This is a genomic window from Streptomyces sp. NPDC028298 (assembly GCF_055565895.1).
Genome location: NZ_JBVHTL010000012.1, coordinates 112,948 through 170,618, shown reverse-complemented (window position 1 = coordinate 170,618; position 57,671 = coordinate 112,948). Strand labels below are relative to the sequence as shown.

The 57,671-nt window shown below is 71.2% G+C and carries 39 protein-coding genes and 1 pseudogene (2 of these 40 only partly in view); 20 read left to right on the top strand and 20 right to left on the bottom strand.

Annotated features, from left to right (window positions below):
* Together ACZ4TO_RS38250 and ACZ4TO_RS38245 are read right to left on the bottom strand one after the other, a co-directional pair.
* Window positions 1–11,280, bottom strand: the 5' portion of a protein-coding gene (locus ACZ4TO_RS38250; RefSeq protein ID WP_468026637.1) for an SDR family NAD(P)-dependent oxidoreductase. 2,883 nt of this gene lie to the left of the window's left edge; the window shows 11,280 of its 14,163 coding nt (coding positions 1–11,280); it begins with the start codon at window positions 11,278–11,280; the stop codon falls past the left edge of the window.
* A gap of 246 nt (window positions 11,281–11,526) precedes the next feature.
* Window positions 11,527–13,275: a fatty acyl-AMP ligase gene (locus ACZ4TO_RS38245; protein WP_468026636.1), complete on the bottom strand. Its 1,749-nt coding sequence runs from the start codon at window positions 13,273–13,275 to the stop codon at window positions 11,527–11,529.
* 590 nt (window positions 13,276–13,865) lie between these two features.
* Here ACZ4TO_RS38245 and ACZ4TO_RS38240 point away from each other — a divergent pair.
* Window positions 13,866–14,273 (top strand): hypothetical protein, encoded by a 408-nt coding sequence (locus ACZ4TO_RS38240; protein WP_382778347.1) that lies wholly within the window; start codon window positions 13,866–13,868, stop codon window positions 14,271–14,273.
* Window positions 14,274–14,419: 146 nt separating this feature from the next.
* Here the strand turns inward: ACZ4TO_RS38240 and ACZ4TO_RS38235 are convergent, their stop codons facing one another.
* The 3 genes from ACZ4TO_RS38235 to ACZ4TO_RS38225 all read right to left on the bottom strand — a co-directional run bounded on the left by ACZ4TO_RS38235 (window position 14,420) and on the right by ACZ4TO_RS38225 (window position 17,833).
* Entirely contained in the window at window positions 14,420–15,307 is an 888-nt protein-coding gene (locus ACZ4TO_RS38235; RefSeq protein ID WP_468026635.1) for a hypothetical protein, read from the bottom strand.
* Between the two features lie 457 nt (window positions 15,308–15,764).
* Window positions 15,765–16,910 (bottom strand): sialidase family protein, encoded by a 1,146-nt coding sequence (locus ACZ4TO_RS38230; RefSeq protein ID WP_468026634.1) that lies wholly within the window; start codon window positions 16,908–16,910, stop codon window positions 15,765–15,767.
* On the bottom strand, window positions 16,907–17,833 hold the full coding sequence (locus ACZ4TO_RS38225; protein WP_468026633.1) for an RICIN domain-containing protein: 927 nt from the start codon (window positions 17,831–17,833) through the stop codon (window positions 16,907–16,909). Before ACZ4TO_RS38225 ends, ACZ4TO_RS38230 begins: the two co-directional genes overlap by 4 nt.
* 318 nt (window positions 17,834–18,151) lie before the next feature.
* Here ACZ4TO_RS38225 and ACZ4TO_RS38220 point away from each other — a divergent pair, with 318 nt between their 5' ends.
* Window positions 18,152–18,754 (top strand): hypothetical protein, encoded by a 603-nt coding sequence (locus tag ACZ4TO_RS38220; protein WP_468026632.1) that lies wholly within the window; start codon window positions 18,152–18,154, stop codon window positions 18,752–18,754.
* A gap of 209 nt (window positions 18,755–18,963) precedes the next feature.
* Complete coding sequence (locus ACZ4TO_RS38215; RefSeq protein WP_385041882.1) at window positions 18,964–19,302, top strand: cyclic-phosphate processing receiver domain-containing protein; 339 nt, start codon at window positions 18,964–18,966, stop codon at window positions 19,300–19,302.
* 184 nt (window positions 19,303–19,486) lie between these two features.
* On the opposite strand, the gene ACZ4TO_RS38210 is transcribed toward ACZ4TO_RS38215, so the two are convergent.
* Window positions 19,487–21,379 carry a trypsin-like serine protease gene (locus ACZ4TO_RS38210; RefSeq protein WP_468026631.1) on the bottom strand — a complete coding sequence of 631 codons (1,893 nt, stop codon included), beginning with the start codon at window positions 21,377–21,379 and terminating at the stop codon, window positions 19,487–19,489.
* 381 nt (window positions 21,380–21,760) lie between these two features.
* Here ACZ4TO_RS38210 and ACZ4TO_RS38205 point away from each other — a divergent pair, with 381 nt between their 5' ends.
* The gene (locus tag ACZ4TO_RS38205; RefSeq protein ID WP_468026630.1) at window positions 21,761–22,417 is read left to right on the top strand and encodes a hypothetical protein; all 657 of its coding nucleotides are present in this window, start codon (window positions 21,761–21,763) and stop codon (window positions 22,415–22,417) included.
* Here ACZ4TO_RS38205 and ACZ4TO_RS38200 read toward each other — a convergent pair.
* On the bottom strand, window positions 22,381–23,643 hold the full coding sequence (locus tag ACZ4TO_RS38200; protein ID WP_468026629.1) for a helix-turn-helix transcriptional regulator: 1,263 nt from the start codon (window positions 23,641–23,643) through the stop codon (window positions 22,381–22,383). The genes ACZ4TO_RS38205 and ACZ4TO_RS38200 overlap by 37 nt on opposite strands.
* A 608-nt stretch (window positions 23,644–24,251) precedes the next feature.
* On the opposite strand from ACZ4TO_RS38200, the gene ACZ4TO_RS38195 reads away from it, so the two are divergent.
* The gene (locus ACZ4TO_RS38195) at window positions 24,252–24,917 is read left to right on the top strand and encodes a cutinase family protein (protein ID WP_385041874.1); all 666 of its coding nucleotides are present in this window, start codon (window positions 24,252–24,254) and stop codon (window positions 24,915–24,917) included.
* 485 nt (window positions 24,918–25,402) lie between these two features.
* On the opposite strand, the gene ACZ4TO_RS38190 is transcribed toward ACZ4TO_RS38195, so the two are convergent.
* Window positions 25,403–27,175: an MOSC domain-containing protein gene (locus ACZ4TO_RS38190; RefSeq protein ID WP_468026628.1), complete on the bottom strand. Its 1,773-nt coding sequence runs from the start codon at window positions 27,173–27,175 to the stop codon at window positions 25,403–25,405.
* 316 nt (window positions 27,176–27,491) lie between these two features.
* Between ACZ4TO_RS38190 and ACZ4TO_RS38185 the strand changes: the two genes are divergently transcribed.
* From ACZ4TO_RS38185 to ACZ4TO_RS38175, 3 genes are all read left to right on the top strand, one after another.
* Window positions 27,492–27,908: an Imm1 family immunity protein gene (locus ACZ4TO_RS38185; protein WP_468026627.1), complete on the top strand. Its 417-nt coding sequence runs from the start codon at window positions 27,492–27,494 to the stop codon at window positions 27,906–27,908.
* Between the two features lie 133 nt (window positions 27,909–28,041).
* Window positions 28,042–28,488 (top strand): hypothetical protein, encoded by a 447-nt coding sequence (locus ACZ4TO_RS38180; protein ID WP_468026626.1) that lies wholly within the window; start codon window positions 28,042–28,044, stop codon window positions 28,486–28,488.
* A 334-nt stretch (window positions 28,489–28,822) separates the two neighbouring features.
* The gene (locus ACZ4TO_RS38175) at window positions 28,823–29,425 is read left to right on the top strand and encodes a DUF6000 family protein (protein WP_468026625.1); all 603 of its coding nucleotides are present in this window, start codon (window positions 28,823–28,825) and stop codon (window positions 29,423–29,425) included.
* A 469-nt stretch (window positions 29,426–29,894) separates the two neighbouring features.
* On the opposite strand, the gene ACZ4TO_RS38170 is transcribed toward ACZ4TO_RS38175, so the two are convergent.
* Window positions 29,895–30,098, bottom strand: a complete 204-nt coding sequence (locus ACZ4TO_RS38170) for a hypothetical protein (RefSeq protein WP_382778364.1) — start codon at window positions 30,096–30,098, stop codon at window positions 29,895–29,897.
* A gap of 244 nt (window positions 30,099–30,342) precedes the next feature.
* On the opposite strand from ACZ4TO_RS38170, the pseudogene ACZ4TO_RS38165 reads away from it, so the two are divergent.
* Together ACZ4TO_RS38165 and ACZ4TO_RS38160 are read left to right on the top strand one after the other, a co-directional pair.
* Window positions 30,343–31,124: pseudogene (locus tag ACZ4TO_RS38165) on the top strand (IS5 family transposase).
* Between the two features lie 11 nt (window positions 31,125–31,135).
* Window positions 31,136–31,873, top strand: a complete 738-nt coding sequence (locus tag ACZ4TO_RS38160; protein ID WP_468026624.1) for an SMI1/KNR4 family protein — start codon at window positions 31,136–31,138, stop codon at window positions 31,871–31,873.
* A 54-nt stretch (window positions 31,874–31,927) separates the two neighbouring features.
* Here the strand turns inward: ACZ4TO_RS38160 and ACZ4TO_RS38155 are convergent, their stop codons facing one another.
* Window positions 31,928–33,034, bottom strand: a complete 1,107-nt coding sequence (locus ACZ4TO_RS38155; RefSeq protein WP_468026623.1) for a hypothetical protein — start codon at window positions 33,032–33,034, stop codon at window positions 31,928–31,930.
* Between the two features lie 537 nt (window positions 33,035–33,571).
* Between ACZ4TO_RS38155 and ACZ4TO_RS38150 the strand changes: the two genes are divergently transcribed.
* Window positions 33,572–35,074, top strand: coding sequence for an esterase (locus tag ACZ4TO_RS38150; RefSeq protein WP_468026622.1), 1,503 nt, complete (start codon window positions 33,572–33,574; stop codon window positions 35,072–35,074).
* A gap of 104 nt (window positions 35,075–35,178) precedes the next feature.
* On the opposite strand, the gene ACZ4TO_RS38145 is transcribed toward ACZ4TO_RS38150, so the two are convergent.
* The 3 genes from ACZ4TO_RS38145 to ACZ4TO_RS38135 all read right to left on the bottom strand — a co-directional run bounded on the left by ACZ4TO_RS38145 (window position 35,179) and on the right by ACZ4TO_RS38135 (window position 40,326).
* The gene (locus tag ACZ4TO_RS38145) at window positions 35,179–36,861 is read right to left on the bottom strand and encodes a serine/threonine-protein kinase (protein WP_468026621.1); all 1,683 of its coding nucleotides are present in this window, start codon (window positions 36,859–36,861) and stop codon (window positions 35,179–35,181) included.
* A 163-nt stretch (window positions 36,862–37,024) separates the two neighbouring features.
* Complete coding sequence (locus ACZ4TO_RS38140; RefSeq protein ID WP_468026620.1) at window positions 37,025–39,511, bottom strand: FtsX-like permease family protein; 2,487 nt, start codon at window positions 39,509–39,511, stop codon at window positions 37,025–37,027.
* Window positions 39,508–40,326 carry an ABC transporter ATP-binding protein gene (locus ACZ4TO_RS38135; RefSeq protein ID WP_468026619.1) on the bottom strand — a complete coding sequence of 273 codons (819 nt, stop codon included), beginning with the start codon at window positions 40,324–40,326 and terminating at the stop codon, window positions 39,508–39,510. The genes ACZ4TO_RS38140 and ACZ4TO_RS38135 overlap by 4 nt, the downstream gene beginning before the upstream one ends.
* A gap of 1,030 nt (window positions 40,327–41,356) precedes the next feature.
* Between ACZ4TO_RS38135 and ACZ4TO_RS38130 the strand changes: the two genes are divergently transcribed.
* Window positions 41,357–42,238, top strand: a complete 882-nt coding sequence (locus ACZ4TO_RS38130) for a phosphotransferase enzyme family protein (RefSeq protein WP_468026618.1) — start codon at window positions 41,357–41,359, stop codon at window positions 42,236–42,238.
* A gap of 185 nt (window positions 42,239–42,423) precedes the next feature.
* Entirely contained in the window at window positions 42,424–44,190 is a 1,767-nt protein-coding gene (locus tag ACZ4TO_RS38125) for an ATP-binding cassette domain-containing protein (RefSeq protein ID WP_468026684.1), read from the top strand.
* A 174-nt stretch (window positions 44,191–44,364) separates the two neighbouring features.
* Here ACZ4TO_RS38125 and ACZ4TO_RS38120 read toward each other — a convergent pair whose 3' ends face one another.
* Both ACZ4TO_RS38120 and ACZ4TO_RS38115 read right to left on the bottom strand, forming a co-directional pair.
* Window positions 44,365–45,192 carry an SAM-dependent methyltransferase gene (locus ACZ4TO_RS38120; RefSeq protein ID WP_468026617.1) on the bottom strand — a complete coding sequence of 276 codons (828 nt, stop codon included), beginning with the start codon at window positions 45,190–45,192 and terminating at the stop codon, window positions 44,365–44,367.
* Window positions 45,193–45,279: 87 nt separating this feature from the next.
* On the bottom strand, window positions 45,280–45,801 hold the full coding sequence (locus ACZ4TO_RS38115) for a hypothetical protein (RefSeq protein ID WP_468026616.1): 522 nt from the start codon (window positions 45,799–45,801) through the stop codon (window positions 45,280–45,282).
* Window positions 45,802–46,048: 247 nt separating this feature from the next.
* Between ACZ4TO_RS38115 and ACZ4TO_RS38110 the strand changes: the two genes are divergently transcribed.
* Complete coding sequence (locus ACZ4TO_RS38110) at window positions 46,049–46,837, top strand: hypothetical protein (RefSeq protein ID WP_468026615.1); 789 nt, start codon at window positions 46,049–46,051, stop codon at window positions 46,835–46,837.
* An 83-nt stretch (window positions 46,838–46,920) separates the two neighbouring features.
* On the opposite strand, the gene ACZ4TO_RS38105 is transcribed toward ACZ4TO_RS38110, so the two are convergent.
* Window positions 46,921–47,430 carry a hypothetical protein gene (locus ACZ4TO_RS38105; protein ID WP_468026614.1) on the bottom strand — a complete coding sequence of 170 codons (510 nt, stop codon included), beginning with the start codon at window positions 47,428–47,430 and terminating at the stop codon, window positions 46,921–46,923.
* Window positions 47,431–47,597: 167 nt separating this feature from the next.
* Here ACZ4TO_RS38105 and ACZ4TO_RS38100 point away from each other — a divergent pair, with 167 nt between their 5' ends.
* Entirely contained in the window at window positions 47,598–48,401 is an 804-nt protein-coding gene (locus tag ACZ4TO_RS38100) for a phosphotransferase (protein WP_468026613.1), read from the top strand.
* Between the two features lie 179 nt (window positions 48,402–48,580).
* On the opposite strand, the gene ACZ4TO_RS38095 is transcribed toward ACZ4TO_RS38100, so the two are convergent.
* From ACZ4TO_RS38095 to ACZ4TO_RS38085, 3 genes are all read right to left on the bottom strand, one after another.
* Window positions 48,581–48,703 carry a hypothetical protein gene (locus tag ACZ4TO_RS38095; RefSeq protein ID WP_382778376.1) on the bottom strand — a complete coding sequence of 41 codons (123 nt, stop codon included), beginning with the start codon at window positions 48,701–48,703 and terminating at the stop codon, window positions 48,581–48,583.
* 343 nt (window positions 48,704–49,046) lie between these two features.
* Window positions 49,047–49,718, bottom strand: a complete 672-nt coding sequence (lexA, locus tag ACZ4TO_RS38090) for a transcriptional repressor LexA (protein ID WP_385041839.1) — start codon at window positions 49,716–49,718, stop codon at window positions 49,047–49,049.
* Between the two features lie 145 nt (window positions 49,719–49,863).
* Complete coding sequence (locus tag ACZ4TO_RS38085; protein WP_451075542.1) at window positions 49,864–50,052, bottom strand: hypothetical protein; 189 nt, start codon at window positions 50,050–50,052, stop codon at window positions 49,864–49,866.
* 99 nt (window positions 50,053–50,151) lie between these two features.
* Here ACZ4TO_RS38085 and ACZ4TO_RS38080 point away from each other — a divergent pair, with 99 nt between their 5' ends.
* A complete protein-coding gene (locus ACZ4TO_RS38080) occupies window positions 50,152–51,213 on the top strand; it encodes a helix-turn-helix transcriptional regulator (protein ID WP_382778379.1) in 1,062 nt (353 codons plus the stop codon).
* 111 nt (window positions 51,214–51,324) lie between these two features.
* On the opposite strand, the gene ACZ4TO_RS38075 is transcribed toward ACZ4TO_RS38080, so the two are convergent.
* A complete protein-coding gene (locus tag ACZ4TO_RS38075) occupies window positions 51,325–53,223 on the bottom strand; it encodes an AfsR/SARP family transcriptional regulator (RefSeq protein WP_468026612.1) in 1,899 nt (632 codons plus the stop codon).
* Between the two features lie 413 nt (window positions 53,224–53,636).
* Between ACZ4TO_RS38075 and ACZ4TO_RS38070 the strand changes: the two genes are divergently transcribed.
* The 4 genes in view from ACZ4TO_RS38070 to ACZ4TO_RS38055 are tightly spaced (each overlapping or abutting the next) and all read left to right on the top strand, a layout consistent with a single transcriptional unit that may run on beyond the window.
* Window positions 53,637–54,731, top strand: coding sequence for a radical SAM protein (locus tag ACZ4TO_RS38070; protein ID WP_468026611.1), 1,095 nt, complete (start codon window positions 53,637–53,639; stop codon window positions 54,729–54,731).
* The gene (locus ACZ4TO_RS38065) at window positions 54,728–55,420 is read left to right on the top strand and encodes an iron-containing redox enzyme family protein (RefSeq protein WP_468026610.1); all 693 of its coding nucleotides are present in this window, start codon (window positions 54,728–54,730) and stop codon (window positions 55,418–55,420) included. The genes ACZ4TO_RS38070 and ACZ4TO_RS38065 overlap by 4 nt, the downstream gene beginning before the upstream one ends.
* The gene (locus tag ACZ4TO_RS38060) at window positions 55,413–55,622 is read left to right on the top strand and encodes an aroma-sacti cluster domain-containing protein (protein ID WP_451075546.1); all 210 of its coding nucleotides are present in this window, start codon (window positions 55,413–55,415) and stop codon (window positions 55,620–55,622) included. The genes ACZ4TO_RS38065 and ACZ4TO_RS38060 overlap by 8 nt, the downstream gene beginning before the upstream one ends.
* Window positions 55,622–57,671, top strand: partial view of an AAA family ATPase gene (locus ACZ4TO_RS38055; RefSeq protein WP_468026609.1) — the 5' portion only. The gene runs 1,151 nt beyond the window's last position; 2,050 of the gene's 3,201 nt are visible here — the first part of the coding sequence; its start codon is at window positions 55,622–55,624; its stop codon lies beyond the right edge, outside the window. Before ACZ4TO_RS38060 ends, ACZ4TO_RS38055 begins: the two co-directional genes overlap by 1 nt.

Below are 57,671 nucleotides of genomic sequence, written 5' to 3'. Positions count from 1 at the left end.
GCGGGTCGCGGGCCGCAGCTCGCTCTCGGGCACCTCGGAGGCGACGTCGGGCTCCGGCTCCTCCCCTCGGGGAGCGGAGTCGCGTTCGGGCAGCACCTCCGCCAGGGCCCGCGCGAGGCCCCGGATGTCGGAGGCCGAGAAGACGGCGGCGGCCGGGAGTTCGGCGCCCAGCTCCCGGGTGAAGGCGTTGCGCAGCCGGACCAGCATGAGGGAGTCCAGGCCCAGTTCCTTGAGGGCCGTGGTCGCGGAGAGCTCCGCGACACCGCCGGAGACCTGGCCGACCTTGGCCCGAACATACGCTTCGAGCCGTGCGGCTCGGTCCTGGTCCGTCGTCGCCGCGAACACCCGGGTGACGAGGTCGTCCGTGGACGCGGGGCCCGTGGCGACGGTGATCAGGTCGGCCAGGATCGGGCGGGCGCGGGCCGCGTCCGGGTCGAGCTCCAGCGCCGCAAGGTCCAGGGCGAGGGGGGCGAGCTGGCGGCGGGAGGTGGCGAGCACCCGCTCGAACAGGTCGCCGCCTTCCGCCGCGGTGAAGGCGAGCAGGCCGGAACGGCTGGTCTCGGCGGCCCGGGTGCCGGAGCCGGCGACCATGCCGACCTCCGCCCAGGCGCCCCAGTCCAGGCTCAACGCACGACGTCCAGTGCGGGAGAGGTGATGCGCCCAGGCGTCGAGGTAGGCGTTGGCCGCCGCGTACGGGCTCTGGCCGGCCGAGCCGAGGACACCGGCCGCCGAGGCGAAGAGCACGAACCGCTCGGCCTCCGGCGCCAGTTCGGTGAGCAGGGCGGTGCCCAGGACCTTGGGGGCGAGCACGCGCAGGACGCGTTCGTCGGTCAGGTTCGCCACCGTGGCGTCGTCGAGGACGCCCGCCGCGTGGACGACGGTGGCGATCGGTCCGCCCTCGCGTCGCACGGCGTCCAGGGCGGCGCTCAGCGCGGCGCGGTCGGAGACGTCGGCCCGGGGGAGGTGGACGGCGACGCCACGCGCCTGAAGCCCTTCGATCCAGCTCCGCGTGGCCGCGTCGGGTCCGCCCCGGCTCAGCAGGGCGAGCCGGCGGGCACCCCTGCGGACCAGCCGCTCGGCCACCACGCGGCCGAGGCCGCCCAGCCCGCCCGTGATCAGGTGCACGCCGTCGGCGCCGATCCCGCCGTGCGCGCCGCCGGCGCCTGCCTCGGCGTGCGGACCGTCGGCGCTCGCACCCCCGTCGGCGCTCGCACCCCCATGGGTGCCGTCGGCGCTCACGCCGTCGTGACCGCCGTCGTCCGGGCGGGTGCGGGCCAGTCGCGGCACCAGTCGGCCCGATTCCCGCAGTGCGACGAGGCGTTCGTCGTCCGCGTGCCGGAGCTGCGTCCACAGAGCGTCGTCGCCGTCCGTGGTGGGCAGGTCGACCAGCGTGGTCGACAGTTCCGGGTATTCCTGGGCCACCGAGAGTCCGAAGCCCCAGGCGAGGGCTTGCTGAGGGTGGGTCACCTGCGTGCTGTCACCGGCTGCCTGGGTGCCCCGCACGACCACGAACAGGCGTGGGGCGCGGCTGCGCGGCCGGTCGGCGAGCGCCCGTACCAGGTGCAGGGTGCTCAAGGTGCAGCACCGCGCGGCCTCCTCGGCCGTGGCGGCGTCCGCGACGGCCGGCGCGTCGAGTGCCGAGAGCTGGACCACCCGCGTCGGCGGCCCGTCCGGGAACGCCTCGTCGAACAGACGGGTCAACTGCTCGGGATCCGCGAGATCGAGGACATAGCGATCGGGGCTCTCGGCTGCGAACACCGCTCCTGGGCGCGCGATCACATGGGGCACGTCGGCTGCGGCGAGCCGCTCCGCGAGCCCGTCGGCCACTCCGGTCCCGTCGGCGAGGACGAGCCAGCGGCCGTCGGCGGGCCGTTCCCGTGCCACCGGGCGCGGCTGCCAGCGCGTCTCGAAGAGCGCGCCGTCCAGTGGTGAGAGCGCGGAGAGTTCGAACTCCGTCGCCTCCAGGACCAGTTGCTCCCTCTCGTCCCAGAGCCGGATGTCCAGGAGCGCGGTGTCGCCGTCCACGGATCGCAGTCGGCAGGTCGCCCACGCGGGCGCGGAACGCAGACCGGTGTGGCGCAGCCGTCCGACCCCGGCGGGCACGAAGGCACGGCCGGCGGGCGCGTCGGCCGGCAGGGCGGCGACGTGGAAGGCGGCGTCGAGGACGGCGGGGTGCAGCAGATGACCGCCGGCGGGCTGCCGGGTGAGTCGGCCGACCGCCGCGGTGTCCGTGCGCCGCCCCTCCTCCAGGAGCCGGAACGCGGGGCCGTACTCGATGCCGAGGCCCGCGAGGCCCGCGTAGACGGCGGGCAGGTCGGCTTCCTCCGCACACCGGTCGCGCAGCACCGCCAGATCCTCGTCGGAGTCGAGCGCGGTGGCCGTCGGCTCGGCGCCGTCGTCGACGACTCGGCCGGTGACGTGCCGCTCCCAGGTCGCGCGCGGCCGACCGGTGGCCGTGGAGGAGATGGTGAACTCCCGCGAGCCGTCGTCCCGGGCGGGCCGCAGGACCAGTTGCAGCCGTACGGGCTGCTGCGCGTCGAGTGCCAGCGGCCGTACGAACCTCACGTCGGCCAGTCGGATCGGTCCACCGTCGCCCAGTTCGGTCGCGGCCTCGAGCGCCAGGTCGAGGAAGGCTGCGCCGGGCATCCAGACCTCGCCGGTGACCCGGTGATCGGTGAGGTAGGCGAAGCGGCTGTCGCGCAGGTCGACGTCGCTCTGGAAGATGTGCCGGCCGGGTGTGTCGCTGGCCTCGACGTGCGTGCCGAGGAGCGGTGATCCAACAGTCGTCCGGGAGGCCAGGACAGGTGCGCGCCAGTGCCGTTCGCGGGTGAAGGCGTACGTGGGCAGGTCGACCCGGCGCCCCTGGGGGAACAGCGCCGGCCAGTCGGGGCTGTGCCCTGCCTCGTACAACTCGCCCAGTCGGCCCAGCAGTACGCCTCGTCCCTCCCGCTCACGGCTCAGGGAGCCGACCGTGACCGCGTCGATCCCCGCCTCGGCCGCCACCGCCTCGATCGACGCGGTGAGCGAGGGGTGCGGGCTGAGCTCGACGAAGGAGCGGAAGCCGTCGTCCAGCATCCGCCGGATCGTGTCGGCGAAACGGACCGGCCGTGCCAGGTTCGCGTACCAGTGGTCGGCGTCCAGCCGGTCGCCGGAAACCGGTTCGGCCGTCACCGTCGAGTAGAGCGGGGTCGGCGCCGCTGTCCCCCGGATCCCGGCCAGGTGGTCGAGCAGTTCCGCGCGCGCCGGTTCCATCAAGGGGGTGTGGGAGGCGAACGGGGTCGACAGCCGTCGTACGGAGATGTTCCGCGCTTCGAGGTGCGCGCGCAGTTCGGCCAGTGCCTCCGCGTCGCCGGAGACGGCCGTGGAACGGGCGCTGTTGACCGCCGCCACGAACAGTCGGCCGGAGTAGGGCGCGAGCACCTTCTTGACGTCCGCGCACGGCAGTTCGAGGGACAGCATGCCGCCCTGTCCGACGAGTGGGGCGACCGCTCGGGCCCGCCCGGTCACCACGGACACGGCGTCGTCGAGGCTCAGGGAGCCCGCGCTGTACGCGGCGGCGATCTCGCCGAGGCTGTGCCCGGTCACGGCGTCCGGGCGGACGCCGAGCGCACGCCAGGCGGCGGACAGGGCCGCGTTGACCGCGAACAGGACGGGTTGCAGGTACTCGGTGCGGTCCAGAGGGGCGAACTCCTCCGGAGCGCGCAGCACGTCGAGGACCGACCAGCCGACCTGACGGCGCACCGCGTCGTCGATCCGGGCCAGCTCCTCGCGGAACGCCGGTGATTCGGCGGCCAACTCCATTCCCATGCCGGGCCGTTGCCCACCATGTCCGGCGTAGACGAAGGCGACCTTGCCCGACTGCTCCGGGCGGGGCGGGGCCAGCGGTGTCCGACCTGTCGCCAACGCGTCGAGCCGGGCGCGCAGTTCGTCCTGGTCTCCGGCCACGATCGCCGCCCGGTCTTCGAAGTGACTGCGGTGTCGGGCCAGGGTGTGGGCGATGTCGGTCAGGTCGACGGGCTCGTCCAGGTGCCGGGCGAGTCGTGCGGCCTGTCCTCGCACGGCGGCCTCGCCGCGCCCGGACAGGACGAACAGCCGTGGACCCGGGGCGTTTTCCCTCTCCGCCCGTACGACGGCGGGCCCGGCCTCCTCCACGATCAGGTGCGCGTTGGTTCCGCTGATCCCGAAGGCGCTCACGCCCGCCCGCCGCACGTGTCCGTCCGATGCGGGCCAGGTGACCGTCTCCCGCAGCAGGTGCAACCCGCTGTCGTCCCAGTCGACATGGCGACTGGGCGTGCCGGCGTGCAAGGTGCGCGGCAGGGACTCGTGGCGCAGGGATTGCACGACCTTGATGAGACCGGCCACACCCGAGGCGGCCTGCGCGTGGCCGATGTTGGACTTGAGCGAGCCGAGATGGAGCGGGCGCCCGTCGGGGCGGGTCGCGCCGAAGACCTCGGCGAGGGCGTTCGCCTCGATCGGGTCGCCGAGGGTGGTGCCGGTCCCGTGCGCCTCGACGTAGTCGATGTCGGCGGGGTCGAGACCGGACAGCTCCAGGGCCCGGCGGATCACCTGTTCCTGGGCCGGGCCGTTCGGCGCCGAGAGGCCCTGGCTGCGGCCGTCCTGGTTCACGGCCGTACCGCGCAGCACGGCCAGGACCTCGTCGCCGTCGCGCCGGGCGTCGGAGAGGCGTTTGAGTACGACGATGCCGGCGCCCTCGGCCCAGATGGCACCGTCGGCGTCGTCGGAGAAGGAGCGGCACCGCCCGGTCGGGGACAGCCCCCGCAGCCGGCTGAACTCGACGAAGGTCCCCGGCGTCACCATCAGCGTCACCCCGCCGGCGAGCGCCAGGTCGCATTCGCCCGACCGCAGCGCCTGCGCGGCGAGATGGACGGCGACCAAGGAGGACGAGCACGCGGTGTCCACCGTGAGCGCCGGTCCGTTCAGGCCCAGCGTGTACGCGAGCCTGCCCGAGGCCACGCTCGCCGCCGACCCCGTGCCGACGTAGCCGTCGAGTTCGTCGAGCCGGGTGCCCGCGAGGTAGTCGCTGCCGAACATGCCCACGTACACACCGGTGCTGGTGCCGGCGAGCTCGGCCGGGACGATTCCGGCGCGCTCCAGTGCCTCCCACGCGGTCTCCAGCAGCATGCGCTGCTGCGGGTCCATCGCCGCCGCCTCCTTCGGTGTGATGCCGAAGAATCCCGCGTCGAAGGACTCCAGGTCGTCGAGGAAGCCGCCCTCCCGAGCGTAGGACGTGCCCAGGGCGTCCGGGTCGGGGTCGTACAACGACTGCGTGTCCCAGCGGTCCGCCGGGAACGGACCCACCGCGTCGCGGCCCTCGGCGACGAGGCTCCAGAGTCCCTCGGGGTCGTTCACGCCGCCGGGCAGACGGCAGGCCATGGCCACCAGGGCCAGCGGCTCGTCCGACGTCGCCGACGTGGTGCGGTGGGACCGCGGCTCGGTGGCCCCGGGTCGCGTGGTGCCGCCGTCCGTGTGGAGTGCGGTGGTCAGCAGGTGGGCGGAGAGGCGGGCCGCGGTCGGGTGGTCGAAGAGGAGGGTCGCGGGGAGCCGGGCACCGATCCTGGTGCCGATGCGGTTGCGGAGCTCGACCGCCGTCACCGAGTCCATGCCGAGTTCGCGCAGGGGCTGATCGGGGCGGACGGACTCCGGCGAGGGCAGGCCGAGCGCCCGGGACGCCTCCTCACGGACGAGGGCCAGGACGCGTGCGGCGCGGTCGGCCTCCGGGAGGCGGGAGAGGCGTTCCGCCAGACCGATGCCTCCCTCCTGACCGGTGCGGCGCGCGGGCAGCAGGGAGCGCCAGAGAGCCGCCGAAGACTCGTCCATGGCGGCGGTGGTCGTGCGCAGGCGGGGCAGATCCAGGGCCGAGGCGATGAGATGCGGTGCGCCCCGGCGCAGCGCGAGTTCGACGAGTTCGCGGCCCTGGTCGGGGGTGAGGGCGCGGTGGCCCAGCCGGGCCATGCGGTCGAGGTCGGCGTTCTCCGCGGCGAGGCCTTCGCCGGCCCAGGCGCCGAAGGAGACCGAGACGGCGGGGAGTCCCAACCCTCGCCGGTGGTGTGCCAGTTGGTCGAGGAAGACGTTGGCGGCCGCGTAGTTCCCCTGGCCCGGGTTGCCGAGTACGCCGGCGGCGGAGGAGATCAGCAGGAACAGGTCGAGCGGGGTGTCCGCGGTGAGCCGGTGGAGGTGGGCGGCGCCGCCCACCTTGGGGCTGAGTACTCGTGCGAGGCGTTCGGGTGTCAGGTCGGCGATCACTCCGTCGTCGAGGATTCCGGCGCAGTGCACGACACCGCGCAGCGCCGACGCGTCACCGATCCGGGCGAGTACCCCGGCCAGGGCGTCCGCGTCCGCGACGTCGCACTCCTCGATCTCGACGTCGGCTCCGAGCGAGGCCAGTTCGGCGGTGATCTCGGCGGCGCGGGGGTCCGACGGCCCTCGACGGGAGGTCAGGACCAGCCTGGGGACGCCTCGTTCGGCGAGGAGCCGGGCGATGTGCAGGCCGACGGCCCCCAGTCCGCCGGTGATCAGCACGGTGCCGTCGGTGGGCGTCAGGACGTCCCGGCCGTCGTGGGCGCCTCTCCGCGGGGCGACGGACGGGCGTGCCCGCACGAGCCTCGGGGCGAGCAAGGAGCCTTCCCTGAAGGCGAGTTCAGGCTCGCCGATGTGGCTGACGGCTGCCGTCACGGCATCCGCGGCGTCGGCGTCGCCGAGGCCGGGGTCCAGATCGAGGAGGGTCAGCCCGAGGTGGGGGTGTTCGGCGCGGGCGCTGCGGGCGAGGCCCCACAGCACCGACTGGGCCAGTCCCGGCACGGTGTCCCCCGCACCGGCCGCGACCGCGCCCCGGGTCACCCAGAAGGTCCGGGCGGGCAGCCGGTCCTCCGGGAGAGCGATCAGGTCACGCAGTTCGGCCAACGCGAGGGCCGCCAACTCGTGCGCGGCGAGCGCCGGTTCGGCTCCCTCCCCCGGGCGCGGCCAGAATCGTACGACGATGTCCGCGCCCGTTTCGCGCACCTGGGCGCCTGCCGCCGCCAGGCGCCTCAGGGTGGCCTCGACGTCCGGGTCCGAGGGGTCGCCCTGGACGGACCAGGCCGTGCTCTCTTCCGTCCGGGACGGTTCAGTGGGGGCCGTCCACGCCACTTCGTACAGGTGACGGCCGTTCTCGGAGGCGCCGTCGAGGTCCGCCCGGTCGGCGGCTCGCAGTCGTACGTCCTCCAGGCGGCCGGCCGGAAGGCCGTCGGCGTCCCACAGGGTCACGTCGAGGGTGCGGTCCGTCGCCGAGCCACCCCTCCGCCGTACGAGCGCCGTGAGGTCGCCCGCGCCGCCGGGCGGCAGGACGCAGCGGCCCACCGCGACCGGCAGCAGCACCCGCTCGTCGGACGCGTCCAGCGCGGCGGCCACGTGCAGTGCGGCATCGAGCAGCGCCGGGTGGACGGGGTAGGGATCGGAACTCCCACGGGCCACGGCGGGCAGCGACAGCCGGGCCAGCACTTCGCCGTCGGCGGTGGTCGTGACCGCCGACCGCACGCCCTGGAAGGAGGGGCCGTAAGCGAGACCGAGTGCGGCCAGCCGGTCGTACGTCCCCTCGCTCCAGACGGACTCGGCGTCCTCCGGCCACACCGGTGGCCCCTCCTCCGTCACCGGCGCGGGGGCGGAGGCCGAGGCGGTGGCGTGCAGAGTCCAGCCCGAGGCGTCCCCGCCGCGCGGGCGGCTGTACACGGTGACCTCCGGTGCGGCGCCCGCGGTGCCCGCGGTGACGACTTCGACGGAGACCTCGACCGTGCCGGTCCGGGGCAGTACGAGCGGCGCGAGCAGGAGCAGATCCGTGACGTCGCCGGGCTCGTCGGGGCGGGCCACGGCGAGCGCGGCGCGGCACAGTTCCATCATGGTCGTGCCCGACACCACGGTCCGGCCGAAGACGATGTGGTCGGGCAGCCAGTCGGCCGTGGCCGGGGACCATTCGTTGCGGAAGGTCCAGCGGGTCTCGTCCGCCGACTGGAGGTGGACGCCCAGCAACGGGTGCGCGGCCCGGTCGAAGAGGCCGGAGGACGCGGCGCCGGACCCGGGTACGGACTCGCTCCAATACGACTGGAGATCCCAGGCGTACGTGGGCAGTTCGACCAGGTTGGCGTCGGGGGTGACCCGGCGCCAGTCGATGTGCCGTCCGTGGACGTGGAGTTCGGCGGCGGCCCGGTCCAGGCAGGCGGGCCCGTCCTCGTCACGGCGCAGTGAGCCGACGACGACCAGGTCCTCGTGGCCGTGTTCCTCGGCGACCGTGCGTACGGCGGTGACGAGGGCGGGGTGGGGGCTGAGTTCGACGAAGTGGCGGTAGCCGTCGGCCGCCATGCGTTCCACGGTGGGCGCGAAGCGCACGGGTTCCCGCAGGTTCGTGAACCAGTAGTCGGCCTCCAGCTCCTGGGTGACCGGCTCGCCGGTGACCGTGGAATACCAGGCGACGGTGGTCGGGGAGGTGGTCACCCCGTCGAGTTCGTCGAGGATCGTCGCGCGCAGCGGCTCGACCCGCGGGCTGTGGGAGGCGTAGTCGACGTCGAGGCGGCGGACGAACACCTGCTCCCGGTCGAGGTCGGCGAGCAGGACGTCGAGGGGTTCCACGTCACCGGCGATCACCGTCGAGCGGCCGCTGTTCACGGCGGCCACGGTGACCCGGCCACCGAGCTCGGCGAGGCGGGCCTCGACCTCGCCGTGCGGCAGGGCGACGACGGCCATGGTGCCGGTGCCGGACACCTCCCGCAGTGCTTGGCTGCGCAAGGCGACCACCGCGGCAGCGTCGTTGAGGCTCAGCGCCCCGGCGACGCAGGCCGCGGCGACCTCGCCCTGGCTGTGTCCGATCACCGCGTCCGGGCGGACGCCGCGGGCCCGCCACACCGCGGCCAGGGAGACCATCACCGCGAAGAGGACGGGCTGGACGACGTCCACGCGTTCCAGGGAGGGAGCGCCCGCGTCGCCGCGCAGGACGGCGGCCGCCGACCAGGTGGTGAACGGGCGCAGTGCGGCGTCGCAGCGGTCGAGTTCGTCGGCGAACACCGGTGAGCGGTCGAGGAGTTCGCGGGCCATGCCAGGCCATTGGGCACCTTGGCCCGGGAAGACGAACGCCAGCTTGCCCGGTGGCAGGGTCTCTTGCGGGCCGACGACGAGCTCGGGGTCCGGAGTCCCCTCGGCGAGGCCCCGAAGCGCCGTGCGCAGTTCGTCGTGGTCGCCGGCCCGGACGACGGCACGGTGCTCGAAGTGGGTGCGATGGTGGGTGAGCGTTGCGGCCACGTCGGACAGCGCGGGCCGCGCTTGCGCGGCGAGCGCGTCGAGCAGGCGGGCCGCCTGACCCCGGAGGGCCGGAAGGGTGCGGGCGGACAGAGGGAAGAGGGTGGGGTCTACGGCCGGGGCCTGGGTGTTGGTCGACGTTGGGGCCTGAGCGACGGTGGGCGTCGGCTCTACGGTCGGCGTCGGTGCCTTTGTGACGGCGGGCGTCGATGCCTGTGTGACCGTCGGAGTCGGCTTCATGGCCGGCGTCGATGCCGGAGTGACGCTCGGCACCGGGGCCTCAGGGGCGGTCGGCGTCGGCTCCACGGCCGGCGTCGGGCCGGTGGCCGAGGTCGGCTGCGGAGTCGGTCGGGTCAGGTCCTCCGGGGATTCCTCCAGCACCACATGGGCGTTGGTGCCGCTGATCCCGAACGCGCTCACCCCGGCCCGCCGTACACGGTCGGTGCGCCGCGGCCATGCCTCGGCACGACTGTGCACACGCAGCCCGCTGCCCGCCCAGTCGACGTACTCGGTCGGGGTCTCCGCGTTCAGTGACGCCGGTATGCGGTCGTGGCCGAGGGCCAGGACCGTCTTGATGACGCCGCCGATACCCGCGGCTGCCTGAGTGTGACCGATGTTGGACTTCAGGGAGCCGACCGTCAGCGGCCGGTCGGCAGCGCGTCCCGGTCCGAAGACCGCTGCCAGCGCCTGTCCTTCGATGGGGTCGCCGAGTCGCGTGCCCGTGCCGTGCGCCTCGACGTAGTCCAGGTCCTCCGGCCGAAGCCCGGCGTCGTCGAGGGCGGCGCGCAGCACCCGTTCCTGCGCGGGACCGCTGGGCGCGCTCAGTCCCTGGCTGCGGCCGTCCTGGTTGATCGCCGAGCCCTTGACGACCGCGAGGACCCGGTCGCCGTCCCGGCGCGCGTCCGCGAGGCGCTTCAGGAGCACCAGCCCGCAGCCTTCGGCCCACACCACACCGTCCGCGTCGGCGGAGAAGGGGCTGCACGTCCCGGACGGCGACAGCCCGCGCAGCCTGCTGAACTCGACGTGCCCACGCGGTGTCACGAGAAGCGTCGCGCCGCCGGCCAGCGCGAGGTCGCACTCGCCGCGGGCCAGCGCACGGGCCGCAAGGTGAAGGGACACGAGAGAGGAGGAGCAGGCGGTGTCGACCGTGACGGCCGGACCCTGGAGTCCGAGACTGTACGCGATGCGCCCGGACGCCACGCTGGCCGCCGAGCCCGTGCCGACGTGCCCGTCGAGGCGGTCCAGCGGGGCCGAGGCGAGGTATCCGCTGTCGTACAGGCCGACGTAGACGCCCGTGCGGCTGCCGTTCAGTGTCTCCGGGACGATTCCGGCGCGCTCGATCGCCTCCCAGCCGGTCTGCAGCAGCAGTCGTTGCTGCGGGTCCATGGCCGCGGCCTCGCGCGGCGAGATCCCGAAGAAGGCCGCGTCGAAACGGTCGATGCCGGTCAGGAAGCCGCCGCGCAGGGTGTACGCCTTGCCGGCGGCGTCCGGGTCGGGGTCGTGGAGCCCATGGGTGTCCCAACGGCCGGCGGGCACCTCCTCGATGGTGTCCTCGCCCGCCTCGAGGAGCCGCCACAGGGCCTCCGGGTCGTCGGCTCCGCCGGGGAACCGGCAGGCCATGGAGATGATCGCGATGTCGTCGCCGCTCCGCACGGACGGCTCGGCCGACACCGGCGACCCGGAGGCCGACGCCGGACCCGGCTCGGCCGTACCCGGTGGCCGTTCGTCGAGGACGGCCTCGGCGATCCCCGCGATCGTCGGGTGGTTGAAGACGACCGACGGATCGAGGGGCCGCCCGGTCCACTCGGACAGACCGGCGACCAGCCTCACCAACTGGACGGACCCCAGACCGAATTCGGCGATCGGGCGCTCCGGTGCGACGGTCGCCGGGGCGAGCCCGGCCGCCTCCGCGACAGCGGACGTCAACCAGGCTCGCACGTCCTCGGAGGTCGTCAGGGACATCTCGGGGTGGCGGTTCGGGGACTCGTTCGCAGGCATCTGGGCTGGTGTCCTCGTGAACTTGGGCACAGGTGGATTCGGTACGGCTGAAACGGCGGGCGCGGACAGCCACGTACGACTGATGGCGCCGACGCACGGCACGCGGCGTACGGCGGAGACGTGGGCGGACGGCAGGCGCGGGGGGGGGCATCGAGCGGACGGCGGATGACGGATGTCCGGGGAACTGACCGGCCGATCGCTCCTCGGGCCTCCGGCGGCGTGCGGGCACGCCGCCGGAGGGGGAGGTCAGCTCGCCGCGGGCTCGCCGACCAGGGAGAGCGTGCCGTCGAGATACGCCGCCCGGGAGGCGTGGCGCTGGATCTTCCCGCTCGACGTCTTGGGGATGGTGCCGGGGTGGACGAGTACGACGTCGTGCACCGGCAGGCCGTGTGCCTCGCTGATCGCGCCGCGGATCAGATCGATGATCTTCTCGGACTCGCCCACCGCCTCCGGCGCCGTCTCGGCGACCACGACCGGCCGCTCTCCTTCTCCCCCGCTGTCGACGGAGAAGGCGGCGGTACAGCCGGGCCGGAGCCCCCAGTGGGACATCTCGGCGGAGAGTTCCAGGTCCTGCGGGTAGTGGTTGCGTCCCTCGACGACGATCAGATCCTTGAGCCGACCGGTGACGAAGAGTTCGCCGTCGCGCAGGAATCCGAGGTCGCCGGTGCGCAGGAACCGGCCTTCCCGGCCTTCGAGCGTGGCCCGGAAGGTCTGCCGGGTCGCGAGCGCGTTGCGCCAGTAGCCCTTGGCGACACTCGCGCCCGACACCCAGATCTCGCCGACCTCGCCCTCGGGCAGTTCCTCCTGCCGTTCGGGGTCGGCGATCACCAGGGTGATGCCGGGCCCGGGACGGCCCGAGCCGACCGCGGCCGCGTCCGTCGACCTGGATTCCGGGGCTGTGCCGCCTGGCCCGGACTCGTCGATGGCGGTGGCGGTGGCGAGGGTGGGAGGCGCCTGCACCGAGCTGCCGGTGACGATGAGCGTGGCCTCGGCAAGGCCGTAGCACGGGTACAGGGCCTCACGGCGGAAGCCCGCGGCGCCGAAGGTCTCGGTGAACCGTCGCAGGGTCGCGGCCCGCACCGGTTCCGCACCGTTGAACGCGACCCTCCACCGGCTCAGGTCGAGGCCCTCGACCAGATCCGGCGTGGCGTGCTTCAGGCACAGCTCGTAGGCGAAGTTGGGGCCGCCGCTGGTGTGCGGACGGTACCGGCTGACGGCGGTCAGCCAGCGCTCGGGCCGCTGCAGGAAGTGCAGCGGGGAGAACAGTGTGGCGGTCACGCCGAGGTAGGCCGCGTTCAGGACCGGGCCGATGAGGCCCATGTCGTGGTAAACGGGCAGCCAGCTCACGAAGAGTTCATGGTCGTACTCCTCGATCACGTCGGGAGTGTGGCCCATGCGCTCGGTGATGACGCGCTCGTTGTCGAGGAGATTCCCGTGGGTCACCATCACCCCGCGCGGGGCGGAGGTGGATCCGGAGGTGTACTGGAGAAAGGCGACCGAATCGGCGGTGAGGTCGGGTTCACGCCAGGAGCCGGCGGCCTCGTCGGGGATGTCCTCGGTGGCGACGCAGGTGATCTCGGCGAGTTCGGGCAGGTGTTCCGCCATGGTGGCGAGGGCCGCGATGACTTCGCGGCCGCCCAGGATCACCTTGGCGTCCGCGTCGGCGATCAGGCGCTTCATCCGGAGCAGGGCGCGGTGGTTCTGCGAGCGCCCGTGCGGCGGCAGGCCGGGTACCGCGACGACCCCGGCCGAAAGGCAGCCGAGATAGCCGGAGATGAACTCGATGCCGGGCGGATACAGCAGCATGGCGCGGGAACCGGCGAGGCCGCGCTCCTGGAGCCAGGCGCCGATGGCGCGGGACCGTTCGGCGAGCCGCCCGTAGGAGATGTCCTGGATCTCTCCGTCGCAGTCGCCCGTGACGAGGAAGCGGTACGCGGTCCGGTCGGGTTGGCGGGAAGCGTGCAGGGTTAACAGATCGACCAGGGAACGAGCCATAAGAGGAGTCTCACCTGTTCGGATGAGTGAGCGAGAAGACTGGAGTTCGAAGGCCGCGTGATACCTACGCGCAGATGCCGCGTCCGCCTGGCCCCCTTGCCAGAACGTCCGTCTCGGCCGAATCCGCCCGGGAAAAGCCGGCGAAACGCGCCGATTCCCCGAAGCCCCCTACGGATTGCTACCAACGAGTAACACCCTAGCAAGCTCGACCGGCCCCCCAGATGTAACTCCCGGTACTAATTACGCAATTGCACGATCTGACGGTCGGTCACCGGACATGAACCGAGCGAAGTGGCTGGTACGCGGGATGCGCCGCCGGACCATGTGTGCCGCATCACGCGCTCCGAACAACGTTCGGGGGCCTCACCGTTCGGGGGCCTCAACGGCTCTACGGATCAGCAGGAGAGCCCGCTGCCACATTTTCATGGCCGTCGCGGGAATCTGCGACGGCGTCGAGCTCGTCGGCGCACGACCGCCTCGATTCACCCGCGCCATCGAAACCGGCGCGCAAATCACCCGTCTACACACCGATACCCCACCCGAACGGACCGGCATTCACCGTACCTTCACCAGGGCGTCATACTCTGCCCATGAGCACACCAGCCAGACCGCAGGTCTCCACGCAGCCGTCCACCCCACCGTCGCCGTACGCGACCGCATCCCTCCCCGCCGAACCGGCGAAGCCCCGGGGGAAGTGGTGGATCGCCCCGCTGACCGGCGCGCTGGTGGCACTGCCACTCCAGCTCGTCGCCGCGTTCCTGCTGCTCATGTCGCCGATGGCCTTGGACTCGTGCACGGCCGCCAACCCCTGCGGACGCACGGAGGCCGCGATCGGCGCGACGGCGGTGCTGCTCCTGCTGGCGCTGCTCTCCTTGGGCGTGCCCTGGTACCTCGCGAAGCGGAAGAGCGTCGGCGTGGGCATCGGGGTCAGCCTGATCCCGCTCGGCCTGACGCTGGCGTCCATCGGCACGCTGCTCCTCGGAATCGGCCTCGGCTGACACGAAGGGCTGACGAAAAGGCCGGTTGAAGGAGTCGACGAAAACGGAACGGCTCCGCCCGTGGGCCGACGCCGGTGAGCGTCGACGCCGTACGGGCGGAGCCGTCAGAGTGCCCTAGGGTGCGCAAGTCACCCGGGACACCTGCGTCAGGAGCGACGTCCGCGGCGGGACATGACCACGGCACCGGCTCCGGCGACGATCACCAGGGCCGCACCTCCCGCGATCGGGCCGATCGGACCGCTCGCACCGGTCTCGGCCAGCGGCGGCGTGCTGTCACTGGGCGAGGGAGCCGGGGTGGCCGGCGGCGTCGACGTCAGCGGCGGCACGTCCGGCGTGGTGGAGGGCGTGCTGGACGGCTTGGGGGTGGTCGCGGGCTCCGTCGTCTCGTCGGCGGGCGGCTCACTGGACGAGGGGGTCGCGGGCGTGGCCGGCGTGGACGGCGACGGGCTGGGCGAGTCCGGCGTCGCGGGGGTGCACGCCTTGTCGCCGCCGTTCCAGGCGGCTATGAGGTGGAACGGGGTCGCGACGTTGTCGGGCTGGTAGGGCAGGGGGCCGTGGCCCTCGCCGGTCTTGCCGTCGTACGAGACGTCGTCGCCGTACAGATCGATCTGGCCGAAGCAGTCGGGCGTACGCACCTCGAGCTTCTGCCAGGTCTGCTTCGCGTCGGCCGAGTCGGCGACGTCCGCGGAGGTGAGGTAGACGGTGGCCTTGTCGACCAGGCTCTGATGGCCGGAGGTGAACCAGTTCGGTCCCTCGGTGGCGTATTCGGCGAGGGAGACGGGGTACTTGCAGCCGTCGCCGACGCTCTGGCCCGGGGCCAGCCGGACCTCAACGGTTCCGGGAACGCTGTCCCACTGGTGGAACCCGCCCTGGGACGACCAGTCCGCGCCCACGGGCTTTCCGTCCGCGTCGACGATGCGGTACTGGACCGTGGCGGACTGGCAGTCGCCGGACGTGGCGGCGCTCGCGGTTCCCGCGCCGACGAGCGGAACCACGGCAGCGGCGAAGGCGGTCGCGGCGAGGGCCGTGAGCATTCTTGTTTGTTGCGAACGCGACAAGATGAGCCTCTGTGAAGGTCAGGGTGTGGGAGGTGGCGGGGTGCGAGGGGTCGACTCGGGCGGGTGCCATGAGACATGGCCGACGAAAGACATGGCCGCCTGCGTCACTCGCGTCGCTTCGCTCTCGTGGGACACGGCGAAGCGAGCCGTATTCTTGTCGCCTTTCACAACTCCCGTCAATTCTGCACGGGTTGAGCACAGGGACCATCTCAACAGGCGGCTTCACCTCGGCGTTCGTATGGGCGAGGCCGCCCCGATTCCACCCGGAATGGCGCCCTCCCCGCCGCCGTTCGAGGGTCCTTCGCGGCGCCGGCCTCGGGTCGGCCCGGGTGGTCGCGGGTGCACGTACCCCAGCACGACCCGATCCCGTCGGCGCACTCCGGCGGGATCGGGGCGTGGGTGTGGACGCAGGCGTGTCGGGACGCGTCAGAGATCAGGGCGTGTCGGAGATGTCGAGTCTGTTCGTCTTGATGCGGGTGGTGTCGAATTCCCAGACGACCCAGAACTTGCCCGGGGCGTACTCGTCGGCCATCGGGTAGTTGTCCCAGCCCTTGCCGTCCGGCTGGTCGGTGTTGTCGCTCGCCGGGCCGTTGGCGAAGAGCTTGGGGGTGCTCCAGGACCCTCCGGGACGCCTCGTTCTGTAGTTGAGGATGTCGCGATTGCTCGCGTCCGTACCGGCGTTGTAGACGTACAGGTACTGGCCGGTGCTGTCCGAGGTGAAGAAAGCCCGGGCGATGTTGTAGCTCGGCAGACTGGTGTCCGTCTCGAAGGCCGTCCAGGTCTCGCCGCCGTCGGTGCTCATGGACGTGGCCGCGCCGGCCGACTTGTCGCGGGCGACCATGAACAGCGAGTTCTTCGGGTGGGCCTGGTCCGCGGGCACCTGCGCGTAGGCGATCTGGTTCTCCCCCGCCGTCAGCGCGCTTCCGTCGATGTGGCCGCCCAGCGTCCAGGTCTGCAGGTCGCGGGAGATCAGCGTGCCGTTCTCCCGCCCGGACGACCAGTACGGCATGACGTACGCGCCGTCGTCGCGCTGGAGCGGGTGACCGGACAGGACGAGGTTGGCCTTGTCCGGCACGGTGAGGGGGGCGTCCTGCCAGGTGTGGCCCTGGTCGGTGCTGCGCTTGAGGAAAGTGCCGTCGATCGGGAGGCCGTTGTTGTTGATCCCGTCGCCGTCGGCCTCGGTCGAGTCCGCGATGGTCGTGCGCCCGAGGTAGGCGTAGAGGGTGCTGCCGGCCCGGTAGAGGATGACGTAGTGCCAGGCGTATCGGTCGGTCTCCTGGGCCAGTGTCTGCGGGCGGCTCCAGGTGGTTCCGCCGTCGGTCGTGTACGCGTACCGCATGTAGCCCATGTCCACATTGCCGGGCCGGAGTCCCTCCCGCCACACCACTACCGCGTTGTTCGCGCTGGTGCTGACGATGTCGGGCGTACGGGTGCCGTCGCCCTTGCTCGCGAGGTTCGTGTAGACGATCGACTCGCCCGAGGTGCCCGTGGCGGAGGCGGGGCGGGGCATGAGCAGGCCGGTCAGTACGGCCAGGACCACCGCGGTCAGCAGAACGGGCCATGCCCGTCGGTGCGTCACCACAGCCACTGCTCGTTCGGATTGTCCGTGCAGGTCCACTGGATCGCCTCCGTACCGGTGTTCGGGCTGCTGCTGGGGATGGCGAGGCAGTAGTCGCTCTGCACGTTCCGCAGCCGGTCCCAACTGTCGTGGATCCAGACCTGGTCGCCGCCGTCGCCGCACGGCTGCTGGAGTGCCTTCGCGCCGAGGGGCGTACCGGTCGCGGGGGTGAGACATTTGCCGCTCGCCTTGTTGATCACCCGGTAACCGCCGGTCACGGCCTGCAGGGTCCAGTAGTTGCTGTCGCTGTTGCTGCACGACCACTGGATCATCGCGGCGCCGTTGGCCGTGTCCGCGTTGGCGTCGGCGAGGCAGAAGCCGGTGGCCATGTTGTAGAGGCGGGCGGAGACTGCCTCGTGGTCGTACCAGGTCCACCGCTGGTCGAAGCTGTCCGAGCAGGTCCATTGGACGGCTTCGGCGCCGTTGTCGGTACTGGAGCCGGGGATCCCAAGACACCTGTCACTGTGCAGGTTGCGCAGGCGGTTCCAACTGTCGTAGATCCAGACCTGTTCGTCGCCGGTGCCGCAGGGCCACTGAACGGCCTGGGTGCCGTTGGCCACGCTGGCACTAGGCATGGCGAGGCACAACAGGCTGTGGCGGTTGCGGATCTGGTAGCGGTCTCCGTTGCCGCCCGCCATCTTGACCAGCGTCCAGTCCTGGTCCGCGTTGTCGCTGCAGGTCCACTGGATCAGACCCGTGCCGTTGGCCGTGCTGGAGCCCGGTACGGCGAGGCAGCGGCCGGAGTTGAGGTTGTCGAGGTTCCGCCAGTCGTCCTCCGCGCTCGCGGGCGTGGAGAACACGAGCGTCCACACCACCGTCGCGGCGAGTACGCACATCGCCATGGCGGCGGCCATGAACAGATTCCTCGGTTTCTTCAGGGGCATGACATCAGGCACCCTCTCTGTGTCCGTCGACTGACCGCTCGCCGGCCGCTTGCTCGCGGGACACCGCGCCAAGTTGGCGAGCGGGGGGGGTCCGGTGCTCGCGCCACGGCCGCACGGGCGCCAAGGGGAAAGATCATGTGGGCAGGATGACGACACCGGAAATGAGTGGCCACGGACATGTGGCGCGGCGGCGAACCTTTGCCACCCCGCCCCAAGGCCACAACGCCGGCGGGCGGGTCACAGATTGAACACTGTGATCCGAGGCGGGCGAAGCACCCACGATGATGCCTCCCTCGGCTCGCACGACCAGGGGGGACCATGCGCACGAGCACCCGTACCGCCGCTGTCGCCGTCGCACTACTGCTGACCGCGGCCACGGGATGCGCCGGAGGCGGTGAGACCGCGAAGCCGACGACGAGATCCGGCACGCCACGGGCTGCCGAGAGGAGCACGCCGACGACGCCCAGCCCGGACCGGGAACCGGACGCGAAGGGGCCTCGCGCGTTCGGCCGCGCCTTCACCTACACGTCGGGCGGAGCGACGATGGCGATGACCGTACTCCGTTACGAGCAGGGGAAGTTCGACTTCCGAAGGTCCGCCGACGAGGAGTCCGGAGCGACCGGATACACATGGGCCGCCGTCGAGATCAAAGCGTGCCTGAAGAACGGCTTCGCCGTGGTCACCCGCAACTCATGGGTGCTCGCGTACGCGGACGGAGCGCGCATCAAGCCGGTCGGCGTGACGTACGACGACTTCCCGAAGCCGGAGTATCCCCGCATGGCGACCGTGAAGGCCGGCACGTGCGTTCGCGGGACGACGGTGTTCGCGGTGCCGGCGAAACGACGGCCGCTACGGGTGCTGTACACCTCGCAGACCCCGGAGACACCGGCGGAATGGACGGTGCCGAAGCCCGGCCGGTGACGTGAAGGGCGGAGGCTCCTCGCTTCCGGTTCGCGTTGATGGTCAGTTCCGGTCCGCTTTGGTGGCCGCTTTCCGGTCCGCGTTGTTGGTCGCACCCGGTCCGCGTTGTTGGTCGCATCCGGTCCGCCGTGATGGGGAAAGGAATCCGGACGGCTCGTGGACTTCAATGCCGCGCGCGTGCCCCACTCACCTGCTGGGACAATGGCCCGATGAGCGAAGCCCCCACCGTGTCGACACCCGTAGTCCTCGGGATAGACGACCTACGACCGCTCCCCCGGTGCACGAGGATCGCCCGCACCAGCGGTGAAGGCGTCCGGCTTCTGGAAGAGCATCGCGACAGCTACGTCGACGAGCTGTGGCTCGACCACGATCTGGGCGGCGACGACACCATCATGCCGGTGGTCACCCTCCTGGAAGAAGCCGCCTTCAACGGACGGCCCTTCGCGATCGGAACGATCTTCGTCCACAGCGCCAACCCCATCGGGGCCGAAACCGTCATCCGGTCACTCGCACACTGGAGCTACCGCGTGCAGCGGGCCACGGCGTAGGCGGCTCCCGCAGTCCGCCGGAGAAGGCTGCCCGGCAGCCGGGTGACCGTGCCGAACAGTGGAAAGGCGGCGGCGAGGGCCGCCGTGAACGCGCTGTGCACCTCAAAAGATCCACTCACGTTCGGGCGAGTCGCACGCACGACCCTCACCGCCCCGTTCCGGAACCGATTCCTGCCTGCGGACCTCAGCCCCAGACGTCGTACCACTGGAAGCCGTTGCCGACCGAGACCCGGGTGGCGAAGATCTCGCTGGTGGCCCTCGCGGTGCCCTTGTAGAGGTAGAGCGTGCCGCCGGGGGTACGGGCCAGGAAGTCGGCGATGCCGTCGCCGGTGATGTCACCGACCGCGTCGAAGGCGTTGTAGCCGGTCCAGGCGCTGCGCACCTTGATCCGGGAGGAGAACGCCTCGGAGCCGGTCTTGCCGGTGCCCTTGTACAGGTACAGGTCGTCGCTGCCCGACTGGCGGGCGAGCAGGTCGGCCTTGCCGTCGCCGGTGAAGTCACCGTGACCGCGTACCGAGTTGTACTGGTTCCAGCCGGTGCGGACCGAGTAGCGGGTGCCGAAGGTGCCGTTGCCCTTGCCCGGGTAGACCCACATGGTGCCGCCGGAGTCGACGGACAGGAGGTCGGGCAGGTAGTCGCCGTTGACGTCGCCCGGCGTGATGATCCGGGTGCGGGTCTTCCAGTTGGTGGCGATCTTCGTGTCGGTCCAGGAGCCGTTCGTACGAGCGCTGTTGAGCACGAAGTGCTCCCAGTACACGTCACCGCTGGAGCTGACCCGGTAGATCAGGTCCTGGAAGCCGTCCCGGTTCAGGTCCGTCTGGGCGACCATGTTGACGCCGCCCCAGTTGCCCCAGGAGGCGCGGGCGCCGAAGCCGGTACCGGTGCCGTTGGAGTCCTTCTCGTAGCCCGTCTTCGTGGAGGCTTCGCGGACGAAGAGGTCGGCCTTGCCGTCGGGCTTCTTGTTGAAGATGCTCAGGCTCACGTCGTCGACATGGGCGTAGGCGGAACCGACGTAATAGTCAGCGAGCTTCGTGAAGACGCTGGAGTAGCCCTTCGTCACGCAGTCCTTGACACCCCAGGAGACGATTCCGGCGAGTCGGCCGCCCACCACGAGCGGGCCACCCGAGTCACCGTTGCACGCCGCGGTGGTACCGGTGTCGCTGCCGCTCTGTGTGCCGGCGCAGACCATCTGCTTCGGGGCGAACAACGTGTCGTAAAGGCCTGAGCAGGTGCTGTCGGCGTGGAGGGTCAGCGAAGCCGTCCGCAGGGTCTGGGAGAGGTCCTGGATGGTGGAGCTGGTACGGCCCCACCCGTAGACCTTGGCCTTCGTGCCGACGGCGTACGAGGCGGTGTCGCCGGCCTCGACCATGCGGATCGGTGTGGCCTTGACCGGCGCGTCAAGAGTGAGCACACCGAGGTCACCGGCGTTCTCCGCCACCTCCTTGTCCATGGGGGCGTACTCGGAGTGCTTCCACTGGCGCAGCACGGCCGTGACCTGGCCACCGTGCAGGTCCGTGGTGCCGGCGGAGGTGGTCGGCAGTTGGTCGGTACCGGTGACGACGGCACCGTGGGCCGGCCAGTCGTACATCTGGTTGTCTTCGTTCATGAGGCAGTGGGCTGCCGTCAGGATCTTCGTCGGTGCCACCACGCTGCCACCGCAGAAGAAGCTCACGTCGTCGGCACTGGTGTCGGTGGTGCCCCGGTCGTCGTGGTACCAGAGCTGCGCCATCCAAGGAGCGGTGGTGATGGTCGTCGTGGTTCCGCCGATGACCTTGGGGTCGACGCCCGAGGTGACAGTGCCGCCGCTCAGCGACGACTTCGCGGTCGCACGGTCCTTGGCGCCGTCGTCGGCCATGGCGCCCGCGACGCGCTTCTCCAAGGTGGAGTGCGAGGTCGAACCGATGGCCGGCGCGACCGTCGGGGTGGGCAGGGCGGTGGCCGCGCCGGCGGACGAGGTCATCACCGCGGCGGCGAGTGCCGTGGCGACGCCTACGGCGGCGACGGGCAGGGCAAGGCGTATCCGACGACGGTGACTACCGCCGGACCGTTTCGTGATCAAGAGAATTCCCTGGGACATGGTTCGGAGGGGGCACGAGCTGTGCCCCCTCCACTCAGCGCCGAGGGGCGATTTTGCGTCACCGGAAGTTCACCGGCCATCCACAGGATGGACACCTCGACCTCGATCCCCGCCCCTCCCGGGCCACCACGGCGCCCTGAATCTTGACGCGTCTTTCAACACCGTCTTGAGGCAGTGGCAAAGGACACCGGGCGGATGCACCAGGGCCCGCGTCGCGGCAGCACCGACCAGCGCCGCGCTCGAACCGCCTCACGCGGAACTTGCGAGGCTTGCCATACTTCCCCGATGAAAATGCAAGCCGTGGAGGCTGCGCGGCGTTGGCTGGCTGATCAGGGCGTCAGCGAAGTGCGCGACGGGTGGGTGAGCGACGAGGAGCCTGACGTGCTGCTCACAGCCAACCAGGTGGCGCATTCCTGGGCTGCCGACGTGTTCTCCGAAGACCTGACTGCGGGCGACCAGGTGCGGCTGGCCTTGGGACTGCTGGACCTCCTCGACGACTACTGGGTGACGTGCGAAATCCGCTTCGCGAACGACAGTGCGGAGGGTCCCCTGCCGGCCGACGTCCTGTGGGACGGCTACCGACGGCGTTTGGAGGCTGACAGGGACGCCGAGGCCGTCACCTACTCGCTGTGGGTGGACTGGTTCGAGGACCACACCACGTCCGCGACGGCGTTCGCCGAGGTCCTCGGCGACGACATCGACCGCGTGGTGGCCGAGCGATCGGAAGCCCTGCTTCGCCGGGCCCGTCGGGTGCTGGAGTGCTCGGGCCCTGTGCCCTGGACGGCGAAGGAATCGACGTACAGCACCGCCCTGAGGCTTCCCACCCTGCACTCAGCCGTCTTTCTCGGTCTTCGGGCGAGCTTCCACGACGTCTACGGCGACCTGGAACCGGCCGCCGCGCTGGACCTGCTCGACCAACTGGATCTCCCCTCGAACACCCGACACCTGGCCGAGCTGCGCCACGTACTCGCCGCGGGACACAAGAACCACTACCGCAGTCCCTACGCCTGGGAGGACGCGGTCCGCTCGTCCTCATGAGTCGTGGGCCCGGCAGACCGCGCACGCTCGTGGGGTCCATCGACGCGATCCAGGTCGAGGTGTCGGGCCAGGGCCGTCCTGGAGCGGACTCCGAGCTGGGTGAAGATGTTGCGCAGGTGGTACTCGACCGTGCGGGTGCTGATCGACAACTGGCGTGCCACCTCGCGGTTGGTGGCGCCCTGGGCCACCGACCGGGCGATGCGCCGCTGCTGCGGGGTGAGCTCGGTCAGCGGGCCCGTCTCGGATCGGGGCGAGGTCACGGCGGTGGGCGTCTCGCCGGCCGCCCTGAGCTCGGCGTCGGCCTGCTCGGTCCATACAGCGGCACCGCACTGGTCGAACCCCATGACGGCGCTGCGTAGTTGGGTACGTGCCTCCACCGGACGGCGTCGTCGTCGCAGCCACATCCCGTACGCGAGGTGCGTCCGGGCGTGCTCGTAGGGGCTGTCGACCGTCCCGTGTCGGGCCAGGGCCGCGATGAAGAGGTCTTCGATCCGCTCGTCGTCGGCCACCAGCGCCCGGCAGCGCAGCACCACCGCCGGGGCCTGCGGGTCCGCTCCCCGCGCGGCCCACTGGGCGTACTGGTCGATCAGGCGCTCCACGTCCGCGTCCATGTCGTGGCCTGCGAGGACCGCGGACTCGACGTAGCAGGGGACCGCCATCATCCACAGACCGAAATGCCCCTGGCGCGGTCCCGCGTGAACGAGCGGCGCCAGTCGCGCGGCGGCGTGTTCGGCGTTGCCGTGGCCCAGGTCCGCGCGGGCCCGGGCCCACTCGGCGAGCGTCCTGGTCTGACCGAGCCCGTGGGCGTGGGCGATGTGCAGAGCCGACTGCGCGTGCGCGGCGACCACGGCCGGGTCGCCCGCGATGGAGGCGGCCAGGGCCAGAACCGCGGAGAGCCCCGCCGTCACATTGCTCTGCGGGTGCTCGGCAGCGGCCTCCAGCCCGGCCTCCGCGTGTACCCGGGCCTGGTGGTGTCTGCCCTCACGCAGTTCGGCGTAGGCGAGGTGCTCCAGGATGCGGGGAAGGAACGTCGGCGTCGTCTCGGAGCGGGCGGTGGCCAGTGCGAGGCCGAGGACCTGTCGCGCCGTCGCGAGGTCACCCAGCATGAGCGCGATCGTGCCCGCGGAGAGGAGCCGAGAAGCCTCCTGTTGTGCCTTCAGTACGTTCAATACGGGGCCGAGCAGCGCGTGGGCGCCTTCGAAGTCGCCGTGGAGGGCACGGTGCATGCCGTCGCGGTACGCACGCCAGAAGACCTCGACCGGATCGCAGCCGGCAGTCTCGGGGAGGGGTTCCCCGTCGGGAAGCACGGCTGGAGGGCCGGCCGGAGGGCACAGCTCATCGAGCGCCGCGAGGTATCCGTCGCGATCGCCAGCGGACCAGGCTGCCAGAGAGGCCTGGACACCCGCCTCGCGTGAGCGGGCCGCGTCGGTCGTTCGCAGGGTTCTGGCAGCCAGGAGCAGAAGGTTGTGTGCGTCGGAGACGGGACCGTCGCGCAGGAGACGAAGACCGAGTGTCATCTCCGCGTGTTCGGACGGCAGTTGCTCGGCTCGCGCAGGATGAGCGTCCGGTCGGTCGGGATCCGTGCCAGTCGTCTCATGGCCCACGCGCACCACCGTTCTCTGCGGTCTTGCTGTGCCCAATGGTAACGAGCCGCCGACAGCCGCGGGCCCGGTTCCCCGGCATTGCGGACCGTCCACCCGACAGGGGTGCACCGGTGGTCGACTGGTGATTCCACCGATACGTACGAGGCGTGGCGCTTCCTACGGTGCTTGTGTGCTCGGAGAACGACCCATGTCTCGAGCACTCGTACCACCGCTCGAGAAAGAGGAACCCCATGTCCCGTCATGCGTCACGGCGTCGTCTCACTCTCGTGTCCCTCGCCGGCGTCGGTGCTCTCAGCGCGGCCGGCCTCACCCTGCTGCCCTCCATGGCGTCCGCCGCCCCGTGCTCCGACGTCGAGGTCGTCTTCGCCCGGGGCACCGGAGAAGCCCCCGGGCTCGGCATCACCGGAACCCCCCTGGTGAGGAACATCAAGAACGCCCTGCCGGGCCGGACCGTGTCGTCGTACGCCGTCGACTACGCGGCGAACTTCTCCCAGACGAGTGCGGGGCCCGGCGCCACCGACATGACGAACCGGGTCAAGGCCACGGCGGCCAACTGCCCCAACACGTCGTTCGTGCTGGGCGGTTACTCCCAGGGCGCCAGCGTCACCGACATCGCCCTGGGAATCTCCACACGGCTGGGCAGCGGCCGCGCCATTCCCGCGGGACTCGCCGGTCGCGTCAAGGCGGTCGTCGTCTTCGGCAACCCCCTGCGTCTCTCGGGCCGCACCATCGCCTCGGCCAGCGACGTGTTCGGCGCCAAGGCCAAGGAGTTCTGCAACACCGGCGACCCGGTCTGCGGCAACGGCCGCAACAGCGCCGCGCATCTGACGTACCACCTCAACGGCAGCGTCGAGCAGGGCGCGCGCTTCGCCGCCGAGCGGGTCGGGCTGGGTTGAGTGGGTCGGTTCGCGTTCTAGCCGGCCGCCGCCAGTCGGTTGAGGACCTCCTGCGGGGTGAAGTCCCAGCCGGTCAGGCGTGGCCCGGTCCAGTTGATGCTGATCTTGAGGCCGTCCCTGGCGCAATCGGGCATTTCGCGATCGCGCCAGGTGTCCAGCGGCAGGGATTCGACGCGTAGGCCGTTCCCCCAGATCTTCGCTGCCCCTCGGCGCGGGCCGAGGTCGACCAGAAGGGAAGACTGCGTGTGCCGTCCGCGGCGAGGTGAGTCGGCATTCCGTCGTCGTCCCGGACGAACCAGACCACCCCGCTTCGGCTGACGTCTCGGAAGAATGCCGCCGCTTGCGAACCGCTGTGACTCATGACCGGAGAGCCTATGGGTTCGCCTCCGCTCATTCGCTGTGAGGTCCCGAACGACCCCGGTTCGCGGTGTCGAGCACGTACGCGTGGACGACCCGACGAATGGGGTTCACGTGGCCACCCCTGGTCAGAGATCGAGGATCACGTCCTGGTGGGGCCGCGAGCAGCAGATGAGAACGTTGCCGTCGGCCGGGGCGTCGATGGGGTCGGGTGAATAGTCGACCCGGCCGGAGACGATCGCGGTCTCACAGGTGTGGCAGACCCCGCTGCGGCAGGACCACCGGACGGGAACGTCGCAGGCTTCGGCCAGATCGAGGAGGGTGCCGTAGCCGGCGTCCCAGGGCACGGTGAGGCCGCTGCGGGCGAACGAGACGGAGGGCCCGGTGCCCGGCCCGGGCGGGGAGGCGGGCGCGTGGGGTGCGCGGGCGCCGGTGGGCAGCACGCCGGGCGTGATCGCGGAGACCGTCCCGAACATCTCGGTATGGATCCGCGACGGCTCCAGCCCGCAGCCCGCCAAGGCCGCGGTCATGTCGTCCATGAACGCGGTCGGCCCACAGACGTACGCGCGCGCCTCCGGCGGCAGGTCCAGGCTGGTCAGGACCGCGCCGGACAGCCTGCCGACACCGTCGTAGTCCTCGCCGAGGCGGTCGTCGTCACGTGGACGGCTGTAGGCGACGTGGCGATGGCCGGCGGGCAGACGCGACAGCAAGGCGCCGACCTCCGGAGCAAACGCATGTTCGACCCCGTCGCGGGCGCCGTGGATCCACCACACCTGGCGAGGGTGCTTCATGGCGGCCAGGCTGTGCAGCATGGCCAGGACGGGAGTGGCCCCTACCCCCGCCGAGATCAGCACCACCGGCGCCGAGGTCTCACCGAGGACGAAGGTCCCTCGGGGCGCCGCCACGTCCAGGGTGTCGTGGACGGCGACGTGCCGCCGCAGGTAGACGCTGCCGACGCCGTGCGGTTCCTGCTTGACGCTGATCCGGTACGACGGGTCACCGGGCTCCCCCGACAGGGAGTAGCTACGGATGACGGAAGGCCCCTGCGGGTCCGGCCGCATGCGGACCGTGACGAACTGGCCGGGCAGGGCGGCGGGGAGCGGTTCACCGTCCGGGGCACCGAGGAGGAGCGAGAAGACGTCGGAGCTCTCCGGGACGATCGCGGTGACCGTGAGAGGCCTGAATCCCTGCCAGGCGGGTGGTGGAACCGCCGCCGCGCCGGTCAGCCCGGCGTTGCCGGTGGACGCCCCGGTGCCGTGCGCCTCGTCGAGGAGCGACTGCATGGAGGCCCGCCAGCCGGGGCTCAACGCGGGGATGCGCAGGGCCCGTTCGAGATGCTCCTGGGGGTGGTCGGCCTTGTACAGGAGGGCATCGATGTCCGCCACGGTCATGCCCTCCGGACCGTCGGCGATCTTGACGATGTCGTCGCCCGCCCGCACGAGTCCTTCGGCCAGCACCTTCAGATAGAAGCCGGGCCGGCCGTGGGCCACGAGCAGAGCGGGCATCCGGGGTTCGTTCATGCGTAGGCCCACGCGGTAGCACGTCACACGGGGCTGTGTGACCTCGAACAGCGCGTCCCCGATGCGGTACCGGTCCCCGATGCAGACCTCGTCGTCCGGCAGGCCGTCGACCGTGAAGTTCTCCCCGAACTGACCGTGGACGAAGTCGTCCCGCCCCAGATGCTCCTGCCAGTACCGGTAGGAGTCCAGTTGGTAGACCAGGACGGCACGGAAGGGGCCGCCGTGACCGCCCAGGTCACCCTGCCCGTCGCCGTCGATGTTGAGCCGCCGGACCATGCGCGGTCCTTCGACCGGTCGCTTCCAGATGCCCGTGCGGGTGGTGCGGCCCTTCCAGGGCACATCCTGGGGAAGCCCCACGTTCACCGCGATGAGTGTCGCCATGCGCGGCCGTCTCCCGTCGAGTGGTGTTCCTTCTCGCGCCGGTACCCCGAGTCTCCACGGCAACGCGGCGCCGCGCATCCTCGGCCGACAGCGGGGCACGGGTCCGCGCTGTCCTGAACAGCCTGGGGGCGGCAGCAGGGGCTCTTTGCGCTGCGCTCCCACGGCGTGTCCGTCGAATCGACTCGACCTGCCACAAGATCAATTAACAGAGCAGGTCGCCGCGACCAAGGTTCCCGGCCGGGACAGTAGTGTGCGTCGCCCCGGCATGGCACGGGGATCACCAGAACGACGGGGGCGCGGGATGTTGCGGGGCGCGGTGGCAGTCTTCAAGGAGGAGCACCGGGATGCACCGTTGCTGCTCGATTCGGAGCACGCGATCGACGCGATGGTGGACGCGTTGATCGTCGCCGACCCACTCCACAAGGCGGCCCAATTGGAGTCCCTGGACCGCCAAATGCTGTCGTCGGGCCTGCCGGACCACATCTTCCTGGTCGGGGTCAGCGCCGATGGGCGTTTCGGCATCCTGTCCTACAGCACGGGTGAGGAGGGCGCGTTGATCCCCGCCGGCAAGGCCACCGTGCCCGTCGCGACCTACATGTTCAACACCTACCCCCGAGAGTTCCTGGAGCCGACGGAAGTCCCTGTCGACGTCGTGCGCCGGGCCGTGAAGGAGTTCGTCCTGTCCGGCGGTCAACGGCCCACGTGCCTCGAGTGGCGGGAAGAACCGTACTGACCCCTGGCACGGAGCCGAGGCAGCAGGTGGCGAGCGGGGTGCGGGCAATGCAGCCCAGCAGGTCGTTCGCGGCGGCCGGACCCGCTGCTCCCCAGCTGGGGGAATCGGTTTCGGCTGCTGGCAGGATGGCCGGATGGACGACGACACCGCCCCCACCCGTGTCGACGAGGTCAGCCTTCGTGCCGCCAGTTCGCCGGCGGTGAGCGAGGCGCTCATGCGGCTCGCCGCAGCAACCCGTCACGACACCGCAGAGTTCGAGCAGGCTCTGTTCGGCCTTGCGCTGGTGTGCGCGGAGGCACCTGTTGAGGCCCTGGAACTCCTCGTCGCGGCTACGGCGGCACAAGATGCGCTCGTGCGGCGCGCAGGGATCGAGGGTCTCGGCATCTTCGGCCCCGACGTCGTGGCGCACGCGCCGATCATCGCGGCCGCGCTCCGTGACCCGGATCCCGATGTGCGGGCGGCAGCGCATGTTTCTCTCAAGTCCGTACTCAGGCGGTACGAGCCTGACGAGGAACTGCGCACTGCCGTTCGCCGGGCAGTCGAGCAGGTCGAACAACGGCCGCCGGGAGATGATAGGTGATCATCGGGCTGGTTCGCGGAGCCGGAGATAGTGGTCCCCAAAGTAGTAGCTCTGGGCTTAAATCCGTTGCTCCGGGTCACTCACCAACAGCCTCTCTCTGTTCCCAGTCAGTGGGAGTGCCCGGCCCTCCACAACCACCACTACCCAAGGGAATCGGCAGACGGTCCAAGACGGCCGACCGGCATCGGAGGTGTCCGCGTACGACGCGTGGGAGCGAGTCCTACGCGCGTGTCCGGCCCGCTCCTGATATCAGCCACCGAGGTGGCGCCCTAGGGGTGGACTTGTATTCCGTCCCCTGCTCTCAACTGCGTAGTCGTCGCGAGAGGATGGAGTCGTGATCCGCCACGACCCTGAGATACGGGACCTGTTCCAGCGCTATTGCGCCCCCGAGCGACGCTATATGAAGCTCGGCGGAGCGGTCCTTCGTATGCCGCCCGAGAAGTACGGGCCGTTCGTTCATGCCCTGGCCGCTGATGCGAAGGCTGTTTCCGACGCCGAGCTCACCATTCTCCTCGAAGGCAGTTGGCGGGAGCGGCGCACCGCGGCATGGCTCGCCGCCGTCTCGCGCCGTGACCACTTCCGCGAGCGTCTGGGAGCGCTGCTGCTGGAGAGCGAGCTCTGTTGCGCGGGTGGGGCCTACTGCGTTGCGCTGGCGAGTTTCGGCACCGCGCGCGACGCCGACCTGCTCGCCGCATACCTGGATCGGTACCTGCGTCGGCCCGACCTCGCCTACGACCAGCCGACGGCCATGGGCGCCCTGGCGTACACCGACTCCGTCCTGCAAGGCGACCGGGCCGTCCGCCTCCTCCAAGAAGGCGGCCTGTGGAGCCAGTGGTTCCAGGACGCGCCCCACGTGCGCGGCGATGCCGACATCTCCGACTACGTGGGTGGTATCCGCCGCGCCTGTGCCGTCGTCGACGAGTGCGCCGACGCCTGACCCATTGGCGTTACTAGCTGATCATTTCAGAAACCGTATGCGGGGTTGCCGAAGGCAGATGATGGTGTGGGCGAGTTCGAGAAGTCCCTGGTGGACGTCGGCTCGTTGCTCACGGCGGGCACCGAGTCGTTTGAACTGATGGAGCCAGGCGGAGGCCCGCTCGGCGACACAGCGGGTGCGGCCGAGGCCGGAGCGGCGGGCAGTAGCGGGTGGCGGTACTTGTCGTAGTCGTACCCTCGGTCGACGAAGAGCCGCTTGGGTCGGCTGCCCAGTTCCGATGCCCACCGGTGCAGCCCGGTCCGGCACCGGCATCTGTCCGGGCTGGCGGTGACGTCGAGGCGGCCGCTCTGGCAGCAGTGGAGCGATTCGCTCCCACAGGTCGTCGGAGACAAGATCGATTGACCCCTGCCGGACCCTGCCCAGAGGGGCCTTCAACCACCAGCCGATACGCCGCTCTCACCTGAGGTGCTCATCGGCCCTCTTCCGGCGCTGACCGCCGGTCGGCGAGGCGCTCCTGGTCGGGGGCGACACCGGCACGAGCCTCGGTGCGGTGACCCCGTGCCAGGTAGTCCCGGACGATCAACTCGACAGCGTCCTGCGGGCTCCTGGTGCCGGCCAGCAGCATGACCTCGATGGCCAAATCGCTGTCCAGGCTGATGGTGACCTTCGACATGACACCTCCTGAAGGGTTCCCGCGGAGCCTATCCAAGCGGCTGACGGTCGGCGATGGGGAGGTTGCCGTACCTGGAAGGGAGGGACGGATCCGGAAACCCGGCCGGTCACAAGCGCCTCATTCTGCAACGAGCAGGTACTGATCGTTGCAGAATGAGTTGAGCTCGATTCCTGCACTCGGCGATCTTGATCGGCAGGGTGGGCGGGTGCGCGCTGATCTTGTTCCTGACGACTTGTAGGAGCGAGTGGCTCCGCTGCAGCCACCCGCCCCCGAACGACGCCGCTGCTACCCCCGGCGACTTCGCGTTCCGGACAGGGCCGCCCTCGCTGGCATTCTGTACGTGCTTCGGACCGGCTTTGCCTGGCGCGACGTCCCGGTCGAGACCGTAGGCCGCTCCGGAGTTACGGCTTGGCGTCGACTGCGGGACTGGACGGCGGCCGGCATCTGACCGCGCCTGCATTCCACCCTGCTGACCGAACTCCGCCACGCGAACGCGCTGGAACTGGACAACTGCGCCGTGGACGGCTCGCACGTCCGGGCTCTCACAGGGGGATCACGTCGGCCCCTCGCCCGTCGACCGTGCTCGTCCAGGCTCCAAGCACCATCTGATCGTCGATTGTCACGAAACCCCGATCGCCGTCACGCTCACCAGCGGCAACCGTCACGACGCCACCCAGCTACTGCCCCTGCTGGACGCCGTCCCGCCAATCCGAGGTCTGCGTGGACGGCCCCGCCGCAAGGCTCGCCGCGTGCACGCCGACCGTGGCTACGACTTCGACAAATACCGCCGCCTGGCTGTGGAAGCACGGTATCAAGCCGACGATCGCCAGGCGTGGCATCGCCCACGGATCTGGGCTGGGCAAGGTGCGCTGGGTCGTCGAGCGCGCGTTCGCCTTGCTGCACCAATTCAAACGTCTCCGCGTCCGCTACGAGCGCCGCGCCGACCTTCATCAAAGCCTGCTCGAACTGGCCGGCTCAATCATCTGCCTGCGGCGTCTTCGCAAGGCTGTCCCACCCCGGCAGTAGGCTCCTGGGGCATGACCTCCGCTGGGCGAACCGGTTCCTCCCTCCAGACCGCAACAGATCATGCCGATCCGGACGAGCATCATGGGCCCGACGACGCGCTGATCGAGAAGCTGCGTGTCCGAGCCTGGGATCCAGGCCTGCGGTTCGACACCGCCGAGGTCCCACTCGCCTGGATCAGAAAGCACTTTGGTGGAGAAGAGTTTGAGCACCTCAGGGGTCCGCGCAGTCCCAGGACGGTCACACTCGACGCGCAGGCCCCGGAAGTAGCAGGCTACTTTGCAGATGCCCCGCGCGGGCCACTGTTCCCGCCGATCACGCAGCAGGAGGTCGAGGCTGCGGAAAGCGCCATCGGGTACCCCTTGCCGGAACTGCTCCGCCGGATCTACACGGAGGTCGGCAACGGTGGCTTCGGACCCGAAGCCGGCATCGCATCGCTGACCCCAGGCCAGCGCGCCCCGGGGCACATGACCGACTGGCCCTCCTCAGTCCGCGAGCACGAGCGCGGCCGCACCTTCGGCATGCCGACTTCCTGGCTGTTTCTTGCGCCAGGCGGCTGCTCGATGGAGTGGTACGTCTCGTTGCTCGCAGCCGACAACCCCGTGCTCTTCTTCGACGCGGATGGGTGGGACCCAGACGAAGGCCAAAACCCCCATGACGGTCTCTGCCACACAACCGCGTCACTCAGACAGTGGCTGCGGACCTGGGCAGATGGCGGCGGTGTCCAGGCTGAGGTACTCCGTCGCCCATAAGTCACCGCCCTACCCCGCCCACGTCCATCAGGCCTTGCATTCTGCAACGAGCCCTTAGTAGATCCCCGCGCGCATGTGCTGCGTGCGATCGTCAAGGATCTCGCGCAGCCATCGGCTGCGGACGGCCGGCAGCCGGACCAGGGTGTGCTCGAAGATGCTCGGGTCGAAGCGGAACAGGCGATGAGGGCGCGGCGCGGGCGGATCGTCGCGCAGAACGCCGTCCGGCATGGTGCCCGCGGCGGGGAGTGGGAGGTGCGGATCGGGGGATGCCAGCCACTTCCACACCCCGAACGGCAGCGGCACGGGGTAGGCCGACGCGGCCGGGCCCATCGGGCTCCAGAGCTCTCCTGTCTGCGGGTGGGTGGGCAGGAGGAGTATGTCGGCGTCGGTGTCGGGGGCGGGCAGTCCTGGTCCGGCGAGGACGGCACGTCGTGCCTGCGGGCCCGCAGGCAGCAGGACGTCGAGGGCACGTTGGAAGACTTCCGCGATCAGTCCCTGCGGGACCGTCACGGGCCGACTGTCCGAGGCCGCCAGCAGGTGTGCGAGGGCCCGGCCGGCCGCCGCCTCCCACTGCGGGTTCCATGACCACCAATGGTTCAGCTCATGCAGCGAACCCCATCGGGCGAGCGGTGCGACCGGGGGCGTGCCCTTCTCCTTCGCCAGCGCTTCCGCCCAGGAGAGCGGCGCTGTTTCGGCGTCGCCGACGTGGACACGGCGCACGGCGTCCGGCACGAGCCAGACCGCCTGCCAGAGTGAGCAGTCGTCGATTCGGTTCGCCACCGGCAGGCCGCACGCCTCGCAGGCCATGTTGGGGCTGTCTCCCCAGTCGAGGCCGCAGCAGTAGCCGCCCGCGTTCTCCGGGACGAGTACTGTGCCTCGAACCTCCCCAGGTGCGATGACGATCGCGCCGGGCGCGCCTTCGGACAGGGCGTGGACCGGTGCGTAGACGCCGCGGTCCGCCGCCTCGTCCGGATCGATGTTCTCCCAGCTTCGCCACGGCGGCCCCCAGGGCTCCGGGTCCACGGCGAAAGTGCCCGACTCCATGAGCACCGGGAGCTGAATTCCGTTCCCGTACTTCTGACGGGCGTGGGTCGGCAGTGCGACCTGGGACAGCGGGACGGTCAGACTGGCGCCACACCCCGCACACACGAAAACGAACAAATGTCCTCCGCTAGAGAATCAGCGGGCATCGTCGCAGCCGAGCAGCGGACCAGCCAACGGGTTTTCGCGGACCGGCCAGCAGGCTTTCGTTCCCCGCCAACGGGCTTTCGTGCCCCGGCCAACAGGTTTTCGTGCGCCGGAACGCCAGCGCGCAGCGCTTGGCAGCCGCGGGTTCGCCGACACCGATCCGCTTCTTGCTCCCGCGCTGTGTCCCCCGGCCCCGCTCCACCTCACACGCACCACACCCACGCTCTGCGCCGCCCCGCCCAGAAAGGGCCCGCGACCCACCTCCCTCGCACCGACTACAACCCTGGTCGAACCTCGGGTGTCTTCTGGGTGAGCGGATGAAGGCGTCGGTCTCAACACGGCCTCCGACGGGGGGACTTGCATGACCGCAGCCGCCGTCCGGCGAGCCTGGAGTCATGCCGGTCCCCCGGCCCCATCAGCGCTGTCCACCCCATGGGCACCGTCCACCCCGTCCGTCTCGACCGAGCCGGACGCCGCAGGCAGTTCAGGAACCCAAGGAGGTTCGCTCCTGTGCGTCACATCAACAGTGCGGTCCTGACGGCCGTGGCGCTGTTCGCCCTCGGGGGCGGAGCGGTGATCGCGGCCCCCGCGGCACAAGCCGCGACGCCCTTCCCGTCCATCGGCTGGCAGCAGCACAACTGCGACTTCGACGGCAACGGATTCGACGACGTGCTCATGGGCGCCCCGGGTGCCACGGTGAACGGCGCCAAGTCCGCCGGTTACGTCACCGTGCAGTACAGCTCGTCGAGCGGTCTCAGCACCACCAAGAAGACCATCCTGCATCAGAACACCTCGGGCGTTCCGGGCGCCGCCGAGGCCGGTGACGGGTTCGGCGGCGCCGTGGCCTCCGGCGACCTGAACAACGACGGTTACGACGACGCGATCGTCGGCATCCCAGGCGAAGACCTCGCCGGGCTGTCCGACGCGGGCGGTGCCGTCGTCTTCTGGGGTTCGCGGAGCGGCCTGCACGGGTCCGACAGCAGCTGGCTGGAGGACACCGACAACCTACGGGCCGGCGCGAACTTCGGTCTGGCCATCGAAGCCGCCCGGTACTTCGCCCCGGACCCGGCGAACCCGGACGCCAACCCGCGCGACAGCATCGCCGTCCTGGAGAACGACACGCTGCTGTTCTTCACCTCCGCGCCGACCACGGCGGCACGGCAACTGAAGACCGTGGAAACACGGGTGCACGCTCGGGACCTGAGCCCGTCGGACACCGGCTTCGCGTTCCGCAGCCTCAGCCACGGCAACTACAACGAGGACTCCTGGGCCGACCTGGCGATCTCCGGTGTCACCACCGGCGACCAGCCCGGCGTCGGCGCCACCCAGGTGCTCCACGGCGCGCCCGGCGTCGACGCGCTCGGCGACGGCGGCGCGTTCGAAGGCGGCCCCGCGATCGTCTCCAGCGACTTCAACCACGACGGGCAGGACGACCTGGCCATCGGTGACACAGGCGTCGGATCGGCCGTCGGCGGATCCGTCTCCGTGTACCTGGGCAAGGGCGACCTCTCCGGCCTCGACCCGACCCCGGCGCAGACATGGACGCAGGACTCCCCCGGCGTCCCCGGCACGGCCGAGCCCGGCGACCGGTGGGGTGCCGAACTGTCCTCAGGTGACACCGACGGCGACGGCCGCCCGGACCTCGCCATCGGGGCGCCAGGGGAGGACGTGGGTTCCGTGGCCGACGCGGGTGCGGTCTGGACGCTGCGTGGCGCGCCGGGGGGGCTGACGACATCCGGCGTGCGCAGCTTCGACCAGAGCTCCTCTGGTGTTCCCGGCACGGCGGAAGCCTCGGACCGCTGGGGCGGCCAGGTGCGGCTGATCGACGCCAACCACGACGGCCGCTTCGGCCTGCTGGCCGCGGCACCGGGCGAGAACACCGACGACGGCTTCGTATGGGTGATCCCCGCGTCGTCATCGGGCCTCACCGCCAAGGATTCCTGGACGTACGACGGGGCTCGTCTCGGGGCGCCGACGGCCAACGCACGCTTCGGATCGGCGATCGACGAGTAGCGGAAGCCGCCTGAAGGCCTGCGAGTTCGGCCCCTTCGTCTCGGAACTCACCAGGCTGTACGAGGCTCACGGGCCGGTGCGGAGCACGCACCGGCCCTCGTTGGTCAAGGAGCGGGCGTGGGCGCGGATTTCGGACCCGACAGCCGGAATGTACTCGCCACCAACGCCGCACAGCCCAGGACGAAGAACCACGAGCCGGACTGGAGGAAGCCCAGACCCCGCTCCCATACGATGCCCAGTGTGATGTAGAGGGCGAGGAGTCCTCCCACGAACGTGGCGGTCAGGTAGTGCAAGCGCCGGACAGTACGAGGTACCGGGCCCGTCGGGAAGCGACGAAGCTGGGCCAACACGGCGACGCAACTGGTGATCGCGAGGCCGGCCGCGGGCACAAAGGGCCACGTGCCGCCGAACGGCCAACCGGGCCACCACAACCACCAGTCGCTGAAGAGATATGCGAATACGGACGCATGGCCGCCGAACGGCAGGTATAGCGCCAGCCCGAACGCCATACAGGCGACCGACAGGAAGAGGGCGCGGCGCACTGCCCAGGGGTGGGGCGCGCGGAATGGTGTGACGGACGTCGCCGAGGCCTCGACCGCACTGCCGGACGCGGGACGGGCGCCGGGCGCCTTCGTCGCCCTCGGCGGCCGGGTCGGCGATGCTGCCGCCGCGGCGCTGCGCGGTGGCTCGGAGGAGCCCGTGGAGGGTGCGGGCCCCGGAGCAGCGGGCGACGGCTTCGGGCGCGCCGGCTTCTTGCGGGTGTGCGTGTTGCCAGCCGGCTTGCTACGGGACGCGGATGCCGCCGCCTTTTTGGGCTTCCTACGCGCAACCTCTCCCGGAACAGCCGGCTTTGACGTCAGCGGCGTCGATGCGGCCACCGCCGGCACGGCAGCCCCGGTGACCGTGGCCGCAACAGCCGCCGCCACCTGCTCCGGCAACCACACCACGGCGTCGCTGACAATCTCGGTGGGCGTGTAGCCCAATTCACCCGCCATGTCGGCGAGTTCCCCGATGAGCCTGGCCACGTCCGGCCGCTGCTCCGGATCCTTCGCCAGACAGCGGGCCACGATCTCCAGGCCCTCGGGCAGCCCGTCCAGCCGCGGTTCCTCGTACGCGATACGGAAGTTGAGCGACTGCGCGGACCCCGTGCCGAACGGGCCGACGCCGGTTGAGGCGTAGGTCAGGACGGCGCCGAGGGCGAACACGTCGGTGGCGGGCGTCACCGGATCCCCGGTGAGTTGCTCGGGCGACATGAATCCGGGCGTGCCCACAGCGGTGCCGGTGCGCGTCAGCACCGTGGCCTCGGCCGCCACCGAGATCCCGAAATCGACGACCCGGGGTCCGTCGGAAGCGATGAGCACGTTCGACGGTTTGAGATCGCGGTGGATCAGACCGGCCGCGTGGATGGCCTCGAGCGCTTCGGCCAGTCCCGCTCCGAGCGCACGTACCGAGGCCACGGGCCACGGGCCGTGCGCCGCGACCGCCTGGTCCAGTGCCATCCCCGGCACGTAGGCGGTGGCCAGCCACGGGGGCGACCCGTCGGGATCGGCGTCCACCAGGGCGGCTGTGAAGAACCCGGTGACCTTCCGGGCGGCCGCCACCTCCCGGGCGAACCTGCGCCGGAACCCGGGATCGTCGGCGAACTCCGGCCGCACCACCTTGACCGCGACCAGCCGCCCGCTGGGCGAACGCCCCATGTACACGCGGCCCATCCCACCCGCCCCGAGCAACCCCGCGATGCGGTACCGGCCCACCTGCCGCGGGTCGGTCGGCTTCAGCCCCTCCATCGGGTTCCCCCTGACTCCCCTGGATCACCGTGCGTGCGTCATTACACACCACGGGATCACCGGGATCGGCAGACATCACCGTCCGTGGGATCACTCCGAGCGAGCGGGCACCTCTCGCCCGGCCGGTTCGAGATCTCAGATCCGAGATCTCAGACCCGAAATCTCATGCCCGTCCGTCACGCAGTACGGCTCGCGCCGGGAGGGTGACGGCAAGGAGGCCGAGGCCGATCGCCGTCGTGGCGAAAGCCCCGTACAGCAGCGGGGGTATGTACGGGGACTCCCCCGTCAGGCCGCGCGTCATCGGGATCAGAGTGGTCACCGCGATGGTCGTGCCCAGGAGCACGCCCGTCGTCGCCACCAGCAGGCCCTCCCAACGGAGCATCCGCATCACCTGGAGCCGGGTGGCGCCGACCAGGCGGAGCATGCCGAGTTCACGGCGTCGGTCGAGGACGGTCATCACGAGGGTGTTGGCGGCGGCGACGGCCGCGAAGCCGCCGAGGACCGCGGCCATCGTGTAGTTCGCCCAGGCGTTGAGTTCGTTGTCCGTGTTGCGCGCGGCGGCGTAGCCGGAGGCGTCGGTGACCTTGCCCAGGAGTGCCAGGGCCCCGGCGTCGCCGCCCCGTACCAGCAGCGTGCTGTCGAAGCCCGACGTGACGTGGGTGGCCAGCGAGGACCGGTCCATGGTCACCGCCGGGAGGCCGAGGCCGCGCCCGTACACGGCGACGACCTCGGGCCTGGCCTTGGTGCCATCGGGGAGGTAGAGCGGCAGCCTGTCGCCGATCCCGACGTGCGCCGAGGTGGCGAGCGTCTCGTCGATGGCGATACGGCCCCGGCCGACCCGGTCGAGGCTGCCACCCCGTACGTCGAGGTCCTGCACCTTCGCGAGCCGCGCGCCGGAGCCGGAGATGCCCTGGGTCGCGGCGCCTTGGAGCCATCGGTCTCCGCCGGAGCCGACGGGCACCAGTACCTGCGTCTCGAGGAGGCCGACGGCCGCGTCGACTCCCGGAAGGCGAGCGGCCCGGGCGACCATGTCGGCAGGCAGTCCCGCCGGATCCGTGACGACGTGGTCCGCGATGACGCCCGCGCGCAACTGCCGCGCGGCTACGTGAGTTTCGCTCGTGTGCAGGAAGACGAGCGTCGAGGCGAACGCCATGGCCAGCACGATCGGGGTGATCGCGGACGCCATCCGTCGTGCGTTCGTACGGGAGTTGGCGGCCGCCAGTGACACCGCGGCGCTGCCGTCGCGCAGCGCCAGCCCGAACAGCGTGGCGCACAGCCGCGCCACCAGGGGGCCGAGGAGCGCGACGGCGAGCATGAAGAGCATCACGACGCCGAGCGCGGCGTTGGCGGCGTCGTCCCCGGCCGAGCGGGCAGCCAGGCCGGTGAGGAACCCTCCGCCGACGACGGCTCCGATGCCCAGTCCGGTACGGATCACGCCCGGCCGCAGCCGCTCCACCGACGCATCGGTGAGGGCCTGGCCCGGCTTGGTCCTCGCGGGCCTTCGGCCGGCCGCCCACCCGGCTGCGAGCGCGGTCAGCAGTCCCAGGGCGACGGCGACGACGAGCGGGATGAAGGACACGTGCAGGTCGACGGCTTCCGGAATGGCTCCGCGGTCCTTCAACTGCCCGAACCACCACTGTGCGAGGCCGATCCCGGGCAGGCAGCCGGCCAACCCGGCGAGGGGTGCGACGAGCAGTGCCTCCGCAGCGACCGCGCGGCGGATCTGCCGCGGGGTGGCTCCGATGGCGCGCAGCAGCGCGAATTCCCGGGCGCGCTGGGCCACGGACAGGGCGACCGTGCCGGCCGCCGTGAAGACGGCGACCACGGTGGCGATCCCGCCGAAGGACCCTCCGATGCCGGTGAGCGTCTCCTTGGCGTACCCGAGCCCGTGCTCCTCGACGGCTCCTCGATCGTCGCCCGTATACACGTGGGCCCGGGTGCCGGTGAGCGCCTTCTCCACTGCGTCGGCGACGTCGTCGGTGTCCGCACCGGTCCTCGCGAGTACGGCGATCGCGTCGGCCTTCCCCGGGTGCCCGGCGACCACGGGCGCCTGGGCGTCGGAGAACCAGCCCGTCGCGCCCCTGGGCACGTCACCGGTTCCGGCCTTCGCCAGCCCGGAGACACGGAACTCCGCACGCCCGGTGGCGGTTTCGAGGGCGATGGTGTCGCCGACGGCGGCTTTCGCGGCGGTCGCCTCGAGTACGACCTCGCCGGTACGGGGCGCGGTCCCGGAGACGAGCACGGCACCGGTGAAGGCGTGCGAACCCCAGCCGTGGCCGGTCAGCGCTCGGCCATCCCGACGCACGGGGAACGTGAAGTCCGGTACCGCCGAATTCACTTGGGGTACGCGGGCCGCTCTGTGCGCCAGTACGGCATCCACGCGCGCGATGTCCGGCAGCAGGCCCGGGGAGTCCGACCGGCCGTCGCCGCTGCCCGTGACGAGATGGGCGTACTGGTCGGCGGCCACGACGACCGCGGCCCTCCCATACCGCTCCGCCGGTACCGAGGCCCGCGCACCCGTCTCCAGGAGGATGCCGCAGGCGGAGACGATCAGCGCCGACATCATCAACGCCACGAACGTGCCCGCGAACGAAGCGGGTTTGCAGCGCACGGCCGCCCGGGCGAGGCCGTTGGGTGCGAGCCTGCTCACGCCGCGACCCTCGCCGTCGCGCCCGCTCCGGAGGTGAGGGCGGCCATCCGCGCCGCGATCTGTTCCGGCGAGCCGCGGTCGAGACCGCCGGCGAAGACACCCTCCGCGAGGAACAGCACTCGGTCGGCCCAGGTGGCGGCAGCCGGGTCGTGGGTGACCATGACGACCGTGGCGCCGAGGGAGTCCACCGCGTGCCGCAGCAGACCGAGGATATCGGCCGCGGTGGTGGTGTCGAGAGCGCCCGTGGGCTCGTCGGCGAAAATGACGTCCGGGCTGGTGACCAGTGCCCGGGCGATGGCGACACGCTGTTGCTGGCCGCCGGAGAGCTCACCGGGGTGACGTCCGGCCTTGTCGGCGAGTCCGACCCGCGTCAGCACTTCGGCGGCGCGGCGGCGGTCCCGGCGCTGTCCGGCCAGCCGCATCGGGAGCAGCACGTTCTGCTCGACGGTGAGGGACGGCAGCAGGTTGAAGGCCTGGAAGACGAAGCCGAGGCGACTGCGGCGCAGCTCGGTGAGCTGGTTCTCCCGCATTCCCGTGATCTCCGTACCACCGAGCCGCACGAAGCCTGCCGAGGGCCGGTCGAGCCCTGCCGCGCACTGCAGGAAGGTGGACTTGCCGGAGCCGGACGGGCCCATGACGGCCGTGAAGGTGCCTCGGGAGAGGGCCAGGTCGATGCCGGCGAGGGCGTGCACAGCGCCGTTGCCGCGGCCGTACTGCCGTCGTACGCCGCGCAGTTCGACGGCGAAGGCGGAGGTACCGCCCTGGACCCCTGTCGGGCCATCCGTCGTCCGCCGCTTGTTCCCGCGCAGCCTCAATGTTCCGCCCTCTCACGATCTTGTCGTAGCGATACCTCGACGCTACGGATCGCGGTCACCGCGGACCATGGCGGCTACCGGCAGATCGGGGGTGGGGATAACCCGAGGCCGGTCTCTTCGCGAAGCACGGTGACGACGCGATCGGGCTCCGCGCCGCGACTCGGTCCCTCCGCGGGGCACGGAGACGACGAAGCCGGACTCTTCGCGAAGCACGAAAACACGGCAGCACGAAAGCACGGCAGCACGGCAGCACGAACCCACGAGTTCGACCTCCTCGCCGAGCACGGACGCGACGGGACCGGCGCCGGGGCGCACGCGTCACCGTCCGGTCCGCACCGGGGCCGGGGCCAGGGCCAAGGGGCTGACGTTAGCCCCCGTTGGGGCGGTCGGCGGTCCGCCACTCCGGAATCCGACCACGTCGCCCGCACGGTCCGGGCAGTTCAAGCCATCTCGCCGACCGCTCAACTCCGGGGTCGGGCCGACCGGTTCGAGAATCCTTTCTCCTGATTCCCTCCCAGGCCATTCGGCCGTCTCGAGGACCGGTGCCCGACGCCGGATCGGCCGCTCGGATTGTCCGGATCCCGGCATCGCATCCGCCCGGTTGTCAGTGGCGTGACCCAGGGTTCCGTTCCTCGGCCCATCCACGTCCCACCGAGGAGACCGGTGCTTTCGACGCCCTCCCGCAATCCCCCGTTCGGGTCACGCCTTCGCCGCTGTCCCCTGGCCGAGTGAATCGAACGGGCGTCAGCGCAGCGCCCACTTGCCCGCGGCGCCGAATATCGAACCTGCGCTCGGACCATCGCCCGGTCCGCCCCGTATCGACCCCGTGACCAGCCGCGTTGTCCGGGGTGCTCCACCCGATCCCTACCGAGGAGAAATCCGTGAATCCCGTACGCTCCCTTCCCGCCGCCCACCCCGCGTTCGAAAATCCTCCCGCCGTCTGCGTCAAGCCCGTAGTGCACCAGCGCCCGGCGGACGCGCGCCGCGCCCCGTTCGCATCGGCATCACGACCGTCACCGAGGTGGGGGGCATGAGCGACGCGAAGGCACTTCCCACGGCTCTGCGCGGCTGGGCCGAGCGCGAGATCGGGGCCGTCGCCGAGGCCCGGGACGCTTCCCACCCGCGCCGGTCATCCCGCGTGTGGGAACTCGTACGCCGCGACGGCTGCCGGTTCTACCTGAAGCTCTCCCGCACGGCGCGGACGTACGAGAGGGAGACGTTCGCCCTGCGGCACGCGGTGCCCGCGCTGGGGGCCGGACGAGCGCCTCAGCTCCGGGCGTCCAGCGCCGAGCACTTGGCGCTGCTGACGACCGCCGTACCCGGCCGCCCGGTGCACGAACTCGCGCTCACGGCGACCGAGGAGTACGAGGCGCACCGGCAGGCCGGTCTGCTCCTGGCCCGGCTGCACGCGGCCGGTGAACTGACCGGCCGCTGGCGTGCCGAGGCCGAAGGAGCATTGCGTTCGGCGGCGCAGGGCGTGGAGCGACGCCTGGAGGATGCCGGCGATCGACTGACGGAGTCGGAGTGCACTCTCGTACGCAGCCTGACCGAACAGCTCCGCTGGGTGGAGCCGTTGCCGCTCGGCTTCATCCACGGTGACGCCTGGCCCACGAATCTGGTCTGGTCGGGGCGGGTGGCCTGGGTCGACTTCGACCGGTCCCGATTCGCGCCCGTCGTCCAGGAGTTCGTCGCGCCGGCCTGCGGGGTGTGGGCCGACAGACCCAGGCTGCGCACCGCCTGCCTGAGCGGGTACGGACGTGAGCTGACACCGCAGGAGCTCCATGTGCTGAAGTTCCTGGCCGCCGTGGACGCGGTGAGCGCCCTGGACCGGAGCCGGAAGCACGACGATCCATGCCTCGCCGCACGCGGGCGTCGCACCCTTCACCGACTCATGACGGGAGTGTTCGCGTGAAGCGGCTCCGCGGCACCGACCGACAGCCCACGGCCACCGAGCCGCAGGCCCTGTCCGCCTCAGGGAACGGGGCGGCGGCCGTTCCCGGCGCCCGTTCGGCGGCTCCTCAGCCCTCGGCTCCTCCCGAGCTGGACTACAACGGGCGCAAGCACCGCCGGGCCATGGACGACGCCACCTTGTGGGAGATGGCCCGCCGCATCCCGATGGCCCTCGCCCAGTCGGCCCGGCTGGCCTGGTCCGTCGACCGACGCATGACGATCACGATCCTCGTGTGCCAGGTGTTGTCCGGCCTCGGCACAGCGGTCATGCTCACCGCGGTCTCCAGGGCGCTGCCCCACCTCGCCGGCGCCGACCCTCGCACCGGGCTCCGGCAGGCCTGGCCGGCCCTGACCGTCGCGGTCGTCGCGATGGCCGCCGGCGCGGGGATGTGGATCCTCGCGGACTGGGCGACCCGCCGTCTCAATCCGAAGATCGCCTCGGCCGCCGATCTCACCCTCGTCGACCTCCACATGAGGGCCGAGCTCTCGGCGTACGACACCGAAGGGTTCACCGACCGCAGCCAAGCCGCGGAGATCGGCGCGTTGCGCGCGGTCGACCTCGCCGACGACGCCAAGACGCTCACCAACGGCTTCGTCCAACTGGTGTCCGCCGCGACCGTCCTCACGTCCCTCCACCCGTTGCTTCTGGGCGTGTTGCTGCTGTCGGTCGTCCCGAGGGGCCTGGGCGGAGTCATCGCCGCGCGCATCGACTACCGCGTCCACGACCGCACCCTCTCCGCCCGCAACGTGCGCGGCATGATGCGCTGGTGGCTCACCACCTCCGAGCTCGCCGACGAACTGCGCGCCAACACGATGCGCCCCTACCTGCACTCCTGGTACCGGGCGATGTGCGACCGGGTCGAGGGACGCGAACTCCAGGGAGCCCGCCCGTACTTGCTGGTAACGCTCCTCGCGGCCTCCTTGGCGGGTCTGTTCACGCTCGGCATGTGGGCCTCCTTGGCGGCGCTCGCCATCTCGGGAGCCATGTCGACGGCGATCGCCGGCACCGCCGTCGTCGCCTCCCAGACGGCGGGCCGCGCCCTCAACTCGATCGTGCGCTACGGCGCGGTGATGTTCCACCACGGCCTCTACCTCAGCGACTACTACACCTTCGTCGACGAAGTCCGCTCCATGACCACCGCCCGCGGCAGCGCCCAGGCGAAGGCGCCGCGGCAGATCCGTCTGCGCGAGGCGGAGTTCACCTATCCCAACAAGGAGGAGTCCGCCCTGCACCCGGTCACCCTCACCCTCAACCGAGGCGAGGTCGTCGCGCTGGTCGGCGAGAACGGCGCCGGCAAGTCGACATTGATCCGCCTGCTCACCGGACTGACCGTGCCGACGGGCGGAAGCGTCCGGTGGGACGACACCGATCTCGCCACCGCCGACGCCGAGTCCGTCTGGCGGCACGTCGGCCTCGTCCCGCAGAAGAACGGGCACTGGCCGCTGCGTGCCCGGGAGAACATCACTCTGGGCCAGCCCCGTGAGCACGGCGACGAACGCGTCTGGGACGCCGCCGAACGCGTGGGGATGGCCAAGGCCCTGCAAGGGCTCCCGGATCAGCTCGACACCCTGCTGGCCCGCTCGGTATGGGGCGGACACGAACTGTCCGGCGGGCAGTGGCAACGTCTGGCCTGCGCGCGGGCGATGTACCGCGAGCCGGCCGTGCTCGTCCTGGACGAGCCGACCAGCGAGATGGACGCCCGCGGTGAGCACCTGATCTTCCGCGAGCTCCGCGCGATGGCCCCGGACCGGATCACGGTGGTCGTCACCCACCGTCTGGACAACGTGAGGATGGCCGACCGCATCATCGTCCTCGACCGAGGACGCATCCGTGAGGAGGGCACGTTCGACACCCTCGTCGCCACCGAGGGAAGCCTGTTGGGCGAGCTGTACGCGCTCGCCCAGGACCGCTGATTCCCCTCAGCCTCAGTCGGCGGGGCCGCGTCCGGACGCGGCCCCGCTCTTGACCCGCGGGGAGGAAGTCGGAGCCCTCGGTGGTGCCGTGGCTGGAGACATCCCGGGACAGGCGCCACCTGGCGCCCGGACACCCTGTTGTCGTCTGCTGTCTCCTACCAATGCCTCTTGCCGTCAGGCCTTGCGGGCCATTCCCGCGGCGATGAGGTGCTCCCAGACGGTGAGTTCCCTTTCCCCGCCGTCGCTCCACGGGTTGTCCACCGCCGTGGGCCGCCACAGCGAGGCGGCCACGACTCCGGGGTCGAGGATCTCCAGGCCGTCCAGGAGGGACGCGATCTCCTCGTCGGTGCGCCAGCGGCCACGGCCGAAGGTCTGCTGGAGGACCTTCTCCGCCTCGGCCGTCTCCGGGTTGTTGCCGGAACGGAAGTGGCTGACGAAGAAGTAGCTTCCGGAGGGGACGCGGTCGCGCCAGAAGCGGACGATCGCGGCGGGGTCCTCCTCGTCGTTGACGTGATGGAGGATGGCGCTGAACACGACGGCCACCGGGCGGTCGAAGTCGATCATCTCCCGGGTCTCGGGGTGGTTGTAGACGGCTTCGGGGTCACGGACGTCCGCTTCGATGACCCGGGTCCGGTCGTTCTCCTCCAGCAAGGCGCGTCCGTGGACGAGCACTTGGGGGTCTATGTCGACGTACACCACGCGGGACTCGGGCGTATGACGCTGCGCGACCTGGTGCACGTTGTCGGCGGTCGGCAGACCGCTGCCCAGGTCGATGAACTGGGTCACCTCGGTGGTCGTGGCGATCTCCGCGACCGCCCGGGTCAACGCGGACCGGTTCGCGAAGGCGATCGCCACGGAGCCGGGGAGGTCGCGTTTGAACACGTCGCCGATCTCCCGGTCCACGGCGTAGTTGTCCTTGCCGCCCAGCAGATAGTCGTAAACACGCGCGATGCTGGGCTTGGTCGCGTCGATCGAGGTGCCTTCGCTCGTCATGACGACCATTTTTCCCTGCGAAGGAACCCGCTGCCCAGCACTTTGGACCATCGAACTGGCAAGATCTGCCCTTTCGTTCGGCCCGTCGGCCGCGTTTCAGTCGTCGGCCGCGACGAGGAGCGTGATCTGCCCGGCCGAACGGTCGATGAGCACAAACTCGTGAAACTCGGTGTGCACACCGCCCCAGTCGTGGAACGACTCTTCACCGAGCCCACGCAGATGGTAAATGCGCTCGGCTGCCGCCAGTCGCTCGAATACCGCGCGCTCCAGATCCGCCGCCAGGGCAGCGGGAGCGTCCCCGAACTGGTTCGCCCACTCCCGCAGGATGCGGTCACTCGTCTCACGGCCGACGGATTCGTACACCTCGGGGGCCATCGCGCTCAGCCAGTACGGGCCGTGCCGGAGCCCCTCCGGCTGCACTCCACCGCCGGCGTAGTCGTCCCGAAACTGTTCATGCGCGATGAGTGCGGCAAGGAGCGCCCGGTCCTCGACGGACTCCGCAGGAAGCCGCAGACGCTTGATATCGACCCACCTGAAGGCATGGGACCCCGAGTCCGCGAACTTGTAGTGACGAAAGTTGATGAAGGTACTGTCCTCGTGGGTGAGCTCGTTCTGCACGCCTCACAGCCTAGGCAACCATGCACGTGACCCAGGACCCGGGACCTGTCAGCCACATCCTGGTCACCCGGGAACATCGCGCCTGGTCACCGGGGGCGGAGCGGCGCCCGCTGGCGACCTCTGGATGATCTAGAGTTTCGGCGGCGGGCAGCAGGCCCGCCGCTCAGGTATTCGATTTCAGGGGTGGGGATTGATCACTGCAAAGTCTGCTGCTGTGCAGCGGAAGAGACCGGCGACCGTTCGGCGCGTGGCCGCCGTGGCGGTGTCCGGGGGCATGGCGCTCGTGGGCATGGGTCTCACGGCGCCTGCCGCGCACGCGGCCGAAGGCGACATCTCGTTCTCGAACGTCGTCATCAACAACGGCAAGCCCATCGTCGTCGGTACCAGTGCCGAGGTCGAGGTCCCGTTGACGTACACGGTGAAGAGCAACGTGGCGCTCGACGACTGGTGGGTCGAGGCGTACCGCAGCAACGGGTCCACCAAGTACCTGCTCGCCATCTCCACGACCCAGTGGAGCTGCAGGACATCCTCCGCGGGCGGCTACACCTACCGCGACTGCGACGAGACGATGACGATCGACCCGGACGGCATGCCGGGCGGCAACGGCGGCCACCTCGTCAACAGCGACGCCGCCGTGTGGAAGACCCTCGGCACGGGCATCAAGAAGAACGGTGGTTACGACACCGATCTCCTGTCCGCGACGGTCCGCCTCCAGCGTGCCTCGCGCATCCAGAGCACGAACGCGTCCCCGGAACCCGTCGCCAAGGGCAAGGCGATCACCGTCACCGGCACCGTGCAGCACGCCAACTGGAGTCAGCACCGCTACGACAACTACGGCGGCCGACTGGTGAAGCTGCAGTTCAAGCCCGCCGGTTCCAGCGCCTACTCGACGGTCAAGACGGTCACCGCCGACAGCGCCGGTCACCTGAAGACCACCGTGACGGCCTCCCAGGACGGCACCTGGCGCTGGAGCTACGGCGGCAACACCACCACCGGTGCCAGCAACTCCTCCGGCGACTTCGTCGACGTGACCTGAGAGCCCGTACCACGGTCACCACGCCGAACCGCACCAGCGAAGGCCCCGCTCCGGCGGGGCCTTCCGCGTGCCGATGGGCACGTTCAGGTCGGTGTATCCGTGGGTCCGGTCGGGGCCGCTGGACGCCGGACCAGCCGCAGCGCCTCGGCTGTGACGTCGGCGTCGATCTGCGCCTGGGTGCGGTCGCCGTACTCGAGGGTGTCGTAGTCGTCGTCCAGTCCGGCGAGCGTCTCGACAAGGGGCAGCCCGTGTCCGAAGCGCGAGTGGATCCGGAACGCCAGCTCGCGCGGAGTCATCTCCCCGGCCAGCATCCGGGCGGCGAGGGCCCGTCCTGCGGCCTCCCGTCCGGCGACACTGCCCGCCGAGTAGAACGTGAGCCCCAGTTCATCGAGTGCCGGGGGCAGGAGATCGGGGACGTCGTAGTCCGCCTCCATGCGCGTGCACGCGGCCAAGATCCGCAGGGCGGGAGTGTCGAGGCCGACGACGAGCGCTTCACAGGCGGCGGCGACGACATCGGCTGCGCGGATCTCGCCCATGCTCCAGAGAACGGCACGATCCTGAAGCTCGCGGGCGGCTGGTTCGGTCGACGACATCTGCGCATGGTGCCTCAACGAGGGGTGTAGGTGCCCCTGCAATATGGCCGGCACCCCAGGGTTCCGCAGTGACGAGCCTGTCACGTGTCACGGCAGCCTTCGGCGGTCGCACACGCGCACGCGTAAACCGTTCGCCTCCCTCCGGCCCTTCTGGCGAGACTGTGCTGATGACAGCCAGCGCGCCCACAGGACATGTCGAGGCTCCACGCATCGTCACCGAGTTCGCAAAGGGACGGCCCACAAGGGCCGTGTGGCGGAACGAGCTCGGTGGGCTGACGTTCCAGGTCGGCTCGGGTGATACGCGGCAGTTCGTGAAGTGGACGCCGGCCGGCAGCGGAATCGATCTCGCGGACGAGACGGCACGGCTGCGGTGGGCGGCGCCCTTCACCGTGGTGCCGCGTGTGCTCGGTGAGGGGGACGACTCCTCGGGGTCCTGGATCATCACCCAGGGGCTCCCAGGGCGGATGGCGGTCGACGATCGCTGGAAGCGGGACCCCGGCACCGCCGTACGCGCGATCGGCTCCGGGCTGCGGGCCCTCCACGACGCCCTGCCCGTCGCGGACTGCCCGTTCGACTGGTCCGCCGACCTGCGGCTGGAGCGGGCGCGGTCGCGAGCGGCGGCCGGCCGGACGCACCCGGCGGACTGGCATGACGACGTACGGAGCTTCGGCACGGTCGAGCGCGCACTCGGCGCCCTCGCCGACATTCCGCCCGTCGACCGGCTCGTGGTGTGCCACGGAGACGCCTGCGCTCCCAACACCCTCGTCGGTGCGGACGGCACGTGCAGCGGACACGTCGACCTCGGCGCGCTCGGTCTCGCGGACCGTTGGGCCGACCTCGCTATCGCCACGTGGAGTACGCAGTGGAACTACGGTCCGGGCTGGGAAGAGCCGCTGCTCGACGCCTACGGGATCGAGCCGGACCGGGAACGCATCATGTACTACCGGCTGTTGTGGGAACTGTCGGACTGAGCAACGGGTCCGCCGCCGAATCCGGGTACGGAACGATCCGGGCCGGGTCACTCCCGGGTCGGGACATTCCGGGATCGGGACGTTCTGGGATCGGGATACTCCGGGCCGTCGCCCGCCACCTGCCCGGGCCCCCGACCACCACTCGCCTCCCCGCCCACACCGACGGCCAAGCCCGGTCGTCAGCACACGTCGTGCCGGAAGACGTTCTCCGGGCAGTGCGTGACCCGGTCGCCGTCACCGTCCGCGAACCGCGCCCCATAGGTGAAGGAGAGCACCAGGAGGCCGAGCAGGCCCAGGACCATGACGCTACGAGGGATCCGACCACCCGGGCGGGGCCGCGACGAGTGGCCCCTGCGCCGCAGGCGGTCTTCCAGCCACCGACCGCGCTCCGATGACGTCGGCCTCCGCGCATCAGCCAGGGCGGCGGCCGACGCGCCAGACGGCACTCCGGATGTCCGGCCGCACGAATGCGTGCTCGCGGACTGGGTCTCGCGACCCGGCACGTCCACCACTTCCTCATGACAGACCGTGCAGACGTACGAAGTCATGCGCCCCCCTGATGTCCGGCCCAGGGTACCCAACGGCCCCCGCCGGGGCCGGTATTGCCGCATCCGCCCGGTCGGCGATGGCCAGGACCGGACACAGCTAGAGCAGACGCAGAACCCCGACCACCTTGCCGAGGATGCGGGCGCCGTCGCCCGGGATCGGGGCGAAGGACGCGTTCCTCGGCATCAGCCAGACCTGGCCGTCCTGGCGGTGCAGGACCTTGACGGTGGCCTCGTCCTCCAGCAGTGCGGCGACGATGTCTCCGTGTTCGGCGCTGTCCTGCTTGCGCACGGTCACGATGTCGCCGTCGCAGATGGCCGCGTCGATCATGCTGTCGCCGGACACGGTCAAAGCGAACAGTTCACCCTCGCCGACCACCTGGCGGGGCAGGGAGTAGACGTCCTCGACCATCTCGTCGGCGAGCAGCGGCGCACCGGCGGCGATCCGTCCGACGAGCGGCACCTGGGCCGGCTCCGAGCTGCGGGTGGCGAGGTCGGGTGCCCAGGAAGGACGGACCCGGTAGGCGCGCGGGCGGTGGGGGTCGCGGTACAGGACTCCCTTGTTCTCCAGCGCGCCCAGTTGGTGCGAGACCGAGCTGGTGCTGGACAGCTCCACGGCCTGGCCGATCTCCCGCATCGACGGCGGGTAGCCCTGCCGGGCGACGGCCTCGGTGATGTAGCGGACGATCGCCGCCTGGCGGGCGGTCAGCTCACCTTCGACGGCTTGCACGCCCGGGGGTCGTCCCCGGCGTACTGGCGCACTGTTCTCCATCCCCGGGCCCCTCCGTGTCAAGATCCTCGCGGAACCTGACTTTAACCCGCCATCCAGTGCATACGGAACGCCGGGAGGGGAATTCCGAGCCGCGGTGACGCGAAACAGGCTTCCCGGTCCTGTCGGCTCCCGAGGACGGGGGTCCTCACCAGTGCGGTGTCGGCACGCTCGGTGAGCCGTCGTCGCCCTCGCGCACGGGACGCGGAGGCTCGTCGAGGATCTCGCGGGCCGCGGTTCCCTCGCCGCCGGCTCGGCGCTGTCGGCCCCGCACCCAGTTGCCGAGCGGGGTGAAGCGTGCGAAGAGCAGGACGAATGCGCCTTTGGCCGGTTTCACAGTGATTCCTTCCAGGTGGGTCTGGGAAACTCCGTCGCACATCTGAACAATGGACACAGCAGCGAGCCGCTGTGGTCTTCTGGCTGATGAGGGGGTCGGGTGGGCGGCATCGGTGAGGACGGCGCGGTTCCGGACATTCGTACGACGGCGGGGTGGCCGTCGCACGAGACGCAGTTGTCCGAGGACGCCGTCCGGGTGTTCCGGTGGGTGAGCGACCAGGGGTCGTGCGACGCCGGGACGCTGGGCGCGGGGCTCGGGCTGCCGGAGAGCCGGGCGGCCTCGGCGGTGGCGACCCTGACCGAACTCCTGCTGCTGCGCCGGCTGCCCGGGAACCCCGACCAGTTCGTGGCGGTGGCGCCGGACGCGGCCCTGGCCGCGCTGGTCGCGCCCAGGGAGGCGGGGTTGCGCCGGCAGCTCGCCGAGATCGATCGGCTGCGGGCAGAGCTTTCCCTCCTGGCTCCGTTCTATGCGGAAGGCCGGCGGCAGTGGCAGGGGCGGGCACCACTGACGGAGGTCACCGACCTGAAAACGGTCGTGGGAATGATCACCGAGGCGACCATGCGCTGCCGGAAGGAGGTCCGCACCTGCCATCCCGGCGGCGGCCGCTCCCCCGCGCTCCTGGAGCAGGCGTTCATACAGGACCGCGACATGCTGCGCCGGGGCATCCGCATGCGCACGCTGTACCAGCACACGGCCCGATACCACCTGCCCACCCAGGAATACGCACGGCGCATGACGGACGAGGGCGCCGAGATCAGGACACTGAGCGAACTGTTCGGCCGCATGGTCGCCTTCGACGGGGAGACCGTGTTCATCCCGCACCAGGACGACCTGGACGCGGCGATCGTCATCCAGGAGCCGTCCACGGTCTCGTATCTCTGCGCGACCTTCGACCACGCCTGGTCCCTGGCCGAGCCCTATCACCCCGCCTGGACGGAGAGTTCGGCGCGGGACGAGGTGAAGCAGGCCATCGTGCGGCTGCTCGCCGAGGGCATGAAGGACGAGATGGTGGCGCGGCGGCTGGGGATGTCGCTGCGCACCTGCCGCAAGCACATCGCCGAGATCATGGAGCAGTTGGGCGCGGCCAGCCGCTTCCAGGCCGGGTATCTCGCCCGTGTGCAGTCCTCCGGTCCGGCCTCGGCGGCCACGGGCGGGGCCTGAGCGCCCCGCCGGTGTGTGCCTCGGACGGCTGCGGGCCGGACGACTCGGAGGCGGGTACGGGCCTGGGGCGTGGCCGCGCAGTCTCGCCCTCCCTGCGTCGCCCGGCACGCCTTAGCACCGCTCTCCTGACGTGGCCGCCTGTTCTCGCGCGAACAGCAGGGTCAGCCAGGGGAGTTCGTAGCGCATCTCCTCCGGGGCCGCGGCCAGGTGCGCGGTCACCTCGGGCAGGGAGGGCGGGGGCAGCACGCCGACGTCGATCAGTTCCTCCAGGGAGCGTTGCGCGGCCCGTCCGTCGGTGCCCAGGGCACGGGCGGCGGCGGGGAGGGCGAAGGACGCGTCCGGCAGTGCGGCCAGTGCGTTGAGCGAGTCGCGGGCGGGGGCGGGCAGTCGGGACCAGGCGCCGGCGAGCCGGGCGCGGACCCCGAGGCCCCCGGACGCGAGTTCGTCCAGCGCCTCCTGAGGATGTTCGAGGCGGTCCGCGTACTGTCCGAGCGGCATGTGGCGCAGCACGGACAGGCGGTTTCCGGCCGCTCGCAGGGCGAACGGGAGGTGTCCCGCGGCGGCGACGATCCGTACGGCCGCGGTGTGCTCGGCGGTCAGCCGGGTCCGTCCGACGATCGCCCCGAGCAGGTCCAGGCTTTCCTCGCACGACAGGGGCGGCAGTTCGACCCGGTGCGCGGACTCCAGACGGGGCAGGCGTTCGCGGGAGGTGACCAGTGCGGCGGCGGTGCCCGCGGGCGGCAGCAGTGGGCCGAGCGCGGTGGCGTCGGGGGCGTCGTCCAGGAGGAGCAGGATGCGGCGGCCGGACAGCCATGAGCGCCAGACGGTGGCGGCCTCCTCCCGGTCGGCGGGCAGCCGCTCGGCGCAGCCGAGGGCGCGGGCCAGCTCCGTCAGCACCGACGCCCAGGGGCGCGTCGAGCCGTCCTCGGCGCACAGCCGGGTGGCGACCACTCCGTCCGGGAAGTGCGCGGCGAGGCGATGCGCGGCGTGTACGGCGAAGGCGGTCTTGCCGGCGCCGACCGCGCCGGTGATCAGGACCGGGGGGCCGCCCTCGGTCTCCAACCGGGCTCGGACGGCGTCCAGTTCCTCGGTCCGCCCGGTGAAGTCGGCGAGGTCCGGCGGGAGGAGCAGCCGTGCCCCGGTGGTGCCGCCGCGCGGGCGGGGCGGGGCCATGTCGTCCAGGAGGGAGCGGTAGGCGCGTTGCAGCGCCGCGCCGGGTTCCAGGCCCAGTTCCCTGGACAGCCGCTGACGGCAGTCGTCGTAGGCGGCCAGTGCCTCGGTTCTGCGGCCGACGTGGTGCAGCGCGGTGAGCTGGGCGGCGCGGAGCCGTTCGCGCAGCGGGTGGCGGCTCACCATCTCGTCCACGGTGTCCGCGACCGGGCCCGGGTCGCCGATCTCGAGCTGTGCTTCCGCCCATGCCTCGTAGACGGCCAGCCGCCGGGCATGCCGGCGTTCGACGGCGGCACGCAGGACGTCGGCACGGGGGGCCAGGTCGCTGAAGGGGTCGTGGCGCCACAGGTCGAGCGCCTGGCGGTACGTACGGGCCGCGTGACTGGGGGCGCCCGCGCGCGCCTCGGTGTCGCCGTGCCGGGCGAGTTCGTCGAAGCGGAGGGTGTCGCATTCCTGCGCGGTGAGGTGCAGTACGTAGCCGCCGGGACCGTGGCTCAGCCGGCCGAGGTCGTCGGGGTCGAGTACGCGGCGCAGGGTCGACACGTACGCCTGGAGGTTCTTGCGGGCCGTGCGGGGCGGGTCGTCGGGCCAGACGGCGTCGGTGAGTTCCTCGACCGACACCGGGGCGTTGGGGCGGGTGAGCAGGACGGCCAGGACGAGGCGCTGCTTCAGCGGCCCGAGCGCGAGCGGCACTCCGCCGCGGGTGGCCCGCAGGGGGCCGAGGAGGGTCAGTCGTAAGAGGGGGGAGGCGGCGGCTTCCCCGCCGATGCCGTCGGCCGGCTCTCGCGGAATTCCGGGATCCGACGCCACGCCGCGGCTTTCCGTGAGGGCATCAGCCATGTCGGCCTCTCAGCCCCTTCCCCAGCCGGTGTCGGGGTCTTCGGAGTTCTGACAGAGGAAAGGAATTCTGTGCACGAAAGCCTCCGAGGAGCCGCAGGGGGTGAGGGAATCCGTGAGGAGCCGTGAACCTTCGGGAATTCGCTCGAATTCCTTCGGCCTTCACAGGATGCGCACGGGCCGGTTCCGGGGCCATGGACTCGAGGATGGCTCAAGGTGCATGCAGCAACGCACCCGCCGGGACGGAAGGCGAATAAGGGAACAAAACGCACTGAATCCAGCGAGCGTGACCAGCCCGTCGCCGTGACCGCTCGGGCCCGCTCCGCGTACCGGCCTCGAACCGCCCGCGAACCGCGACCGAACCGATGCCGCGCACGCTGGGCCCGCACGTCCCGGTGGCCTACGGAGGTGACGAGATGCGACTGGCCGAGATCATCGCGCTGCGTCCGCTGCCGGCGGCCGGGCTCCTCGCCACGCTCACCAGGCGCTGCCCGCTGAGCTGCGCGCACTGCTCCACCTCGTCGGGGCCGCGCGGCGAGGACACGCCGGCCCGGGCGCTGCGCCGTTTCGTCGGCGGTTTCACCGCCGAGGACCGTCCGGAAGTCCTCATGCTCACGGGTGGCGAGCCGCTGCTGCGGCCCGCGCTCGTGGCCGACCTCGCGGCGCTCGCCGCGGCGGCCGGAACGCGGACGTCGGTCCTCAGCGGCATGTTCTTCGCCGCCGAGGGCCGGGTGCCCGCGCGCATCCTGGGCGCGCTTCGGAACGTCGACCACTTCTCGGCGAGCATCGACGTGTTCCACGAACGTGAAGTTCCGCGTGCCGGGGTCTTTCGCGCGATGCACCGCATCAGGGAAAGCGGAATCGCCGTGAGTTTCCACGTGGCGGGCACCGACCAGGACGCGGCCTATCTCGCGGACATCACCGCGTCCATTCGTTCGGAATTTGACGACCAAGCGGCCGTTCTCGTGAATCACATACGACCCGTGGGGCGGGCGGCGGGCTGGGCGGCCGCGCGGACCGTGCCGCTCCGGGATGCCGAGCCCCCCGGTCCCCTCCGGGGCACCGGGCCCGAAGGTGCCTCCGCGACACCGACCGCACCGTGCGCGATGGCGGCGTGGCCGACCGTGGCCTTCGACGGCACCGTCGCGGCCTGCTGCAACCAGCGGGTGGTGGACGGCCGCCCCGTACCCGAGCACCTGCGCCTCGGCCACATCGCGCGGGACGACTGGGCCGCGATACAGCGCCGGTGCGTGGAGTCGCCGGTGCTGCGCACCATCCGTACCGCCGGAGTCGGGTCGTGCGCGGACTGCCGCAGCCTGGCCCGGCGTCCGGCGGCTCTGGAGGCGGCGGAACGGTCCGGAGCGCGCCCCGCCGCGGGCGCGATGGACCTGCTCGGCGCACGCCTCCAGCACGACGCCGGAGCCGCGTCACTGCTGCGACGGTACGGAAGCGACCGGTACGCACCGCTCGTCCTGCTCGGCGGTCCGGGGGAAGAGGAGGGGTCCGCGTGAGCACGTCCGCCGTCGCGAGTCTGCGCCTCGAACTCTCTCTCGTGGAGCCGGTGTTGCGGGCAGCCTCCGCCCGCATGTGGCGTTCCGGCCCGGGGCTCCCCGGCCGCTACCGCCGCTACCTGCGTGCCATGCACCAGGTGATCCGCGCCTCTGTTCCCCTGATGGAGCGGGCCGCCGCCCGCTGCGAGGCGCTGTCCGGGGACCCGGTGGCACGGCCCCTCGCTCCGTACCTGCGGACGCACGCCGAGGAGGAACGAGGGCACGACGACTGGCTGCTCGCCGACGCGGCGGCGACCGGGGCGTCGCCGGACCAGCTGACCGGTACCGTGCCGCCGCCCCAGGTGGCCGCCCTCGTCGGCGCTCAGTACTACTGGCTCGAGCACAGCCATCCGGTCGCCCTGCTCGGCTACATCGCGGTACTGGAGGGCAACGCGCCCGCGCCCGGACTGGCCGGCCGCCTGGCCCGCGAGACCGGACTGCCGGACGCCGCGTTCGAGACCGTACGCCTCCACGCGGACCTCGACGACGGGCACAGCGCGGACCTGGACCGGCTGTTGGGGCTGCTGCCCCTGGACGCCACGCAGCGTTCCCTGGTCGCCGTCAGCGCGCTGCACACGGTCGCCTCCCTCGCCGAGCTGTTCGACCGCATCACCGCGGCACCAACCGAATGGGAGAGCACCGATGACTGACTCCGCACCCGATCACGACCGTCTCCGCGCGCTGGAGGACGCCGGGTTCCCGCTGCACAGCCTCTCCCCCGAACAGCGAGAGGTGCTCCAGGACCTCAGCGCGCAGGAGTTGACCCTGCTGCTGGACCTGAAGCAGCGGCTGGACGCGGCCGAGCCGGAGGTGCAGGCGCACAGCGAGATCGCCGGCGGAGCGCTGTTCTGATGACCGAGGCGACGACCGGAGCGACCGCCGGCCCGGTGACCGGCGGTACGCGCATGAAGTGCCCGCGCTGTCCCGAACCCCCGCCGGACGGCGCGGCGTTCTGCCCCCGGTGCGGAACGGCGTGCGTGGCCGCGGGCGACACCGCCGCGGCCGAGGAACGCCGGGTCGTGACCGTCCTCTTCTGCGACCTCGTCGGCTCGACCGCCCTGTCCGGCCGGCTCGACCCGGAGACCCTGCGCACGGTCACTCTGCGCTACTTCGCGCTGATGCGGGCGCGGATCGAGGAACACGGCGGCACGGTGGAGAAGTTCATCGGCGACGCCGTGATGGCGGTCTTCGGTGTGCCCGTACGCCATGAGGACGACGCCCACCGGGCACTCGCCGCCGCGCGCGGCATGGTCGGGGGCCTCGACGGGCTCAACGCCGAACTGGAGCGGGCCCACGGCGTACGCCTCGCCGTCCGCATCGGCGTGAACACCGGTGAGGTGGTGGTCAGCGCCGATCCCGCAGCCCGGCAGGCCCTGGTCTCCGGCGAGGTCGTCAACATCGCGGCCCGGCTCGAACAGCACGCGGGCGCGGGGGACATCCTCATCGGCCCGGCCACGCTGCGTGCCGCCGGTCCCACGGCGGTCACCGAGTCGGCCGGATCCCTCTCCCTCAAGGGAGTCGGGGCCCCCTTCCCGGCCCACCGCCTGGTCGCCCTGCACGAAGACGACCCGGAACGGGCCCGCCGGTTCGACACCCCCTTCATCGGGCGCGAGCAGGAGCTGGCCGAACTCCGGCTCCTGTCACGGAAGTTGGAAACAGATCCGCGTTCGTACCTGGTGACCGTGTACGGCGAGGCGGGCCTCGGCAAGACCCGCCTGCTGCGCGAATGGCTGCGGGACTCCCCCGCGTACGGCGAGGGCCGGTGCCGCCCCTACGGCGAGACGGGCTCCCTGTCGCCGCTCGCCGAAGCCGTACGCCAGGTCCTCGCGGCCGTCGGCGAGGACACCGCCCTCGCCCAACTCCCGCGCCCTGAGCAGACGGAGGCCGAAGAGGCCCTGCGTCTGCTGCGGACCGGCCTGTTCGCGGACGGCACGCCCAGCCCGTCGGCGGACGACACCCTCATGGCCCTGGCCTGCCTCCTGGACGTGCTGTCCCGTGAACGGCCCGTGGTGCTCGTCCTCGACGACTGCCACTGGGCGTCCGAACCCCTCCTCGACATGGCGGACCGGCTGCTGGACGAGCTCGACCGCTCCCCCGTGGCCCTGGTGTGCGTCGCGCGTCCGGAACTGCTGGAGACCCGTCCCGGCTGGGGCAGCGGGCGCATGCGGTCCGCGTCGCTGATGCTCACCCCGCTCAGCCGGGAGGAGGCCGCCGCTCTCGTCGGCGAACTCGTCGAGGTGGCGGCCCACCGGCAGGGCGTCCTGGAGGGCGCGCTCGACCGCGCGGAGGGCAATCCGCTCTACCTCGAACACCTGACGGCCATGTCCGCCGAGTCCGACGACCTGCCGCTGACCGTGCACGCCCTGCTCGGCGCCCGCATCGACGCGCTGCCGCCGGAGGAGCGCACGCTGTTGCAGGTGGCCGCCGTCCTGGGGCGGGAGTTCCAGCGCGCCGACCTGACCGAACTGGCCACCGCCGAGGAGCCCGCCGGGCCGACGGAGCCTCCCGGCGGTCTGCTGCGCGGCCTCGTACGACGCCGCCTCATCGAGTCCGGCGGCCGCTCCCGGTCCGCCGGCTCCCTCCTCCGGTTCGGCAGCGCCCTGGTGCAGGAGACGGCGTACCGCGGCATGGCCAAGAAGGTACGGGCCCGGCGCCACGAACACGCCGCCGGCGTCCTCGTCCGCCACGACGCGGGTGACGCCGCCGTCGGCTCCCACCTGGCCCGCGCCCACCGTCTGCTCACCGAACTGGGCATCAACGACGACGACACCGACACCCTGCGCGCTCGCGCCGCGGATCTGCTCACCCGGGCCGGAGCCGCCGCCCTGGCCCGCTCCGACCTCCCCTGGGCGGAAGACCTGCTCACCCAGGCCTCGGACCTGGCCACCCCGGGCGAGCCCG

Coding starts and splice junctions, on each gene's coding strand:
- ACZ4TO_RS38245 (WP_468026636.1), bottom strand. CDS start 13,275: ATGGCTCGTTCCCTGGTCGATCTGTTAACCCTGCACGCTTCCCGCCAA.
- ACZ4TO_RS38240 (WP_382778347.1), top strand. CDS start 13,866: ATGAGCACACCAGCCAGACCGCAGGTCTCCACGCAGCCGTCCACCCCA.
- ACZ4TO_RS38235 (WP_468026635.1), bottom strand. CDS start 15,307: ATGCTCACGGCCCTCGCCGCGACCGCCTTCGCCGCTGCCGTGGTTCCG.
- ACZ4TO_RS38225 (WP_468026633.1), bottom strand. CDS start 17,833: ATGCCCCTGAAGAAACCGAGGAATCTGTTCATGGCCGCCGCCATGGCG.
- ACZ4TO_RS38220 (WP_468026632.1), top strand. CDS start 18,152: ATGCGCACGAGCACCCGTACCGCCGCTGTCGCCGTCGCACTACTGCTG.
- ACZ4TO_RS38215 (WP_385041882.1), top strand. CDS start 18,964: ATGAGCGAAGCCCCCACCGTGTCGACACCCGTAGTCCTCGGGATAGAC.
- ACZ4TO_RS38210 (WP_468026631.1), bottom strand. CDS start 21,379: ATGTCCCAGGGAATTCTCTTGATCACGAAACGGTCCGGCGGTAGTCAC.
- ACZ4TO_RS38200 (WP_468026629.1), bottom strand. CDS start 23,643: ATGCACCGTGCCCTCCACGGCGACTTCGAAGGCGCCCACGCGCTGCTC.
- ACZ4TO_RS38195 (WP_385041874.1), top strand. CDS start 24,252: ATGTCCCGTCATGCGTCACGGCGTCGTCTCACTCTCGTGTCCCTCGCC.
- ACZ4TO_RS38190 (WP_468026628.1), bottom strand. CDS start 27,175: ATGGCGACACTCATCGCGGTGAACGTGGGGCTTCCCCAGGATGTGCCC.
- ACZ4TO_RS38180 (WP_468026626.1), top strand. CDS start 28,042: ATGGACGACGACACCGCCCCCACCCGTGTCGACGAGGTCAGCCTTCGT.
- ACZ4TO_RS38170 (WP_382778364.1), bottom strand. CDS start 30,098: ATGTCGAAGGTCACCATCAGCCTGGACAGCGATTTGGCCATCGAGGTC.
- ACZ4TO_RS38160 (WP_468026624.1), top strand. CDS start 31,136: ATGACCTCCGCTGGGCGAACCGGTTCCTCCCTCCAGACCGCAACAGAT.
- ACZ4TO_RS38145 (WP_468026621.1), bottom strand. CDS start 36,861: ATGGAGGGGCTGAAGCCGACCGACCCGCGGCAGGTGGGCCGGTACCGC.
- ACZ4TO_RS38130 (WP_468026618.1), top strand. CDS start 41,357: ATGAGCGACGCGAAGGCACTTCCCACGGCTCTGCGCGGCTGGGCCGAG.
- ACZ4TO_RS38125 (WP_468026684.1), top strand. CDS start 42,424: ATGGCCCGCCGCATCCCGATGGCCCTCGCCCAGTCGGCCCGGCTGGCC.
- ACZ4TO_RS38120 (WP_468026617.1), bottom strand. CDS start 45,192: ATGGTCGTCATGACGAGCGAAGGCACCTCGATCGACGCGACCAAGCCC.
- ACZ4TO_RS38105 (WP_468026614.1), bottom strand. CDS start 47,430: ATGTCGTCGACCGAACCAGCCGCCCGCGAGCTTCAGGATCGTGCCGTT.
- ACZ4TO_RS38100 (WP_468026613.1), top strand. CDS start 47,598: ATGACAGCCAGCGCGCCCACAGGACATGTCGAGGCTCCACGCATCGTC.
- ACZ4TO_RS38095 (WP_382778376.1), bottom strand. CDS start 48,703: ATGGTCCTGGGCCTGCTCGGCCTCCTGGTGCTCTCCTTCACCTATGGG.
- lexA (WP_385041839.1), bottom strand. CDS start 49,718: ATGGAGAACAGTGCGCCAGTACGCCGGGGACGACCCCCGGGCGTGCAA.
- ACZ4TO_RS38075 (WP_468026612.1), bottom strand. CDS start 53,223: ATGGCTGATGCCCTCACGGAAAGCCGCGGCGTGGCGTCGGATCCCGGA.
- ACZ4TO_RS38070 (WP_468026611.1), top strand. CDS start 53,637: ATGCGACTGGCCGAGATCATCGCGCTGCGTCCGCTGCCGGCGGCCGGG.
- ACZ4TO_RS38060 (WP_451075546.1), top strand. CDS start 55,413: ATGACTGACTCCGCACCCGATCACGACCGTCTCCGCGCGCTGGAGGAC.